Annotated in this window: 52 protein-coding genes (1 of these 52 cut by a window edge); 25 read left to right on the plus strand and 27 right to left on the minus strand. The window is 68.8% G+C overall.

Going from position 1 to position 55,741, the window contains the following annotated elements; all coding sequences use genetic code 11:
- The first annotated feature begins 112 nt into the window (after positions 1–112).
- Genes ACK3BB_RS00005 through rnhA form a run of 3 tightly spaced genes read left to right on the plus strand, consistent with a single transcriptional unit; the run spans position 113 to position 1,603 of the window.
- On the plus strand, positions 113–574 hold the full coding sequence (locus ACK3BB_RS00005) for a DUF3429 domain-containing protein (RefSeq protein ID WP_428926681.1): 462 nt from the start codon (positions 113–115) through the stop codon (positions 572–574).
- The gene (locus tag ACK3BB_RS00010; RefSeq protein ID WP_428926682.1) at positions 571–1,158 is read left to right on the plus strand and encodes a class I SAM-dependent DNA methyltransferase; all 588 of its coding nucleotides are present in this window, start codon (positions 571–573) and stop codon (positions 1,156–1,158) included. The genes ACK3BB_RS00005 and ACK3BB_RS00010 overlap by 4 nt, the downstream gene beginning before the upstream one ends.
- A complete protein-coding gene (rnhA, locus tag ACK3BB_RS00015; RefSeq protein ID WP_428926683.1) occupies positions 1,151–1,603 on the plus strand; it encodes a ribonuclease HI in 453 nt (150 codons plus the stop codon). Before ACK3BB_RS00010 ends, rnhA begins: the two co-directional genes overlap by 8 nt.
- 66 nt (positions 1,604–1,669) lie before the next feature.
- Here the strand turns inward: rnhA and ACK3BB_RS00020 are convergent, their stop codons facing one another.
- Genes ACK3BB_RS00020 through def (ACK3BB_RS00045) form a run of 6 tightly spaced genes read right to left on the minus strand, consistent with a single transcriptional unit; the run spans position 1,670 to position 4,639 of the window.
- Positions 1,670–1,936, minus strand: a complete 267-nt coding sequence (locus ACK3BB_RS00020) for a GlsB/YeaQ/YmgE family stress response membrane protein (protein ID WP_428926684.1) — start codon at positions 1,934–1,936, stop codon at positions 1,670–1,672.
- Positions 1,937–1,943: 7 nt separating this feature from the next.
- Positions 1,944–2,186, minus strand: coding sequence for a hypothetical protein (locus ACK3BB_RS00025; protein WP_428926685.1), 243 nt, complete (start codon positions 2,184–2,186; stop codon positions 1,944–1,946).
- A complete protein-coding gene (gene fmt / locus ACK3BB_RS00030; protein ID WP_428926686.1) occupies positions 2,177–3,115 on the minus strand; it encodes a methionyl-tRNA formyltransferase in 939 nt (312 codons plus the stop codon). Before fmt ends, ACK3BB_RS00025 begins: the two co-directional genes overlap by 10 nt.
- Complete coding sequence (gene def, locus ACK3BB_RS00035) at positions 3,115–3,624, minus strand: peptide deformylase (protein WP_428926687.1); 510 nt, start codon at positions 3,622–3,624, stop codon at positions 3,115–3,117. Before def (ACK3BB_RS00035) ends, fmt begins: the two co-directional genes overlap by 1 nt.
- Positions 3,621–4,121, minus strand: a complete 501-nt coding sequence (gene def, locus ACK3BB_RS00040; protein ID WP_428926688.1) for a peptide deformylase — start codon at positions 4,119–4,121, stop codon at positions 3,621–3,623. Before def (ACK3BB_RS00040) ends, def (ACK3BB_RS00035) begins: the two co-directional genes overlap by 4 nt.
- On the minus strand, positions 4,121–4,639 hold the full coding sequence (gene def, locus ACK3BB_RS00045; RefSeq protein ID WP_428926689.1) for a peptide deformylase: 519 nt from the start codon (positions 4,637–4,639) through the stop codon (positions 4,121–4,123). The genes def (ACK3BB_RS00040) and def (ACK3BB_RS00045) overlap by 1 nt, the downstream gene beginning before the upstream one ends.
- A gap of 98 nt (positions 4,640–4,737) precedes the next feature.
- Here def (ACK3BB_RS00045) and ACK3BB_RS00050 point away from each other — a divergent pair, with 98 nt between their 5' ends.
- A complete protein-coding gene (locus ACK3BB_RS00050; RefSeq protein WP_428926690.1) occupies positions 4,738–5,919 on the plus strand; it encodes a MalY/PatB family protein in 1,182 nt (393 codons plus the stop codon).
- 63 nt (positions 5,920–5,982) lie between these two features.
- On the opposite strand, the gene ACK3BB_RS00055 is transcribed toward ACK3BB_RS00050, so the two are convergent.
- Positions 5,983–6,330, minus strand: coding sequence for a hypothetical protein (locus ACK3BB_RS00055; RefSeq protein ID WP_428926691.1), 348 nt, complete (start codon positions 6,328–6,330; stop codon positions 5,983–5,985).
- Positions 6,331–6,574: 244 nt separating this feature from the next.
- Here ACK3BB_RS00055 and ACK3BB_RS00060 point away from each other — a divergent pair, with 244 nt between their 5' ends.
- Positions 6,575–7,564 carry a glutathione S-transferase family protein gene (locus tag ACK3BB_RS00060; protein WP_428926692.1) on the plus strand — a complete coding sequence of 330 codons (990 nt, stop codon included), beginning with the start codon at positions 6,575–6,577 and terminating at the stop codon, positions 7,562–7,564.
- Here the strand turns inward: ACK3BB_RS00060 and ACK3BB_RS00065 are convergent.
- Positions 7,546–7,908 (minus strand): response regulator transcription factor, encoded by a 363-nt coding sequence (locus ACK3BB_RS00065; protein WP_428926693.1) that lies wholly within the window; start codon positions 7,906–7,908, stop codon positions 7,546–7,548. The genes ACK3BB_RS00060 and ACK3BB_RS00065 overlap by 19 nt on opposite strands.
- Positions 7,909–8,115: 207 nt before the next feature.
- Between ACK3BB_RS00065 and cbiB the strand changes: the two genes are divergently transcribed.
- Both cbiB and ACK3BB_RS00075 read left to right on the plus strand, forming a co-directional pair.
- Entirely contained in the window at positions 8,116–9,021 is a 906-nt protein-coding gene (gene cbiB / locus ACK3BB_RS00070) for an adenosylcobinamide-phosphate synthase CbiB (protein ID WP_428928785.1), read from the plus strand.
- A 38-nt stretch (positions 9,022–9,059) separates the two neighbouring features.
- Complete coding sequence (locus ACK3BB_RS00075; RefSeq protein ID WP_428926694.1) at positions 9,060–10,229, plus strand: lytic murein transglycosylase; 1,170 nt, start codon at positions 9,060–9,062, stop codon at positions 10,227–10,229.
- 367 nt (positions 10,230–10,596) lie between these two features.
- Here the strand turns inward: ACK3BB_RS00075 and ACK3BB_RS00080 are convergent, their stop codons facing one another.
- Positions 10,597–14,052, minus strand: coding sequence for a chromosome segregation SMC family protein (locus ACK3BB_RS00080; protein ID WP_428926695.1), 3,456 nt, complete (start codon positions 14,050–14,052; stop codon positions 10,597–10,599).
- Positions 14,053–14,183: 131 nt separating this feature from the next.
- Entirely contained in the window at positions 14,184–14,585 is a 402-nt protein-coding gene (locus ACK3BB_RS00085; RefSeq protein ID WP_428926696.1) for a hypothetical protein, read from the minus strand.
- Positions 14,586–14,698: 113 nt separating this feature from the next.
- Here ACK3BB_RS00085 and ACK3BB_RS00090 point away from each other — a divergent pair, with 113 nt between their 5' ends.
- The 3 genes from ACK3BB_RS00090 (at position 14,699) to ACK3BB_RS00100 (ending at position 17,861) form a co-directional block, all read left to right on the plus strand.
- Positions 14,699–15,469 (plus strand): FCD domain-containing protein, encoded by a 771-nt coding sequence (locus ACK3BB_RS00090; protein WP_428926697.1) that lies wholly within the window; start codon positions 14,699–14,701, stop codon positions 15,467–15,469.
- Positions 15,470–15,553: 84 nt separating this feature from the next.
- Positions 15,554–16,237, plus strand: coding sequence for a glutathione S-transferase (locus tag ACK3BB_RS00095; protein WP_428926698.1), 684 nt, complete (start codon positions 15,554–15,556; stop codon positions 16,235–16,237).
- Positions 16,238–16,346: 109 nt separating this feature from the next.
- Entirely contained in the window at positions 16,347–17,861 is a 1,515-nt protein-coding gene (locus ACK3BB_RS00100; RefSeq protein ID WP_428926699.1) for a YifB family Mg chelatase-like AAA ATPase, read from the plus strand.
- A gap of 5 nt (positions 17,862–17,866) precedes the next feature.
- Here ACK3BB_RS00100 and gshB read toward each other — a convergent pair whose 3' ends face one another.
- The 3 genes from gshB to rsmI form a co-directional block, all read right to left on the minus strand.
- Positions 17,867–18,802, minus strand: a complete 936-nt coding sequence (gshB, locus tag ACK3BB_RS00105) for a glutathione synthase (protein ID WP_428926700.1) — start codon at positions 18,800–18,802, stop codon at positions 17,867–17,869.
- A 71-nt stretch (positions 18,803–18,873) separates the two neighbouring features.
- Entirely contained in the window at positions 18,874–19,242 is a 369-nt protein-coding gene (locus tag ACK3BB_RS00110) for a YraN family protein (protein WP_428926701.1), read from the minus strand.
- A 13-nt stretch (positions 19,243–19,255) separates the two neighbouring features.
- Positions 19,256–20,113 carry a 16S rRNA (cytidine(1402)-2'-O)-methyltransferase gene (gene rsmI / locus ACK3BB_RS00115; RefSeq protein ID WP_428926702.1) on the minus strand — a complete coding sequence of 286 codons (858 nt, stop codon included), beginning with the start codon at positions 20,111–20,113 and terminating at the stop codon, positions 19,256–19,258.
- 88 nt (positions 20,114–20,201) lie between these two features.
- Here rsmI and ACK3BB_RS00120 point away from each other — a divergent pair, with 88 nt between their 5' ends.
- From ACK3BB_RS00120 to murJ, 3 genes are all read left to right on the plus strand, one after another.
- Positions 20,202–21,374, plus strand: a complete 1,173-nt coding sequence (locus tag ACK3BB_RS00120; protein WP_428926703.1) for a penicillin-binding protein activator — start codon at positions 20,202–20,204, stop codon at positions 21,372–21,374.
- A gap of 73 nt (positions 21,375–21,447) precedes the next feature.
- Positions 21,448–24,285, plus strand: a complete 2,838-nt coding sequence (locus tag ACK3BB_RS00125) for a [protein-PII] uridylyltransferase (protein ID WP_428926704.1) — start codon at positions 21,448–21,450, stop codon at positions 24,283–24,285.
- A gap of 7 nt (positions 24,286–24,292) precedes the next feature.
- Positions 24,293–25,840, plus strand: a complete 1,548-nt coding sequence (murJ, locus tag ACK3BB_RS00130) for a murein biosynthesis integral membrane protein MurJ (protein WP_428926705.1) — start codon at positions 24,293–24,295, stop codon at positions 25,838–25,840.
- 119 nt (positions 25,841–25,959) lie between these two features.
- On the opposite strand, the gene ACK3BB_RS00135 is transcribed toward murJ, so the two are convergent.
- The 4 genes from ACK3BB_RS00135 to ACK3BB_RS00150 are packed head-to-tail and all read right to left on the minus strand — an operon-like array spanning position 25,960 to position 29,369.
- Positions 25,960–26,691, minus strand: coding sequence for an SDR family NAD(P)-dependent oxidoreductase (locus tag ACK3BB_RS00135; RefSeq protein WP_428926706.1), 732 nt, complete (start codon positions 26,689–26,691; stop codon positions 25,960–25,962).
- Positions 26,688–27,278 (minus strand): DUF3833 domain-containing protein, encoded by a 591-nt coding sequence (locus ACK3BB_RS00140; protein WP_428926707.1) that lies wholly within the window; start codon positions 27,276–27,278, stop codon positions 26,688–26,690. The genes ACK3BB_RS00135 and ACK3BB_RS00140 overlap by 4 nt, the downstream gene beginning before the upstream one ends.
- A gap of 37 nt (positions 27,279–27,315) precedes the next feature.
- Positions 27,316–28,074 (minus strand): DUF1365 domain-containing protein, encoded by a 759-nt coding sequence (locus ACK3BB_RS00145; protein WP_428926708.1) that lies wholly within the window; start codon positions 28,072–28,074, stop codon positions 27,316–27,318.
- Positions 28,071–29,369: an NAD(P)/FAD-dependent oxidoreductase gene (locus ACK3BB_RS00150; protein ID WP_428926709.1), complete on the minus strand. Its 1,299-nt coding sequence runs from the start codon at positions 29,367–29,369 to the stop codon at positions 28,071–28,073. Before ACK3BB_RS00150 ends, ACK3BB_RS00145 begins: the two co-directional genes overlap by 4 nt.
- A 209-nt stretch (positions 29,370–29,578) precedes the next feature.
- Between ACK3BB_RS00150 and ACK3BB_RS00155 the strand changes: the two genes are divergently transcribed.
- Both ACK3BB_RS00155 and ACK3BB_RS00160 read left to right on the plus strand, forming a co-directional pair.
- On the plus strand, positions 29,579–30,124 hold the full coding sequence (locus ACK3BB_RS00155; protein ID WP_428928786.1) for a sigma-70 family RNA polymerase sigma factor: 546 nt from the start codon (positions 29,579–29,581) through the stop codon (positions 30,122–30,124).
- 5 nt (positions 30,125–30,129) lie between these two features.
- On the plus strand, positions 30,130–30,795 hold the full coding sequence (locus ACK3BB_RS00160; protein ID WP_428926710.1) for a ChrR family anti-sigma-E factor: 666 nt from the start codon (positions 30,130–30,132) through the stop codon (positions 30,793–30,795).
- A 292-nt stretch (positions 30,796–31,087) separates the two neighbouring features.
- Here ACK3BB_RS00160 and ACK3BB_RS00165 read toward each other — a convergent pair whose 3' ends face one another.
- Both ACK3BB_RS00165 and mutL read right to left on the minus strand, forming a co-directional pair.
- Complete coding sequence (locus tag ACK3BB_RS00165) at positions 31,088–32,320, minus strand: DNA recombination protein RmuC (RefSeq protein ID WP_428926711.1); 1,233 nt, start codon at positions 32,318–32,320, stop codon at positions 31,088–31,090.
- Positions 32,317–34,200 (minus strand): DNA mismatch repair endonuclease MutL, encoded by a 1,884-nt coding sequence (gene mutL / locus ACK3BB_RS00170; protein WP_428926712.1) that lies wholly within the window; start codon positions 34,198–34,200, stop codon positions 32,317–32,319. Before mutL ends, ACK3BB_RS00165 begins: the two co-directional genes overlap by 4 nt.
- A 135-nt stretch (positions 34,201–34,335) precedes the next feature.
- Here mutL and ACK3BB_RS00175 point away from each other — a divergent pair, with 135 nt between their 5' ends.
- From ACK3BB_RS00175 to ACK3BB_RS00190, 4 genes are all read left to right on the plus strand, one after another.
- A complete protein-coding gene (locus tag ACK3BB_RS00175; protein ID WP_428926713.1) occupies positions 34,336–37,914 on the plus strand; it encodes a hydantoinase B/oxoprolinase family protein in 3,579 nt (1,192 codons plus the stop codon).
- A 209-nt stretch (positions 37,915–38,123) separates the two neighbouring features.
- Positions 38,124–39,119 (plus strand): deoxyribose-phosphate aldolase, encoded by a 996-nt coding sequence (gene deoC / locus ACK3BB_RS00180; RefSeq protein ID WP_428926714.1) that lies wholly within the window; start codon positions 38,124–38,126, stop codon positions 39,117–39,119.
- A complete protein-coding gene (locus ACK3BB_RS00185; RefSeq protein ID WP_428926715.1) occupies positions 39,106–39,474 on the plus strand; it encodes a hypothetical protein in 369 nt (122 codons plus the stop codon). The genes deoC and ACK3BB_RS00185 overlap by 14 nt, the downstream gene beginning before the upstream one ends.
- The gene (locus ACK3BB_RS00190) at positions 39,471–41,801 is read left to right on the plus strand and encodes an aldehyde dehydrogenase family protein (RefSeq protein WP_428926716.1); all 2,331 of its coding nucleotides are present in this window, start codon (positions 39,471–39,473) and stop codon (positions 41,799–41,801) included. The genes ACK3BB_RS00185 and ACK3BB_RS00190 overlap by 4 nt, the downstream gene beginning before the upstream one ends.
- 220 nt (positions 41,802–42,021) lie before the next feature.
- Here ACK3BB_RS00190 and ACK3BB_RS00195 read toward each other — a convergent pair whose 3' ends face one another.
- The 7 genes from ACK3BB_RS00195 to ACK3BB_RS00225 form a co-directional block, all read right to left on the minus strand.
- Positions 42,022–43,344, minus strand: a complete 1,323-nt coding sequence (locus ACK3BB_RS00195) for a M16 family metallopeptidase (RefSeq protein ID WP_428926717.1) — start codon at positions 43,342–43,344, stop codon at positions 42,022–42,024.
- The gene (locus tag ACK3BB_RS00200) at positions 43,341–44,723 is read right to left on the minus strand and encodes a M16 family metallopeptidase (RefSeq protein WP_428928787.1); all 1,383 of its coding nucleotides are present in this window, start codon (positions 44,721–44,723) and stop codon (positions 43,341–43,343) included. Before ACK3BB_RS00200 ends, ACK3BB_RS00195 begins: the two co-directional genes overlap by 4 nt.
- Before the next feature lie 208 nt (positions 44,724–44,931).
- Positions 44,932–45,477: a DUF3035 domain-containing protein gene (locus ACK3BB_RS00205; RefSeq protein ID WP_428926718.1), complete on the minus strand. Its 546-nt coding sequence runs from the start codon at positions 45,475–45,477 to the stop codon at positions 44,932–44,934.
- 47 nt (positions 45,478–45,524) lie between these two features.
- Positions 45,525–46,127: a signal peptidase II gene (lspA, locus tag ACK3BB_RS00210; RefSeq protein WP_428926719.1), complete on the minus strand. Its 603-nt coding sequence runs from the start codon at positions 46,125–46,127 to the stop codon at positions 45,525–45,527.
- Between the two features lie 25 nt (positions 46,128–46,152).
- Positions 46,153–47,739 (minus strand): bifunctional phosphoribosylaminoimidazolecarboxamide formyltransferase/IMP cyclohydrolase, encoded by a 1,587-nt coding sequence (gene purH, locus ACK3BB_RS00215; protein ID WP_428926720.1) that lies wholly within the window; start codon positions 47,737–47,739, stop codon positions 46,153–46,155.
- 20 nt (positions 47,740–47,759) lie between these two features.
- The gene (locus ACK3BB_RS00220; RefSeq protein ID WP_428926721.1) at positions 47,760–49,502 is read right to left on the minus strand and encodes a heparinase II/III family protein; all 1,743 of its coding nucleotides are present in this window, start codon (positions 49,500–49,502) and stop codon (positions 47,760–47,762) included.
- A gap of 251 nt (positions 49,503–49,753) precedes the next feature.
- Entirely contained in the window at positions 49,754–51,022 is a 1,269-nt protein-coding gene (locus tag ACK3BB_RS00225) for an RsmB/NOP family class I SAM-dependent RNA methyltransferase (RefSeq protein ID WP_428926722.1), read from the minus strand.
- A 69-nt stretch (positions 51,023–51,091) separates the two neighbouring features.
- On the opposite strand from ACK3BB_RS00225, the gene ACK3BB_RS00230 reads away from it, so the two are divergent.
- Entirely contained in the window at positions 51,092–51,277 is a 186-nt protein-coding gene (locus ACK3BB_RS00230; protein WP_428926723.1) for a DUF1674 domain-containing protein, read from the plus strand.
- Positions 51,278–51,444: 167 nt separating this feature from the next.
- Here ACK3BB_RS00230 and dapB read toward each other — a convergent pair whose 3' ends face one another.
- Positions 51,445–52,257, minus strand: coding sequence for a 4-hydroxy-tetrahydrodipicolinate reductase (gene dapB / locus ACK3BB_RS00235; protein WP_428926724.1), 813 nt, complete (start codon positions 52,255–52,257; stop codon positions 51,445–51,447).
- Positions 52,258–52,344: 87 nt separating this feature from the next.
- On the opposite strand from dapB, the gene rbfA reads away from it, so the two are divergent.
- The 5 genes from rbfA to ACK3BB_RS00260 all read left to right on the plus strand — a co-directional run.
- Positions 52,345–52,740, plus strand: coding sequence for a 30S ribosome-binding factor RbfA (rbfA, locus tag ACK3BB_RS00240; RefSeq protein ID WP_428926725.1), 396 nt, complete (start codon positions 52,345–52,347; stop codon positions 52,738–52,740).
- On the plus strand, positions 52,737–53,477 hold the full coding sequence (locus ACK3BB_RS00245; RefSeq protein ID WP_428926726.1) for a phosphodiester glycosidase family protein: 741 nt from the start codon (positions 52,737–52,739) through the stop codon (positions 53,475–53,477). The genes rbfA and ACK3BB_RS00245 overlap by 4 nt, the downstream gene beginning before the upstream one ends.
- A gap of 83 nt (positions 53,478–53,560) precedes the next feature.
- The gene (gene truB / locus ACK3BB_RS00250; RefSeq protein ID WP_428926727.1) at positions 53,561–54,466 is read left to right on the plus strand and encodes a tRNA pseudouridine(55) synthase TruB; all 906 of its coding nucleotides are present in this window, start codon (positions 53,561–53,563) and stop codon (positions 54,464–54,466) included.
- 1 nt (position 54,467) lies between these two features.
- A complete protein-coding gene (locus tag ACK3BB_RS00255; RefSeq protein ID WP_428926728.1) occupies positions 54,468–55,001 on the plus strand; it encodes a DUF1643 domain-containing protein in 534 nt (177 codons plus the stop codon).
- Between the two features lie 116 nt (positions 55,002–55,117).
- Positions 55,118–55,741 carry the 5' portion of a calcium-binding protein gene (locus tag ACK3BB_RS00260; protein WP_428926729.1) on the plus strand. 426 nt of this gene lie beyond the right edge of the window, so only the first 624 of its 1,050 coding nucleotides appear in the window; its start codon is at positions 55,118–55,120; the stop codon falls past the right edge of the window.

Below are 55,741 nucleotides of genomic sequence, written 5' to 3' on the forward strand. Positions count from 1 at the left end.
ACATGGTCCGCCCTGCCCTGCCGCATCCTCCCCGCCCGACTGGCCAGCCAACCCAGCCGCTCATCCGCCCTCCCACGCCCCAAGCCCCCAAGACCCTAGTGACATGCCCCTGATGCCCCGATCCCCGCGCATACCGCCGATCCCCCTGGCCCTGGCGCTGGCCGGGCTGATCCCCTTTGCCTGGGGCGCGCTGAGCTACCTGTCGCCCGGCCTGTCGGCCTGGGGCCTGCAGACCTTTGGCGCGCGGTTCGTCGGGCCTTATGTCCAGCTGTTCTACGGCTCGGTCATCCTCAGCTTCATGTCCGGGGTGCTCTGGGGCTTTGCCACCCGGGCGCCGGCCGGCCGGGCGGGCATCTGCTATGCCCTGTCGGTGCTGCCCGCCCTCTGGGCCTTTGTCATGACCGGCGGCGGGCCGACCAGCGCGGGGATGAACCTGATCTTCGGCTTTGCCGGTGTGCTGCTGATCGACGCGGCCTTCTCGGCCTGGGGCCTGACACCCGGCTGGTGGCTGCGGCTGCGCGTGGCGATGACCGCGCTGGTGATTGCATGTCTTTCGGTAGGAGTGATCTGGTGAGCGATGACAGGACGATCGGGTTCTACGATGCCCGGGCAGACGATTACGCGAGAACGGTCGAGGACCAGACCGACCCGATGCTGGCCCGGTTCATGGCCGGGGCGCCCACGGGCGGCCACCTGCTCGACCTGGGCTGCGGGCCGGGCCATGCCGCGGCGGTGATGGCCGGCGCCGGGTTCCGCGTCACGGCCTGCGATGCCTCGGCCGAAATGGTGCGGCTGGCCTCGGCCATGGCCGGGGTCACCGCCCGCCAGGCCCGGTTCGACGCGCTTGACGACGTGGCCGCCTATGACGGCATCTGGGCCAGCTATTCGCTGCTGCACGCCCCGCGCGCCGCCCTGCCCGGCCGCCTTGCCGCGGTGCATCGGGCGTTGACCCCGGGCGGATTGTTCTGCATCGGCATGAAACTGGGCACGGGCGAAAAGATCGACAGCCTGGGCCGGTTCTACAGCTATTACGGAGAAAGCGAGTTGGAAGATCTGCTTGGCGCGGCCGGGTTCGAGGTGACGGATCGTCACCTGAGCGAGATCCGGGGAATGTCCGGACAGCTGGAGGCCGGGATCACGGTCTTTGCCCATGGCTGAGCTCTTTGCCTATACCGATGGCGCCTGTTCGGGCAATCCCGGCCCCGGCGGCTGGGGCGTCCTGCTGCAGGCCAAGGACGGCGGCACGGTGATGAAGGAACGCACCCTGTCGGGCGGCGAGGCGGCGACAACCAACAACCGGATGGAGCTGATGGCCGCGATCACCGCGCTGGAGACGCTGGACAAGGCGTCGAAGATCACCGTGGTGACCGACAGCGCCTATGTGAAGAACGGGGTGACCGGCTGGATCTTCGGCTGGAAGCGCAACGGCTGGAAGACCTCGGCGAAGAAGCCGGTGAAGAATGCCGAGCTGTGGCAACGGCTGGACGCGGCGCAGGCGCGCCATGACGTGACGTGGAAATGGGTCAAGGGCCATGCCGGCCATCCCGAGAACGAGCGCGCCGACGAACTGGCGCGGGCCGGGATGAAGCCTTTCAAGGGTTAGGTCACGCGGGCCGGCGTAGGGCGGGGCTTGCCCCGCCGCGCCGGCGGCCATCCATCCGAAGGCCGCTCAGCGCCGGCGGCCACCCGGGCCGCGCGGCCCCTTCGGCCCGTAGATCTGCCAGAGCCAGATCAGCACCAGCGCCCCCAGGATCGCCCCGATCAACCCGGCCATGGCGCCCATCACCGTCAGCAGCAGCCGCAGCACCAGCCCGCCCAGCAGGGCGCCCAGGATGCCGACGACGATGGTCGTGATGATATCGGCCTCGATCCGCATCAGCCGCGTGGCAATGAACCCGGCGGCGGCGCCGATGATGACCAGAACGACGATGCTCATCGCCCGGTCACTTTCGCGGCCGCCAGTGGAACGGCACGATGACCAGCGCACCGATCGACGAGACGATGGCGTTCAGCCCCGGGCTCCCGAAGCCGATGCCGAACATGATGCGCAGAAAGAAGAACAGGAACGCCCCGCCGATGCAGATGATGATCGACGGGATCACCCCGTTGCGCGTCCAGCCGGTGCGTTCCGAGGCATATCCCACGATGCCCGCGATCACGACGGTGCCGAAGAGTGTCAGGAACATGGGGCCTCCTTCTGCAGGCAGGTGCCGGCCGCGACCGGGCGGCCGCGCAGGTAATCGCCCTGATCCTGCGCGCCCTTGCCCGCCCTTTGCAAGCGCAGGATCTCGACCGCCCCGCTGCCGCAGGCCACGGTCAGCCCGTCGGTCAGCACCGTGCCGGCCGGGCTGTCGCCCGGGATCGGCCCCGGGGCCAGGCGCGAGGCCAGCAGCTTGACCCGCTCGCCGCCGATCTCGGTCCAGGCGCCGGGAAAGGGTGACAACCCGCGGATCTGGCGATCGACGCTGTCCGCCGGCAGCGACCAGTCGATCCGGGCCTCGGCCTTGTCGATCTTGGCCGCATAGGTCACGCCCTCTTCGGGCTGCGGCTCGGCCACCAGGCTGTCGATCCGGTCGAGCGCCCGGGTGATCAGCCCCGCACCCATCGCGCTGAGCCGGTCATGCAGCCCGGCCGTGGTTTCCTCGGCCCCGATATCGGTTTCCTCGCGCAGCAGCACCGGCCCGGTGTCCAGCCCGGCTTCCATCTGCATGATGCAGATGCCGGTCCGGTCGTCGCCCGACATGATCGCCCGGTGGATCGGCGCCGCACCGCGCCAGCGCGGCAGCAGCGAGGCATGGATGTTGAGACAGCCCCGGGCCGGCGCGTCCAGCACCGGCTGCGGCAGGATCAGCCCATAGGCCACGACAACGGCCACATCGGCCTCCAGCGCGGCAAAGGCGGCCTGTTCCTCGACGCCTTTCAGCGACACCGGGTGGCGCACGGCCAGGCCAAGCGCCTCGGCCCGGGCCTGCACCGGCGACGGCCGTGGCTTCTTGCCCCGGCCGGCCGGGCGCGGCGGCTGGCAATAGACGGCGGCGATGTCATGGCCGGCATCGACCAGCGCCTGCAGCACCGGCACCGAGAAATCGGGCGTGCCCATGAAGATGATGCGCATCAGTCCTCCCGGGGGGTGGCCATCTTGCGGGCCTTGCGCAGCAGCATGTCGCGCCGCGTGCGGCCCAGGTTGTCGAAATACATCCGCCCGTTGAGGTGATCGATCTGGTGCTGCACACTGGTCGCCCACAACCCTTCGAAATCGTGGCGGTCGATCATGCCCTGGCCGTTGAGAAACCGCACCGTCACCCGGGCCGGCCGTTCCAGCCGGGCCGAGACGCCCGGCAGGTTGGGGCTGGCCTCGTCATGGGCGCGCAGCTCGGTCGAGGCCTCAAGGATTTCGGGATTGGCCAGCCGGATCACCCGGCCGCGCTCGGCGGAGGCATCGACAACGGCCAGCCGCAGCATCACGCCGATCTGCGGGGCGGCCAGGCCAACGCCGGGCATGGCTTCCATCGTGTCGATCATGTCCTGCCAGGTCGCGCGGATCTCGTCGGTGATCTTCTCGACCGGCTCGGCCGCGGTCCGCAGGCGCTTGTCCGGCCAGGGCAGGCAGCGGCGGACGCTCATCGCCCGCCCCCGTCGTAATCGGCCTCGGCCATGCGCCGCACCTCGGGCGAGACCCGGTCAAGGGTCACGATGCCGTCGAGGTGGTCCAGCTCGTGCTGGGCACAGACCGCGGCAAAGCCCGTGAACCGGTCTTCGCGCAGCCGGCCGGCCTCGTCTGTCCAGGCCATGGTCACGGCCTCGGGCCGGGCCACGTCGATCAGCACGCCGGGGATCGACAGGCAGCCCTCGCGGGTCGTTTGGATATCGGGCGCGCGGTCGATGACCTGGGGGTTGATCAAGGCCAGCGGCGTCCGCGGCCCGGCCTTCCAGGTCACGTCCATGACAAAGACCCGCTTGAGCACGCCGACCTGCGGCGCGGCCAACCCGCGGCCCGGCGCGGCATACATCGTGTCGAACATGTCGCTGACCAGCCCGCCGACATCCTCGTCGGCCCCGACCGGCGCGCAGACCCGCGACAGCAGGGCATCGGGCCAGCGCAGGATCTCGCGCTGGGCCATCAGGCGCGGGCCTTCTCGCGCTTGAGCTTCTGCATCTTGCGGGTGATCATCTGGCGCTTCATCGGCTTGAGGTAATCGATGAACAGCTTGCCATCGAGGTGGTCGATCTCGTGCTGCACGCAGGTCGCCCACAGCCCGTCGAACGTCTCGGTCTGCTCGCGCCCGTCCAGATCCATCCAGCGCACCTCGACCTCGGCCGGCCGGGTGACATCGGCATATTGCTCGGGGATCGACAGGCAGCCTTCCTCGTAGGTGTTCAGCAGGTCCGAGCCGGCGACGACCTGGGGGTTGACCATGACCACCGGGCGCGGCGGCAGGGTTTCGTCCTTGACGCAATCCATCACGATCACCCGGTCCAGCACGCCGATCTGCGGCGCGGCCAGGCCGATGCCCGGGGCGTCATACATGGTTTCCAGCATGTCGTCGGCCAGCCGGCGCAGGTCGTCCGTGATATCGGCCACGGGCGCGCAGACCTTCTTCAGGCGCGGATCGGGATGGATGAGAATGGGGCGCTTCATGGCCATGGATGTAAGCGATTGACCGGTCTGCCGCAACGCCCCTTGCACCCGGGGCCAAATGGCATAGCGTCAGCCCGAATGCACGGAAAGGACATGGCATGACGACGGATCCGGATTTCGACGCGGTGATCGACCGGCGCGGCACGGGCTGCGCCAAGTGGGACGCGATGGACAAGCTCTACGGCGTGTCGCCCGACGAGGGCCTGTCGATGTGGGTCGCCGACATGGATTTCCGCCCGCCGCAGGTCGTGCTGGACCGGGGCCGCGCGCTGCTCGACGACGGCATCTTCGGCTATACGACGGGCGATGCCGGCTTTCACCAGGCGGTGTCCTGGTGGATGGAAAACCGCCATGGCTGGACCGTCGCGCCCGAGACGATGTTCACCACGACGGGCATCGTCAACGCCGTGGCGCTCTGCCTCGACACCTTCACCCGCCCGGGCGACGGCATCGTGCTGTTCACCCCGGTCTACCATGCCTTTGCCAAGACCATTCTGGGCGCCGACCGGCGCGTGGTGGAATGCGAAATGCCCATAGTCGACGGGCTCTACACGCTGGATTTCGACGCCTGGGATGCCCAGATGGACGGGTCGGAAACCGCGCTGATCCTGTGTTCGCCGCATAATCCCGGCGGCCGTGTCTGGACCCGGGCCGAGCTGGAGGGCATCGCGGCCTTTGCCCGGCGCCACGACCTGCTGCTGATCTCGGACGAGATCCACCACGACCTGGTGATGCCCGGCCAGCAGCATGTGCCCACCGCGCTGATCGACGGCGTGACCGACCGGCTGGTCACCCTGGCCGCGCCGTCCAAGACCTTCAACCTTGCCGGGCTGCATACCGGCTGCGTGATCATCGAAGACGAGGCCCTGCGCGCGAAATTCGCCAGCCGCAAGGAGGCGCTGCGGGTGGCCAGCAACGTCTTCGGCGTCGAGTTCGCCACGGCGGCCTATTCGCCGGCGGGGGCGGAATGGGTCGAGGCGCTGGTGCGGTATCTCGACGGCAACCGCCAGGTCTTTGACGCCGGGATCAACGCGATCCCCGGCCTGCGTTCGATGCCGCTGCAGGCCACCTATCTCAGCTGGGTCGATTTCGCGGGCACGGGCATGAGCCCGGAAGAGGCGCAGCAACGGGTCTACAAGGGCGCCCGGATCGCGGCCAACGAAGGCCATACCTTCGGCAAGGGCGGTGACAGCTTCCTGCGGTTCAACATCGGCATGCCGCGCAGCCAGATCGAAAAGGCCGTCGAACGCATGGCCGCGGCCTTCGAAGACCTGCAATAACGCCGCCGCCCCCGGTTGCGGCCGGGGGCATGGCCGATGGCGCAGGCGATGTGCGGGGCACCCTCAGCGGGGCAGCAGCGCGATGGGGGTGTCGGGATCGCGGGCGTGATCCAGCGGCGGGCTGTCATGGGCCGCCGTGTTGCGCTTGAATTCATAGCGCATCTCGCCGCCCTCTTCCTCGGAAGCCACGATCAGGCATTGGTAGAGATGCTGCGACCCGTCATAGACATCGACCAGCCCGCGCAGGGCCGGCACACGCTCGGCCTCGACGGCAAACCCCGATCGCCAGAGCCGCAGCACCGGCCAGGCCTCGCCGCCGACCAGCACGCGCAGGCGGTTGCGCTTGCGCAGCTTGGCCATCCGCGCGGCATCCAGATCGTCCCTCACTTCCCTCGGCAGGTAGGTCGACATCACAGAATCTCCCGGTCTTCCGTCCTTCAAGGAAGCTATGCCAGACACCTGTTAATCAACCCTGACGAAAGGCTCGAAAACCCGCTGTTGCCCCGGCGCATCAGCCACCCCGGAGCCCCCGCCCGGTGCCCCAACCCAGACCGCGCCTTGGTGCACCATTGCAGAGGCCCTGCGCGCCGCAACAGTTGTGACATCGCGCCCGGCCGCCTTACCTTTCCCGCGATGGCAACCGCAGGAGGACCCCATGGGACAGCTGATCGACGGCATCTGGCACGACAATTGGTATGACACCAAATCGACCGGCGGCGCGTTCAAGCGCTCGACCTCCAGCTTCCGCAACTGGGTCACCCCCGACGGTCGCCCCGGCCCCAGCGGCGAAGGCGGTTTCGCCGCCGAGAGCGGGCGCTACCATCTTTATGTCAGCCTTGCCTGCCCCTGGGCCCACCGCGCCCTGATCTTCCGCAATCTCAAGGACCTGGCCCCGCATATCTCGGTTTCGGTCGTGCATCCCGACATGCTCGACAAGGGCTGGACCTTCGCCACCGATTTCGATGGCGCGACGGGCGATGACCTGTTGGGCAAATCCTGTCTCTACGAGGTCTACCAACAAGCCGAACCGGGCTGCACCACCCGCGTCACCGTGCCCGTCCTGTGGGACAAGCAGCGCGGCACCATCGTGTCCAACGAAAGCGCCGAGATCATCCGCATGTTCAATTCGGCCTTCGACGGAATCACCGGCAACACCCTGGATTTCCACCCGCCGGCCCTGCGCGCGGGCATCGCCGAGGTCAACGAGCGGATCTACGACACGCTGAACAACGGCGTCTACAAATCCGGCTTCGCCACCTCGCAACAGGCCTATGACGCCGCCGTGCACCCGCTGTTCGACACGCTCGACTGGCTCGAAGAGCGGCTGGCCGGCCAGCGTTACCTGATGGGCGACGAGATCACCGAAGCCGATTGGCGGCTGCTGACGACCCTGTTGCGCTTCGATCTGGTCTATCACACCCATTTCAAGTGCAACCGGGCGCGGATCGTGGATTACCCCAATATCTGGGGCTACACGCGCGAGCTCTATCAATGGCCGGGCGTGGCCGAGACGGTGCATTTCGGCCATATCGTGCGGCATTACCATTACAGCCACGACACGATCAATCCGCACCGGATCATCCCGATCAACCCCTCGCCCGATTTCACCGCCCCGCACGGGCGCGATCAGCGCAGCGCGGCGTAGTAATCGACCATGGCGGCCAGGTCTTCGGGCCGGGTCGCCGCCGGCACATAGGCGCAGGCATTGGGCGAATGGGCAAAGATCGACCCGTCCGAGAAGAAGGTCGTGTTGGTCACGAAGATCACCCGCGCCTCGGGGCAGCGGTAATTGGCGAAATCCGAGACCGTCAGCGCGCTGCCGTCCTGCAGGACCAGGTCGACGACCAGGATGTCGTATTCCGCCTCTTGCAGCGACACGATCGCCGCTTCCTGCGAGGTCACCAGGTCGACATCGGCGCCCATGCGCTGCAGATGCCGCTGCCACATGCAACCAAGTTCGGGCTTACTCTCTACGATCAAGACGTTCATGGGCACCGCTTTCAGCCGCAGGACGCTGTCGGCTGGCCCATTGATGCGCTTTATGCGTTAACAAACGATTAATGAATCTGAGGAGCGGGTTAAGATTGCGAGGAATTCCATGCCCTGCGCAGACAACGAGCGCAGGCCGCGCTCATGGCCCGGGCGTTTGCCCGGCAAACGGGCAATGATCCGCCCCGACCGGGCGGGCCGCCCATGCTGAGCGGGCCTGTCTGCCTCATCCTGGCTATGGCGCTGGATGCAGCCCTGGGCGAGCCGCGCTGGCTGTGGTCGCGCCTGCCCCATCCGGCGGAGCTGATGGGCCGCGCGGTGGGCTGGCTGGATCAACGGCTCAACCGGGGGCCGGGCCTGCGGCTGCGCGGGCTGCTGGCGCTGGCAATCCTGATGGCCGGGGCCGGCGGGCTGGGATGGCTGCTGGCGCAGCTGGGCCCGGTGGTCGAGATCCTCTGCGCCGCGATCCTGCTGGCCCAGCGGTCGTTGGTCGAACATGTCGGCGCCGTGGCCGATGGCCTGCGCCGGGGCCTGCCCGGGGGGCGGCAGGCCGTGGCCATGATCGTCAGCCGCGACACAGCCGACATGGACGCTCCGCGCATCGCGCGGTCGGCCATCGAAAGCGCGGCGGAAAACCTGTCGGACGGGGTGATCGCCCCGGCCTTCTGGTTCCTGCTGGGCGGGCTGCCCGGCATCCTGATCTACAAGGCCGTCAACACTGCCGACAGCATGATCGGCTACCGCACGCCGCGCCACGAGGCCTTTGGCTGGGCCTCGGCCCGGATGGACGACCTGCTGAACCTGGTGCCGGCCCGGCTGACCGCCCTGCTGATCGGCCTGTCCCATGGCCGCCTGCCCTGGGCGGCGATCCGCCGCGATGCCCGCCGCCACCGCTCGCCCAATGCCGGCTGGCCCGAGGCGGCCATGGCCCGGGTGCTGGATGTCGCCCTGGCCGGCCCGCGCAGCTATGACGGCCAAATGCGCGAACTGGCCTGGGTGAACGGCCGGGCCCGGCGCGAGATCGACGCGGCGGAAATCGATGCGGCGGTGTCCTGCCTGTGGCGCAGCTGGCTCGCGGGGCTGTTGCTGGTCCTCGCGATGGCGCTGCTGTAGGCCTGTACCAGCCTGAATGCCAAAGCCGGGAAGACCTGATGCGACACCTCTCTTTCGCCTGTTTCACCGCCCTCGCCCTGTCTGCCGGCCCGCTGGCCGCCCAATGCGGGGGCGATTTCCCCGGGTTCATCGACGGGCTGAAGACCGAAGCCGTGGCCGCCGGGCATGATCCGGCCACCGTCGATGCGTTCTTCCGCAGTGCCCGGCAGGATCCGGCCGTGCTGCGCGCCGACCGGGCGCAGGGTGTCTTTCAGCGGCCCTTCGTCGATTTCTCGCGCCGGCTGATCAGCCAGAATCGCATCGACCGGGGCCGCCAGAACGCCAGCCGCCACGGGGCGGTCTTTGACCGGATCGAGGCGCAATACGGCGTGTCGCGCGGGGTGTTGCTGGCCTTCTGGGCCTTCGAGACGGATTACGGGGCGGTGCAGGGCGATTTCAACACGCTGAACGCGCTGGTCACCCTGGCCCATGATTGCCGCCGGCCCGAGCTGTTCCGGCCACAGGTCCTGGCCGCGTTGGAGCTCTACGAACACGGCGATTTCGATCCGGCCACCACAACCGGCGCCTGGGCCGGCGAGATCGGCATGGTCCAGATGCTGCCCGGTGACATCCTGGAAAACGGTGTCGACGGGGATGGCGACGGGCATGTGCTGCTCAAGCAATCGGCCGCGGATGCGTTGATGTCGGGGGGCAAGCTGTTGTCGGGCCTGGGCTGGCGCGCGGGCGAGCCCTGGATCGAGGAGGTCACTGTGCCCGAGGGCCTGGACTGGTCGCTCTCCGGGCCGGGCAAGCCCCGCCCGTCTCGCGATTGGCAGGCCATGGGCGTGGTGGCCCGCGACGGCCAGATGGCCGACCTGCCGGCCTCGCTGATCCTGCCGCAGGGGCGCAACGGGCCGGCGTTCCTAGCCTATCCGAATTTCGACGTTTATTTCGAATGGAACCAGAGCTTTGTCTACGTGATGACGGCGGCCTATTTCGCCACCCGCCTGGAAGGCGCACCGATCTACCAGGCCGGCAATCCCGACCCGGGGCTGAGCGGCGAGCAGATGAAGGTGCTGCAGCAGAAGCTGGCGGCACGAGGCCATGACGTGGGCGGGATCGACGGCATCCTGGGCGCCGGGACACGGGCGGCCGTTCAGGCGGAGCAGGCGCGGTTGGGGATGCCGGCGGATGCCTGGCCGACGGTTGGGTTGCTGAACGCGCTGTGAGGGGCCGGGTCTTTACGGAAAATTAGCAAATTACCAATCTACTGGCCATTCCAGTAAGTGTTTCAGGTTCATCACCGAAACGCGCCCCGCAGAGGTCGCTCTCTACGGGGCTTCTCATACCCGGTCAGAAACCGGAAACGAGACGGATGATGGACACCAGCAGCGCAGCGGCTTTCAGGATCACCATCCACTTCCAACAAGCTTCTTGGTTCAGGGTCATCACGTCCTTCCACCGCGACAGGTCGCCGCGGAAGAACGCTAGGGATTTAGGGTCAATCGCACGTTAAAATCCGAACACCGAAATTAACCATTACGGGACGGCGGGCGGGGCGATGCCGCAGGCGAGCGTCGTCCCGCCTGCCCGGGGTCAGGCCACCATGGCCTCGGCCTTGCGCAGATCGACCGACACCAGCTGCGACACGCCCTGTTCAGCCATGGTCACCCCGAACAGCCGATCCATCCGCGCCATGGTCACCGCATGGTGCGTGATGATCAGGAACCGCGTGTCGGTCCGCCGGCACATCTCGTCCAGCAGATCGCAGAACCGCGTCACGTTGGCATCGTCGAGCGGCGCGTCGACCTCGTCGAGCACGCAGATCGGCGCCGGATTGGCCAGGAAGACCGCAAAGATCAGCGCCATGGCCGTCAGCGTCTGTTCCCCACCCGACAGCAGCGAGAGCGTCGACAGCTTCTTGCCCGGCGGCTGGCACATGATCTCCAGCCCGGCATCGAGCGGATCGTCGCTCTCCACCATGACCAGGTTGGCCTCGCCCCCACCGAACAGATGAGTGAAGAGCATGGCAAAGTTGCTGTTCACCTGTTCGAAGGCCGTCAACAGCCGCTCGCGCCCTTCGCGGTTGAGGCTGGCAATGCCCGAGCGCAGCGTGCGGATGGCCTCTTCCAGGTCGGATTTCTCCTTGACCAGGGCGTCGTGCTCGTCCTGCACCTCGCGGGCATCTTCCTCGGCCCGCAGGTTCACCGCGCCCAGGGCATCGCGCTGGCGCTTGTGGCGGTTGACCTCGGCCTCCAGCGCTTCGGCATCGGGCATTTCGGACGGATCGGTATCCAGCGCGGTCAGCAACTCGGCCGGCGAGCATTCGCGGTCATCCGCGATCCGGTCCGCCGCCTGCAACACGGCCTCGCGCGCGGCTTCGGCCCGGGCTTCGGCCCGCGCCCGGTTCTCGCGCGCCTCCGACGCCGCCCGTTCGGCATCGCGTTCGGCCTGGACCGTGCTGCGCTGGCGGGCCTCGCCGGCGGCCAGCGCATCCGAGGCATCGGCCTTGCGCGCCTCCGCCGTTTCCAGCTCGGCCAACAGGGTTTCCTGTTCCTCGGCCAGTTCCTCGGGCCGCTCCTTGGCCTCGCCCAGCTCGTCGGCCGTGGCCTCGCGGCGCTCTTCCAGCTCGGCAATCCGCGTGCCGGCGGTTTCCAGGCGATGCCGCCAGCCGCTCAGTTCCTTGGTCACGACCTGGCTGCGCTTCAGCCGGGCCTCGCCTTCGCGGCGCAGTTCGTCATGGGCCGAGCGGCGGGTCATCATCGTGATCCGCGCGGCCTCGACCACCTGCTTCAGATCCTCCACCGCTGCCCTGGCGCTGTCGAGATCGTCGAGGTCATGCATCTGCCGCTCGGCTTCCACGACCTGGCGCCGCGCCTCGGTGGCCTCGTCGCGGTGGCGCGCCAGCGCCAGGCCCAGGGTCTCCAGCTTGCCCTCGGCCAGGTTTCGATCCGCCTCGGCCCGGCTGAGCGCCCGGCCGGCGTCGGCCACCATGCGATCGGCCTCGCGGCGGGCCGTCCGCGCGGCGGCATCGGCATCGGCCAGCTCCTTCAGGCGCATTTTCAGCGCCTCGTGAGCCTGGGTCGCCGCCGCGGCACGCGCGCTGATTTCTTCAAGGTCGTTCTTCAGCGATTCCAATCGGTTGATCTGTTCCAGCCGCAGGGCCGCGGCCGAGGGTGCGTCTTCGGCCCAGGCCCGGTAACCGTCCCACCGCCAGAGGTCGCCCTCGCGCGTGACCAGCCGCTGGCCGGGTTGCAACGCGGCTTGCAAGCGGGCACCGTCTTCGGCTGTGACCACGCCGATCTGGCCGATCCGGCGGGCCAGCACATCGGGCACCTGGACCATGGCCGACAGCGGCTGAACGCCTTCGGGCAAGGCCGGAGCGTCGTCATAGCCCGGCAGGTCAACCCAGCCCGACGGGCCTTCGCGGCCCACGTGCGGGGCACGCAGGTCGTCGGCCAGCGCCGCGCCCAGGGCCTTTTCATAGCCTGCCTCGACGCGGATCGCGTCCATCACCTGGCCGCCCTCGGCGGTATCGCGGTCGACCAAACGCGCAAGGGCCGAAACCTCGGCCTGGATCGCGCCGACCTCGCCTTCGGCGGCCGACCGTTCGGCCCGCGCATCGGCCTCCAGCCCCTGGGTGTCGGTCAGCGCCTCGTCCGCCGCTTCCAGCGCCGCCTCGGCCTGTTCGGCCGCCAGCTGGGCGCGGGCCTCGGCACTGCGCGCCTCGTCACAGGCCGATCCGGTTTCGGCCAGGGTGCGGCGGGCAGCGGCCATGTTGGCCTCAGCCTGCTCGGCCGCAGCCTCGGAACGTTCGAGAGTCTTGTGGCTGTCCGACAGCAGCCGGGCCACCGATTGGTGACGCGCGGCCAGGCGGGCCACGTCTTCGGTCACCGTGCTCAGGTGCGATTCGCGGTCGGACAGGACGGCGGCTGCTTCCTGGGCCTGGTCGGCGGCCTCTTCCAGCTGGTCGTCGTGGCCCTCGCCGGCCTTGGCCAGCTCGCGCGCTTCCCATTCCAGGGTCTCGATCGTCTCGCCGGCATCGCGGTTCAGCCCGCGCTCGCGGTCGATGTCCCGCGACAGCTGTTCGATGCGGCTGGTCAGCGTGCGGATGGACTCTTGGGCCCGCTTGGATTCGTCCTCCAGCGCATGGCGGCGCACATTCATGCGCTGCACCACCGCCGCGGCAATGGCCTCTTCCTCGCGCAAGGGCGGCAGGGCTTCCTCGGCCGCTTCGCGGGCCGATGTCGCCTCGCGCACGGCATGTTCGCGCTGCGCCGCTTCCGTCGTGCAGGTCTTGAGCCCCTCGGCCGCCGCTGCCCGGGCCTCGTCGGCCTCGCGCCAGCGCCGGTAAAGCAGCAGGCCTTCGGCGCGCCTCAGCGATTCGCCGATCGAACGGTAACGCGCGGCCTGGCGGGCCTGGCGCGCCAGCTGCGCCAACTGCTGGGCCAGCTGTTCGATCACATCGTCGACCCGGGCCAGGTTCTGCTCGGTGCCGTTCAGCTTGAGTTCGGCCTCATGCCGCCGCTGGTACAGCCCCGAAATCCCGGCGGCTTCTTCCAGGATCCGGCGACGGGCCTTGGGCTTGGCGTTGATCAGCTCGGAGATCTGGCCCTGCCGGACCAGAGCCGGAGAATGGGCACCAGTCGAAGCGTCGGCAAACAGCATCTGCACGTCGCGCGCCCGGACATCCTTGGCGTTGGCCTTGTAGGCGGATCCAACGTCGCGGGTGATCCGGCGAATGACCTCCAGGCTGTCCTGGTCGTTGAAACCCGAAGGCGCCAGGCGGTCGGCATTGTCGATCTGCAACGACACTTCGGCAAAGTTCCGCGCCGGGCGGGTGCCCGAGCCAGCAAAGATCACGTCCTCCATGCCGCCGCCGCGCATGGCCGAGGGACGGTTTTCGCCCATCACCCAACGCAGGGCTTCCAGCAGGTTGGACTTGCCACAGCCATTCGGCCCCACGACGCCGGTCAGGCCTTCGTGGATGATCAGGTCGGTCGGGTCCACGAAACTCTTGAACCCGGTGAGACGGAGCTTTGTAAAACGCAACGGACAGGGCCTTTCGGCGATTCACGACGATTCCGCCCATGGTCGCCATCCCGCCGGCCGGAGTCAACGCGATCACGGCAGATGTCGCGGAGCTTTGCGGCTTTTCCACAAGATATTGCGAGCAGATCAACTCAATAGGGTGAGCAATCATAGTCGAGATACTCCGTCCCGTCCGTGCGTTCGACACCGGAGGGGATTTCAATGCAATCGTAACGCGGGGTCGGCCGCAAGGGCGGGCCGCGCCCCCTGCCGCAATCCAGCTGGCCCAGCTGCACTGCCTGGTCCCCCAGCACACCGCGCACCTCGCACCCGCTGGCAAAGGCCATGGCCACCGCCGCGCGGCCCGCAATCGGACCCAGGCGCGGGGCATATTGCGGGTTCAGCCGGACAGATTCCGCCAATTCGCCGCGCACACGCACATCAAAGACACTGCCCGCGACGGCAATACGAGTCGGCGCGATCCCCGCGAAATGCGGCGACGGCGCGGAACAGGCCATCACGCCCAGCAAAAGACACAGGAAAACGATCCTCATCCACGGACCATGCACCTGATCAGGTTAACAGGGCGTGCACGAAACCGGGCCCTGCCCTGTTGCACCAGCACAAATGCGGTCATATGATTTGACCAATTCAGCAAGATTGGCCCATGCCCTTTCAGAAAGTCCTTCCCGAAAAGATCTCGACGGCCATTGTCCGGCAGATCGAGCTGTTGATCCTGCGGGGCATCCTGAGGCCCGGCGAACGGCTGCCCTCGGAACGGGACCTGGCCGAACGGCTGGGCGTCTCGCGCCCCAGCCTGCGCGACGCCGTGGCCGAGCTGCAGGAACAGGGCCTGCTGACCGCCCGCCCCGGATCGGGGATCTTTGTGGCGGATGTGCTAGGGTCGGCCTTTTCGCCGGCGCTTGTCCGCCTGATGGGCAGTCATGACGCCGCCATGTCGGATTACCTGTCGTTCCGGCGCGACATGGAAGGGCTGGCCGCCGAACGCGCGGCACGGCTGGGTTCGGACAGCGATCTCAAGGTCATAGAGACGATCTTGTCCAAGATGGAACAGGCCCACAAGACCGGCTCGGCCCGCGAGGAATCTGGGCTGGACGCGCAGTTTCACATGAGCATCATCGAAGCCGGCCACAATGTGGTCATGCTGCACATGATGCGGTCGATGTATGATCTGCTGCAGCAGGGGGTGTTTTACAACCGCCAGGCGGTCTTTGCCCAGGCCGAGGCGCGCGAGGCGCTTCTGGACCAGCACCGTGCGATTGCGCGGGCTCTGATCGCGCGCGACGGGGCGGCAGCGCGGCGCGCGGTCGAGACCCACCTGGATTACGTCGAGGCCGCCCTGACCGACCGGCGTCGCGCCGAGGCCAACGAGGAAATCGCCCGCCAGCGGCTGGATCACGAGACGAAATCGCCCTGAACCGGGTCAAACCATTGATGTCGTGATGACCCGGCGCACAAAATGGCATTGGACCGACCCCCGCCACGGCGGCACTCTGGGCGCATGACCTATGATCTCTTTCTTGGCGACCGCATGTATTCCAGCTGGTCCCTTCGGGGCTGGCTGAGCTGCGCGGCATTCAATCTGCCCGTCCGCACGAATTTTGTCGGGCTCTACAGCGGCACGATGGCCGCCGACCTGGCCCCACTGGCGCCGGCCCGGCTGGTGCCCGTTCTGCGCACGCCCGACGGCTGTGTCATCGGCGAAAGCCTGGCGATTGCCGAGACGCTGGCAGAGCGGCACCCCGAGGCCGGGCTCTGGCCCGACACGCCGGCGCAAAGGGCTACGGCACGTTGGCTCTGCGCCGAGATGGTGGCCGGTTTCGCGGCCCTGCGAGGCGATTGCCCGATGCAATTCCAACGCATTTACAAGGACTTCTCGCCATCCGACGCGGTTCGGGCAGACCTGAACCGGATCGAGGTGCTCTGGGCCCATGGCCGGGCGATCTCGGGTGCCGATGAAGGTTGGCTGTTCGGGCGATATTCGCTGGCAGACGTGTTTTACACGCCCGTGGCCGCGCGGATCATCGGTTATGACCTGCCGGTTGGCGCCGGGGCGCGGGCCTATTGCCAAGCCTTGCTGAACACCGATCCCGTCCGGGAATGGCGACAAATGGCGCAAGAGGTGACCTACGACCCCGAGCCCTATCCGCAGGATCTGCCCAGCGAGGCCTGGCCGATCGGGTGACGCCGGCGCGAAAGTGCTAATGGAAATGCCCGTGCACCGCTGCGCCTTAACGATTTGGAAACCAAGATGACGCTAGCCATGGTTCGGTCTGACCGGAACCGGAGGTGTCATGGTCGCAAAAACCTACACGGTCGCTTTCGAAGGAGTCCGGGCCCGGCTGGTCGAGGTGCAATGCGCCATCACCGCCGGTTTGCCGGCGTTTTCCGTGGTGGGGCTGCCGGACAAGGCGGTGTCGGAGGCACGCGACCGGGTGCGCAGCGCCCTGTCGACCATGTCGGTGGCGCTGCCGTCCAAGCGGATCACGGTCAACTTGTCGCCGGCGGACCTGCCCAAGGAGGGCTCGCATTTCGACCTGCCCATCGCCATGGCGCTGTTGTCAGCGCTTGAGATCCTGCCGGGCGAGGCCGTCGAAGCCGTTGTGGCGCTTGGAGAATTGTCGCTGGACGGCACGCTGGTGCCGGTGGTCGGAGCGTTGCCGGCGGCCATGGCGGCGGCCGAGGATGACCGCCAGCTGATCTGCCCCGCGGCCTCGGGAGCGGAAGCGGCTTGGGTCGGGGCGGCGCAGGTGCTGGGGGCGGGCACGTTGTCGGACGTGGTGCGGCATTTCACCGGCCAGGCGCCGATCGACGTAGCCCGACCGGGCGAGGCGCTGGCCGGGGCTCCGGCGCCGGATCTCTGTGACGTCAAGGGCCAGGAACGGGCCAAGCGGGCGCTGGAGATCGCGGCGGCGGGGCGGCATCACGTGATCTTCGTTGGCACGCCGGGATCGGGAAAGTCCATGTTGGCCAAGCGCTTGCCCGGCATCCTGCCACCGCTGACACCGGTCGAGGCGCTGGAGACCTCGATGATCCAGTCGCTCTGCGGCCTGCTGGACGAGGGCGGGATCAGCCGGGCCCGACCCTATCGCGACCCGCATCACACGGCGACCCCGGCGGCGATCATCGGCGGCGGGAGGCGGGCGAGGCCGGGCGAGATCTCGCTGGCGCACAACGGGGTGCTGTTCCTGGACGAATTGCCGGAATTCCCGCGCTCGGTTCTGGAAACCCTGCGCCAGCCGATCGAGACGGGCGAGGTCATGGTGGCGCGGGCCAATGCCCATGTGACCTATCCTTGCCGGTTCATGCTGGTGGCGGCGGCCAACCCCTGTCGCTGCGGTTACTTGCCGGATGCGGCGCGGGCCTGTGCGCGGGTGCCCATCTGTGGCGAGGAATACCTGGGCAAGATCTCGGGGCCTTTGATGGACCGGTTCGACCTGCGGATCGAGGTGCCGCCGGTGGATTTCACCGATCTGACAATGGCTTCGGGGGGTGAAGGCTCCCCGGTCGTTGCCGCCCGTGTCGCGGCGGCCCGGCAGGTGCAGGCGGCGCGGTTCGAGGGCATGGCAGGGCTGCGGCAGAATGCCGACATGTCCGGGGACCTGCTGGCCGAACTGGCCACACCGGATGCCGAGGGGCAGGAGCTGTTGCGCCGGATGGCCGAACGGGTCGGCCTGTCGGCGCGGGGATATCACCGGGTGCTGCGCGTGGCGCGCACCATTGCCGACCTGGACGGATCAGCCGCGGTGCGCCGCCCCCACGTGGCCGAAGCCCTGGGGCTGCGGCTGACCGGTGCCGTGGGCGGCTGAGGCGGTCAGCCCTTGCGGGCTTCGATGGCCTCCCAGACCTTGCCCGCCACGTTGATGCCGTCAAAGCGTTCCAGTTCCTGGATGCCGGTGGGCGACGTCACGTTGATTTCGGTCAGGTATTGGCCGATCACGTCGATGCCCACGAAGATCTGGCCCTTTTCCTTCAGAAGGGGGCCGATGGCCGCGCAGATCTCGCGGTCGCGGTCCGTCAGCTCGACCTTTTCGGGGCGGCCGCCCACATGCATGTTGGACCTGGTCTCGCCCTTGGCCGGAACGCGGTTGATCGCCCCGACACATTCGCCATCGACCAGGATCACGCGTTTGTCGCCGGCGCTGACGTCGGGCAGGAATTTCTGCACGATCAGCGGTTCGCGGGAAAAGCCGGTGAAGAGTTCGAAGAGCGAGGACAGGTTGCCATCGTCGCGCGACAGCTTGAACACCCCGGCCCCGCCATTGCCGTAGAGCGGCTTGAGGATGATGTCGCCATGCTTCTCGCGGAAGGCCCGGATCGTGTCGATATTGCGCGCGATGGCCGTCGGCGGGGTCAGCTGCGGGAAGGTCAGGACCAGCAGCTTTTCCGGGTAGTTGCGCACCCAGAACGGGTCATTGGCCACCAGCGTGCTGTCGGGCAGCAAGTCGAGCAGATGGGTCGAGGTGATGTAATGCATGTCAAAGGGCGGATCCTGGCGCAGCCAGACCACGTCGAATTCACCCAGGTCCACCTTGCGCTTCTCGCCCAGGATCGCCGGTGTGCCGGCCACCCGCTGCACCTGCATGTCCTGGCCAATGGCCGTCACCCGGCCTTCTTCAAAGGCCAGGTCGTCGGGAGCGTAATAGAACAGCGCATGGCCCCGTGCCTGGGCCTCTTCCGCGAGGCGGAAGGTGCTGTCGGCATTGATGTCGACCCCGGTGATCGGGTCCATCTGAAAGGCGATCTTCATCGGTGCGTCACTCCCCTTGGACCCGCCTTACATGGCGCAGGGCGCCGGCGGGATCAATGGGAGGCGCGCGCTCAGGCCGCGCCGAAGGCGTTTTCGACGATCTTGTGACGCCCCTGTGCATCGACCAGTGCCACGTCGAACCGCATCTCGGTCAGCAATCCGCGCGGTTCGCCGCCCAGGAATTCCTCGGCCGACTGGCACAGCCGCGCCATCTGGCGTGGGCCCAACCGCTGGGCCGCGGTGTCGAAATCCCGGCTTTTCTTGACCTCGATGAAGATCAGCGCGTCGCCATCCCGCGCGATCAGGTCGATTTCGCCGCCCTTGCCCCGCCAGCGCCGCCGCGCCACCGGAAAGCCCCGCCGTTCGTAATCGCGGGCGATGCTGTCTTCGGCGGAAAGGCCCGCATGATATTCGATCCGTCCCCGGCTGCGCCTGTCCATCGCCAATCCTTTGTCAGTCCTTTTCCATCTTCAGCGCCGCCTGGTAGACCTGCCGGCGAGGCAGGCCATGGGCCCGCGACACCAGGTCGGCGGCATCACGGATTGTCATCGTCTGCAGGGCGTCGCGCAGGTCCTGTTCTAGGTCAGCGGCGTTAAGGGAAGGTTGACGGGCACGGTCGACAACCAGGACGATTTCGCCCTTAACCGGTTTTTCCGCGATCTCCTCGGCAAGTTGACCCAGGCCACCACGGCGGATTTCCTCGAATTTCTTGGTCAGTTCACGGGCCAGGGCGGACGGGCGGTCGGGGCCCAGGACCTCGGCGGCATCGGCCAGGGTCTGGGCAATGCGCTTGGGGGATTCGTAGAAAACCAGCGTGCCGGGTATCTCGCGCAATTCGGCCAGGCGGTTGCGCCGGGCGGTGCGGGCCGAGGGCAGGAAACCATCGAAAAAGAAGGCATCCGTCGGCAGGCCGGCCAGGGTCAGGGCGGTCAGCACCGCCGAAGGTCCGGGCGCCGAGGTGACCAGGTGGCCGGCCTCGGCCGCGGCCCGGCTCAGCCCATAGCCCGGATCGGCGATCAGGGGCATGCCGGCCTCGGAGGCATAGGCAACCGATTGCCCGCCGGCCAGGGCCTGCATCAGCCGCTCGCGGGCGCCGGCGCCGCTGTGGTCGTGGTAGCTGAGGACGGTGCGCCCGTTCAGGGGCACGCCGTGGATCTCCATCAGGTGGCGCAGCGACCGGGTATCCTCGGCCGCCAGCACATCGGCCGAGGCCAGCACGTCGAGCGCCCGCAAGGTGATGTCGCGGGCGGTGCCGATCGGGGTTCCGACGAAATGCAGGCCGGGTGCCAGCGGGGTGCTGCGGAAATTCAACGCTAGACCCTCCTTCAGGGATCTCTATTATTTCAGGGGCAACACGGCGGCGGCGCGTCGCCCGGAACAGTTGGAGTGTCCTTTGTCCATGCTTGCCTTTTTCGCCCCCGCCCGCAAGGCGGTGCTCCGGGGGGCGGCCGTTGTCGCGGCCCTCGCCCTGGCCGCCTGTGAGCCCGGTCCGATCGGCGGCGGCCCGACCGTCAACACCTCCGGTCCCGTGACCGTGGCGCTACTTGTGCCGAAATCCTCGTCGACGCAAGGCGATGGCGTGCTGTCGGCCAGCCTGGAAAACGCCGCCCGCCTGGCCATTGCCGACCTGCAGGGCGCCCAGATCGACCTGCGGGTCTATGACACGGCCGGCAGCGCGACGACCGCCGCGGCCATGGCCCAGCAGGCGGCCAATGACGGGGCCAAGATCATCCTGGGCCCGCTGCGCGCCGAGGCGGCCAATGCCGCCGGGCTGGCCGTGGCCAGCCAGGGCATCAACGTGCTGTCCTTCTCCAACAACACCCAGATCGCCGGGGGCAATGTCTTTGTCCTGGGCAACACCTTCGAGAACACGGCCAACCGCCTGGCCAGGTATGCCGCGCGCCAGGGCAAGCGCCGGGTCGTTGTCGTGCACAGCTCGGACGTGCCGGGCCAGCTGGGGCGCAATGCCATCCAGCAGGCCTTTTCCGGCACGGCGGCCGAGGTCGTGGCCTCGGTGCCCTATGACCTGTCGCAGCAAAGCGTGATCGACAGCGTGCCCCAGATCACCTCGGCCATTTCGAGCAACGCGGCCGACACGCTGTTCCTGACCTCGACGACGGCCGGCGCGCTGCCGCTCTATTCCCAGCTGCTGCCCGAAGCCGGCGCGGCCCCGGGTACGGTGCAATACATGGGCCTGGCCCGCTGGGACGTGCCGGCCCAGACCCTGACCCTGCCGGGCGTCCAGGGCGGCTGGTTCGCCCTGCCCGATCCGGGCACCTCGCAACAGTTCAGCCAGCGCTATGCCGCGGCCTATGGCGGCCCGCCGCACCCGATCGCCGGGCTGGGCTATGACGGCATCGCGGCCATCGGCGCCCTGCTGTCCTCGGGCAAGCGTGACGCGCTCAGCGCCCAGTCGCTGACCCAGGGCGCGGGTTTCCAGGGTGTCTATGGCGCCTTCCGCTTCCTGCCCAACGGCAGCAACGAACGGGCCCTGGCCGTGGCGACGATCAGCAACAACCAGATGTCCATCATCGATCCCGCGCCCAGCGGTTTCGGCGGCCTCGGCCTCTGAGCCCCGGGCCTCGCCTGAACTCCCGCCGCCGGGCCCGGCCCGGCGGCCCCACCTTCAACCGACGGCCCCCTCCATGCCCGACGACACGACGCGCACCGCCCCGGCCCCGGCCTCCCTGCCCCGCGACAGCGGGGTGCTGCCCGGCCGGCCGCGCCCGGAAGGGCCGCTGATCTGCGCCCCGGCCGAGATCTTCGACACCGAAACCATCTTTGCCCGGATCGACGAGATGGGCACGGGCAAGCCCGATCCGCAGGCCCTGCGCAACGGTGTCGTCGAGATCCTGCGCGATGCCACGACGACCGGCCGTGCCGCCATCGAAACGGCCTTTGCCGCAGATCCCTTTGCCGCCCGGCCGCTGACCCGGTCCTATACCTACCTCACCGACGGGCTGATCGCGGCCACGTTCCACGCCGCGACGACCTACCTGCATCCGCTGCCCAATCCCACGGCCACCGAACGCATGGCCGTCGTGGCCGTCGGCGGCTATGGCCGGGGCGAAATGGCCCCGTTCTCGGATGTCGACCTGCTGTTCCTGACGCCCTACAAGATCACCGCCTGGGCCGAGAGCGTCATCGAATCGATGCTCTACATGCTGTGGGATCTCAAGCTGAAGGTCGGCCACGCCAGCCGGACCATCAAGGATTGCATCCGGCTGGGCCGTGAGGATTTCACGATCCGCACGACCTTCCTGGAACATCGCTTCCTGACCGGGGACACCGACCTGGCCGGGGAACTGGCCGACAAGCTGCACAGCGACCTGTTCTCGGGTGGCAGCCGCGACTTCATCGAGGCCAAGCTGGAAGAACGGGCCAAGCGCCACCAGCGCCAGGGCGCGCGCTACATGGTCGAGCCCAACGTCAAGGAAGGCAAGGGCGGGCTGCGCGACCTGCAATCGCTGTTCTGGATCGCCAAGTACCTGCACGGCGTGCAGAACGCCGCCGAACTGGTGCCCCTGGGTGTCTTCCGCCCCGAGGAATTCGAAAGCTTTGCCGCCGCGGAATCCTTTCTCTGGGCCGTGCGCTCGCACCTGCACCTGCTGGCCGGCCGCCCCAACGAGAAACTGACCTTCGACATGCAGGTCGAGGTGGCCAGCCGGCTGGGCTATACCGACAAGGCCGGGCGCCGGGCGGTCGAGGTCTTCATGCAGGATTACTTCCGCCATGCCACGCGGGTCGGCGACCTGACCCGGATCTTCCTGACCAAGCTCGAAGCCACCCACACCCGGTCCGGCCCGCTGCTGGAACGGCTGCTGCGCCGGCGCCCGCGGGTGCGGCCGGGCTACAAGATCGAATTTAACCGGCTGGGCATCGAGAACGACAAGGCCTTCCTGGCCGACAAGCTGAACCTGCTGCGGCTGTTCGAGGAAGGGCTGCGCACCGATCTGCTCATCCATCCCGACGCCATGCGGCTGGTTGCGGCCAACCTGCACCTGATCGACGACGAGATGCGCAACGACGACGAGGCGGCGCAGCTTTTCATCGGCATGCTGCTGAACCACGGCAATCCCGAACGCGCCCTGCGCCGGATGAACGAGCTGGGCGTGCTGGCGGCCTTCCTGCCCGAGTTCGAACCGATCGTCGCGATGATGCAGTTCAACATGTATCATTCCTATACCGTCGACGAACACACCATCCAGTGCATCGGCCAGCTGGCCCGGCTGGAACGCGGCGAGCTGGAAGACGACCTGCCCGTGTCGTCGCGGGCGATCCACAACGGCATCAACCGCAAGGTCATGTACATCGCCCTGCTGCTGCATGACATCGGCAAGGGCCGGCCCGAGGATCATTCGATCCTGGGCGCCGAGATCGCCCACGTGGTCTGCCGCAGGCTGGGCCTGACGCTGGAAGAATGCGAAACCGTGGAATGGCTGGTGCGCAGCCACCTGCTGATGTCGGACATGGCCCAGAAACGCGACATCGCCGATCCGCGCACGGTGTCCGATTTCGCCTCAGCCGTGGAAACCAAGAAACGGCTGGACCTGCTGCTGATCCTGACGGTCTGCGACATCCGAGGCGTGGGCCCAGACATCTGGAACAACTGGAAGGCCTCGCTGATCCGCGCGCTCTATCGCCAGACCGCCCGGTCGCTGGATTCCGGCACCGACCAGGTCACCCGCGAGACCCGCGAGGCCGAGGCCATCGCCGGGCTGCGGGCCGAGCTGCACGACTGGCCCGCCCGCCAGCTCGAAGCCGAGATCGACCGCCATTACCCGCCCTACTGGCAGGGCCTGCACATCACGGCCCACGTGGTCTTTGCCCGGCTCATGCGCGAACTGGTCAGCAGCGGCGATCCGGCCGAGATCCGCATCGACCTGCATCCCGAGGAAGACATGGACGTCACCCGGGCCTGCTTTGCCATGGTCGACCACCCGGGGATCTTCGCCCGGCTGGCCGGGGCGCTGGCGCTGGTCGGGGCCAATATCTGCGACGCGCGGACCTATACGACCAAGGACGGCTACGTCACGGCGACCTTCTGGATCCAGGACCACGACGGCAATCCCTACGAGGTCTCGCGCCTGCCGCGCCTGACCCAGATGATCCACCGCACGCTCAAAGGCGAGGTCGTGGCCCGCGAGGCGCTGAAATCGCGCGACAAGATCAAGCCGCGCGAACAGGCGTTCAAGGTGCCGACCAAGGTCATCTTCGACAACGACGGCTCGGACATCTACACGATCATCGAGGTCGATACCCGCGACCGGCCCGGCCTGCTCTACGACCTGGCCCGTTCGCTGGCCGAGGCCAATATCTATATCGCCTCGGCGGTGGTCGCGACCTATGGCGAACAGGCCGTGGACACGTTCTATGTCAAGGACATGTTCGGGCTGAAATACCACACGCCGTCCAAGCAGAAGCGCCTGGAGGAACGGCTGATCAAGGCCGTGGCCGACGGCGCCGAACGCGCCCAGCGGTGAGCGCCCGATGAAACCGATCCGGCTGATGTCCGGCTTCCTGACCGTGGGTGGCTGGACGCTGATGAGCCGCGTGCTGGGCTTTGTCCGCGACGCGATGATCCTGGCGTTCCTGGGCACGGGGCCGCTCTACCAGGCCTATGTCGTGGCCTTCCGCCTGCCCAACATGTTCCGCCGGTTCTTCGCCGAGGGCGCCTTCAACATGGCCTTCGTGCCGATGTTCTCGAAGAAGCTGGAAGGCGATGGCCAGGACGAGGCGCGGGCCTTTGCCGAAGACGCCCTGGCCGGGCTGGCCTCGGTGCTGATCGTGCTGACGCTGCTGGCGCAGCTGGCCATGCCCTGGCTGATCCTCGGGCTGGCCTCGGGTTTTGCCGGCCAGCCGCAATTCTTGCTGGCGGTAGATTTCGGGCGGATCGCCTTTCCCTACATCCTGTTCATCTCGCTGGCCGCGCTGCTGTCGGGCGTGCTGAACGCAACCGGCCGTTTCGCGGCGGCGGCGGCGGCCCCGGTACTGCTGAACCTGCTGCTGATCGCAGCAATGGTCGCGGCGCGGGTGGTCGGTGGCGACGTGGCCCGGGCGCTGATCTGGGCGATCCCCGTGGCCGGTGTGGGCCAGCTGGCGCTGGTCTGGATCGCGGCCTCGCGCGCGGGCTTCGCCCTGCGGCTGCGCCGGCCCCGGCTGACGCCTGAGCTGAAGCGGCTGGTGCGGATCGCCGTGCCCGCCGCCCTGGCGGGCGGGGTGGTGCAGGTCAACCTTCTGGTCGGCCAGCAGGTGGCGTCGTATTTCGACACGGCGGTCAGCTGGCTCTTTGCGGCCGACCGGCTCTACCAGCTGCCGCTGGGCGTGGTGGGCATTGCCATCGGCGTGGTGCTGCTGCCCGACCTGTCGCGCCGGCTGGCGGCCGATGACATGGCCGGCTCGCGCGATGCGCTCAGCCGGGCGGCCGAGATCTCGCTGGCGCTGACCATTCCCTGCGCGGTGGCGCTGGTCGTGATCCCGCTGCCGCTGGTCTCGGTGCTGTTCGAACGGGGGGCCACGACGGCGGTCGACAGCGCGGGCATCGCCCGGGCGGTGGCGATCTACGGGCTCGGCCTGCCGGCCTTTGTCCTGCAAAAGATCTACCAGCCGCTGTTTTTCGCCCGCGAGGACACCCGCTCGCCCTTCCGCTATGCGCTCTGGGCCATGGCCGTGAACGCGGTGATCGCCGTCGGCGGGGCATTCCTGATCGGCTGGACGGCCCCGGCCTGGGCCACGACGCTGGCCGGCTGGGCCATGGTGGTCCTGCTGGTGCGCGGCGCCCGGCCGATGGGCGAGGTCGCGCGGTTCGATGCCCGGTTCCACCGGCGGATCTGGCGCATCGTCCTGGCATCGCTGATCATGGGCGCGATCTGCTGGGCCCTGGCCCTGGCCCTCGGCACCGCGCTGAGCACGCCTGGTCTGCGCTACCTGGCCCTGCTCGGCCTGGTCCTGGCCGGCATGGTCAGCTATTTCGCCACCGCCCACGTGATCGGTGCGCTCAGGCTATCCGAATTCAAACGGGCGTTCCGACGCGGTTGACCAGCCGCAAACGGATAGCGAGCGCCGGGTATTTAAGACCAAGAAGAAGACAGGGGCGCGTCCTGCTGCTTCTTCTTGGTCTTAAATACCCGACCGCTCGGCCAACGCCCGTGGCCAGTTCAGGCAAAGAGCCGCAGGTAGACGCTCTCGGGCAAAAGTCGGGACAGGCGGAAGACCCAGCTGAAGCCGGTCGGGAAATTGCGGGCAAAGCGCCGGCGGGTCATGTGACGGGCGATGATCGCGGCGGCCTTGTCTGGATCCATCAGGAAGGGCATGGCAAAATCGTTGCGCGCCGTCAGCCGGGTGCGGATGAAGCCCGGGTTGACCAGTTGGACGTCGACCCCGGACCGGTGCAGGTCGGCATGCAGGCATTCGGCCAGGGCCATCACCCCGGCCTTGGACGCGGCATAACCGATGGCCCCCGGCAGGCCGCGAAAGCCCGACAGAGAGCCGGTGATCACGATATGGCCGGCATCGCGCCCAACCATCTGGGGCACGACCTGGCCCAGGACCCGGACCAGGCCGGTGAAGTTCACGTCGGCCATGGCCACCGCCTCGTCGGCCTGCCATCCCTGCGAGGCCATCGGCCAGTAGACCCCGGCCAGGTAGACCATGCCATCGACCCGGCCGACCTGGCGGGCGGCGGCCTGCACGCTGGCCTCGTCGGTCACGTCCATCACCACGGTCTCGGCCCCGCCGGGCAGCGTGGCGGCCAGGTCGTCGAGCCGGTCGGCCGAACGGGCCGACAGCACCAGGTGCACGCCCTGCCCGGTCAGTTCGCGGGCCAGCGCCGCGCCCAGGCCTTCGCTGGCGCCGATCAGCCAGTAGCGCCTGCCGTCCAGCTGTCTCATGCGGCCTCGGCCCCCCGACCCGCCGCCGGGGCTGGCGCCGGGCGCATCGTGGCCACCAGCTCGGCCACGGTCACGCCGAACTTGCGGAACTGGCTGCGGTTCACGATGGTGCCGTCCGGGGTGAGATACATCCAGTCCACCGCGCCCAGCACATGCCCGCCCGACGCGGCCGGCAGGCGGATGCGATAGCGCAAGGCCAGCGCCGGGCCGCGGAACCAGCCCTGGCCCGCACCGACGACATCCTCGGCCCGCGCCTCGATCCGGCCGTCGCCTAGCAGGGTCAGACGCCATTCGCGGTCGCGGCTCGACCCGTCGTCATAGCGGAAATGTTCGCGCAGCACGCCCCGGTTGCCGTCCCAGCGGGCCTCCATGTCGGCGGTGAACCGCGACACCACCCGGCCCGTCGGGCCATAGACCACGCCGTCGCAGATCAGCGGCCCGTCCAGGTGGCGGCGCGGATCGAGCGCCGGGCCAGCCGCGGCGTAATCGGCCGGGCGCTGCGCCGCAAAGGACGCCAGACCCCGGCGCAGGGCCAGCAGGGCCAGCACGATCACCGCCCCGAGCATCACCAAGAGGATATCCAGCATCATCCGTCCTCCTTTCCGTTTCCCGATCTGTTTCCCGTCATCCCCGCGACACCTCGCCTTCGGGCGGCGCGGGGCGCAGGCGATAGCCGGCCTTCTTCCACCACAGCCGCAGGGCCTGCCAATGGATCAGCGCCAGCACCCGACGCGAGCCCAGTGGCCGGCGCAGCACCGCGCGCAGGATCGACCCGTTGCCCAGGGCCCGGCGATGGCCGGTCAGCGTGGCGATCAGCCCGCCGTCCTGCTGGCTGTAGTCGATCCAGATGCCCAGCCGGTCCGGCCGGATGTCGAAGCGGAAGACATAGCCGCCTTCGACGGGCTGGAACGGGCTGACATGAAAGATCTTGCTGGCCTGCAGCCGGTCGGACGGGGTGATCGGGGTCAGGCAGGGCTTGTGGCACAGGTAGGAATGGCGGTCGCCGAAGGTATTGGTCACCTCGGCGATCACGGCCAGCAGCCCGCCGCAGGCATCCTCGCACAGCCAGAAGCTCACCGGGTTGAACACATGGCCCAGCACGCGCGGCTGGGTCAGCAGCAGGATGCGCGCGGGTTGCGGCAGATCATGGGCGGTCAGCACCTCGCGGACCCAGGGCGCACCGCGCCCGTTGCCCGGCGCGCCACCATGGTCACGATCATGCACGGCAAAGAGGTTGGCCCGGTTGCGCGAGAACAGCGCCGGGCCGGTCAACTCGGCCTCGGCATCGAAGAGCAGGTAATCGACGCCATAGCGGAAGGCATTGCGCACCGCGCCCTTGCGGCCATGGAAAGTCTGGCCGGCGATATGGTCCACCCCGCTCATTCCGCGGCCACCTGGTGCAAGGGCCGGGCCGCCATGGCCGACACGACATCGGCCGCGCTGGCCAGGCCGTCTTCGTGAAAGCCGTTCTTCATCCAGGCCCCGCAGAACCAGGTGTTGAACGTGCCGTTGCGCGCGCGGATCTCTTCCTGGGCGACGAGGGCGTCGGCATCATAGACCGGATGGCGCATGGTGACCTGGTCGTGGATCAGCTCGTCGCGGATCGGCCGGCGCGAATTGAGCGTGACGAACAGCGGATCGTCGTCCGGGATCGGTTGCAGCGAGTTCATCCAGTAGGTCAGGTCGATCACGTCCGACGGCGCCCGACGATCCTCGGAATAGACCCAGCTGGACCAGACCCGCCGCCGGCGGGGCATCATCGCCGGATCGGCATGCAGGGTGACCTGGTTGGGCTGGTAGCGGATGCGCGCCAGCGCGGCCCGTTCAAAGGGGCTGGCATCGGCCAACAGGGACAGGCTGTCGTCGGAATGGGTGGCCAGCACGACATCGTCGAAATGCTCGGCCTCGCCGCCCGCCGGGGTGATCGTCACGCCCAGCCCGTCGCGGCGGATCGCCCGCACCGGGCAACCGGTGCGAATCTCGACCCCGCGCCGGCGCAGGGTGCTTTCCAGCCGCGAGACATATTGCACCGACCCGCCGCGCACGGTGTACCATTGATGCTGGCCCCGGTGGCTGAGCAGGTGGTGATTGCGGAAGAACCGGATCATGGCCATGGCCGGGAAATCCAGCACCTGCCGCTTCGGCATCGACCAGATCGCCCCGGAGAAGGGCAGCAGGTAATAGTCGCGGAACCACGGGCCGGTGCCCAGGGAGGCCAACAGGTCGCGCACGGTCATGTCAGGCCCGGTGATCGCGGCCTCGGCCCCGGCGTTGAACCGAAAGATGTCGCGGATCATGCGCAGGAACCTGGGATCACCGGCACGCGCCCGCTGGGCGAACAGCGCATTGATGCCCGACAGCGCATATTCCAGCGCGCCACCGTCGATCGACACGCCAAAGCTCATGTTGCTGGGCGCCACCGGCACGTCCAGCTGGTCGAAAAGCGTGGTGAGCCGGGGGTAATTGACCTGGTTGAACACGATGAAGCCCATGTCGACGGGCTGGTCGCCGCGCTTGCCGGCCATGACCGTGCGGGCATGCCCGCCCAGCCGGGGCGCGGCTTCGAACAGGGTGACAAGGTGGGTATCGGACAGCATCTGCGCCGCACCCAGCCCCGAAATCCCCCCGCCGATCACCGCGATCCTGCGCGGCAGGGCGCTGCGTTGTTCAAATGGCATCTGCGTCTCCGGTTTTGCATTCGAAAGGTCTACGCACGAGAGGGCCATTTGGATGAAAAAGAGAAAAATTTCGTGTCGCGGTGATCCGCCCCGGCCCGGGGACCGTAATGCTGGACATGGAGATGCTGGTTGATCCCTCCCGTTCCGACGGCGTAAGCCATGAGGCAATCGTGGCTCATGGGCCCGGCCCGAGGATCGGACGCGTGCAGATGAAGACCAAGCCCGATGGAGGCTGTCCCTGGATCGATCACGTCGCCCGGATCCGCGCCGGCGACCAGGTGGCCTTTGGCGCGCTGTTTCGCCATTTCGCCCCGCGGGTGAAAGGGTTCCTGGTCAAGTCGGGCGCCGATGCGGCCCAGGCCGAGGAAATCACCCAGGAGGTCATGGCCACGGTCTGGCACAAGGCCCATCTCTTTGATCCGGCCCGGGCCTCGGTGGCCACCTGGATCTTTACGGTCGCGCGCAACCGGCGCATCGACATGCTGCGCCGCCAGCGCCGGCCCGAGCCCGAAGACCTGCCCTGGGGGCCCGAGGCCGAACCGGACCAGGCCGAGGTCATGGGGCTGCAACAGGAAAGCGCCCAGCTGCGCACGGCGCTGCAGGACCTGCCCGAAACCCAGCGCGAGCTGATCGAACGGGCCTATTTCGGCGACATGAGCCACCGCGAGATCGCCGCGCAAACGGGTCTGCCGCTGGGCACGATCAAGTCGAGGATACGCCTGGCGCTGGATCGTCTGCGCCATGCCATGAAGTGAAACCGATGACCCAAGAGATCAGACATCACCTGACAGATGCGATCCTGATGGCCTATTCGGCCGGATCGCTGAACGAGGCCTTCAGCCTGATGGTCGCCAGCCACGTATCGCTGTGCGACGAATGCCGGGCGCGGCTGGCCGCCTTCGACGCCCTGGGCGGCGCGCTGCTGGACGAGCCGCCCTCGGGCGTGGCCCTGGCCGAGGACAGCTATGCCGCCACCCTGGCCCGCATCGCGGCCCGCCCGCCAGAGCCTTCCCCGGAGGCTGCCCCCGCACCGCGCCGAACACCCGGCGTCCTGCCCGGCCCTCTGCAGGATTACGTCGGCGGCGATCTCGACCAGATCCGATGGCGACCGGTCGGCATGGGCGTGCGCCAGGCCATCCTCAGGACGGCCCCAGGGGCCACCGCCCGGTTGCTCTTCATCCCGGCCGGCGCGGCCATGCCCGATCACGGCCACCGGGGCACCGAGATGACAATGGTCCTGCAGGGCGCCTTTTCCGATGAGGACGATCACTTTGCCCGCGGCGACGTGGAAATCGCCGACGAACACCTGCACCACACGCCGGTGGCCGATATCTCCGAGGATTGCATCTGCCTGGCGGTGACCGACGCGCCCCTGCGCTTCAATTCCCTGCTGCCACGCCTGGTCCAGCCCTTCCTGCGGATCTGACCCGCCCCTGCCCATTGCCGCGCAGGCGTCGAGGACAAGGCCGGATGTTTAAGAAGAGAAAGAAGCAGCAGGCCTGCCCTGCCCCGTCAGCCGTCGCGCGCGCGGGCAGGCAAGACTGCATTCCTGCTTCTTTCTCTTTCCAAGTATTCCCGGGGGAGTCCTCCAACGGAGGACGGGGGCAGCGCCCCCGATCGGCACGCGCTTTCCACCCGGGAAATGACGTCGAATGCCTCGCCCCTTTAGGCTTCAGCGGCCCAAGGTGTCCTGCCGATGGTCCGGTGCGGTCCTGGGCTCAGGCCCCGGGCGCGGGAGCCGGACGGGGGGTGTCCTCGTCGCCCTCGGCATCGAATTCGAACCGGTCCAGCCGCTGGGCGCGCCGCCCGGCCTTTTCGGCGCTGACCCGGATCTCGGCCACGTCGCGGGCGGCCTGGGTGAAATGGCGGTCCAGGTTCGACACCCGTTCGCCCAGCCGTTCGACATCGCGATGCAGCAGCGACAGCTCCGTGCGGATCGCCCCGGCCTGTTCGCGCATCCTGGCGTCCTTGAGGATGGCCCGCATGGTGTTCAGCGTGGCCATGCAGGTCGTGGGCGACACGATCCAGACCCGGGCCTCGAAGCCTTCGCGCACGACATCGGCGAAATTGGCATGCAGCTCGGCATAGACCGCTTCGGAGGGCAGGAACATCAACGCGCCGTCGGCCGTTTCGCCTTCGATGATGTAGCGCTCGGCAATGGCCCGGATATGCACGCGCAGGGCCTGGCGCAGGGCCTGGCCGGCCCGGTGGCGATCGGCATCGGTCTCTGCCGCGCGCAGGGCTTCGTAGGCCTCCAAGGGGAACTTGCTGTCGATCACGATCGGCCCGGGCGGCTGGGGAAGGCGGATGAGGCAATCGGCCCGCCGGCCGTTGGGCAGCGTGGCCTGCATCTGGTAGCCGTCGCGGGGCAGTGCCCGGGACACGATCTCGTGCAGCTGGATCTCGCCGAAGGCCCCGCGGGTCTGCTTGTTGGACAGGATGTCCTGCAGCGACAGCACGTCGCCCGACAGCCGGGTGATGTTGTCCTGGGCCTTGTCGATGGCCCGCAGACGTTCCTGCAGCTGGGTCAGCGAGGTTGTCGTGGCCTTGGACTGGCCATGCAAAGTGTCGGTCATGCGCTCCTGCATCTCGGCCAGGGCGACCTGGGATTTCAGGGCGTTTTCGGCCAGCCGGTCGGCCATCTGCTGCTGCACCGTGGCCAGCCGGGCCTCGACGGTCTGGATCACGCGCAGCTGGGCATTGGCCTGGGTGTCCGACACCTGTTGCAAGCCCCCGCGCAGCTGGTCCTGGCCCTGGGCCATCTGTTGCAGCGACTGGCCCAGCCAGGCCATCTGCGCCGCCACCGGCTCGGCCGCGCGGGCCGCCCGGCCCGAGGCGCGGATGGAGGTGACCAGCAGGGCCAGCAGCAGCAGGACCAGCGCCGCAGCGCCGGCCAGCGCCCAGAGGCGCGGATCATCCAGCGGCAGCGGCTGGCCGGCGAGCTGGATCATGTGCGGCCGAACAGCCGTTCGATATCGGCCAGTTTCAGTTCGACATAGGTCGGCCGGCCGTGGTTGCACTGGCCGGAATGGGGCGTTGCCTCCATCTCGCGCAGCAGGGCATTCATCTCGTCGGCCTGCATCCGCCGGCCCGAGCGGACCGAGCCGTGGCAGGCCATGCGCGACAGGATGGCATCGATGCGCTCTTTCAGGGCCGCGCTTTCGCCGCTGTCGGTCAGCTCGTCGAGGATGTCACGCAGGAGGCCGGCGCCGTCGACCGTGCCCAGGATGGCCGGGGTCTCGCGGATGGCCACGGCGCCGCCGCCGAAGGGCTCGATGGCCAGGCCGAGCTCGTGCAGGGCCTCGGCATGGTCCAGGAGGCGGGCGCAATCGGCGGGCGAGAGCTCGACGATCTCGGGGATCAGCAGGGCCTGGGCGGTGATGCCCCGTTCGGCCGACTGGCGCTTGAGCTTTTCGTAGACCAGCCGTTCATGGGCGGCATGCTGGTCGACGATGACCATGCCGTCGGCGGTCTGGGCGATGATGTAATTCTCGTGGACCTGGCCGCGCGCCGCCCCCAGCGGGCGCGGCTCGGCCGCCCCTTGCGGGCCGGGCTCGCCATCTTCGCCGCCCTCCTCCGCGGGCAGAGGCGTGTCGACCACTGCCGCGCTCCAGGCCGACCGGGTTTCCGCAAAGCCCGGCTCGGGCAGGGGCGGAGCCGGCGGGATGGCACCCGTCCCCATGCGCCCGCCGCTCCAGCCGCCGGACGGCCGGTCCATCTGGTAGACCCGGGGCTGGCCACTGGCGGTCGGCTGTTCGGGGCGCATCGCGCCCAGCGTTGCGCCGGCCACGGTCGTCGAGGCCCGGTGCCCGGCCTCGGCCAGCGCATGGCGCAGGGCCGAGACGATCAGCCCGCGCACCAGCCCGGAGTCGCGGAACCGCACCTCGGACTTGGCCGGGTGCACGTTGACATCGACCAGATGCGGATCGCAATCGACGAAAAGCGCCGCCGCCGGGTGCCGGTCGCGCGACAGGAAATCGGCATAGGCCCCGCGCAGCGCCCCGATCAGCAGCTTGTCGCGCACCGGCCGGCCGTTGACGAAGAGGAACTGGGCCACCGCCGCGCCGCGCGAATAGGTCGGCAGCGCGGCATATCCGAAGAGCCGCACGCCTTCGCGCGTGGCATCCACCCGCAGGGCGTTTTCGGCAAATTCACGGCCCAGCACCTGGGCCAGCCGCCCGTGCAGCGCATCGAAGAGGTCGCCCGTCTCGGGATCGGCCCGGAAGGTCGTGCGCCCCTGGCCATCGCCCGACACGTCGCGCAGGGTGAACCCGACCGAAGGCTCGGCCATGGCCAGCCGCTTGATCGTGTCCGACACGGCCTGCATCTCGGACCGGTCGGTGCGCAGGAACTTCAGCCGCGCCGGGGTGGCGTAGAACAGGTCGCGCAGCTCGACCACCGTGCCGCCGCGCAGGGCCGCCGGCCGCACCGCGCCCATCTTGCCGCCCGACACCCGGATCTCGGCCGCCTCGTCGCCCGCCCGCGAGGTGATGGTCAGCCGGCCCACGGCGCCCAGCGACGGCAGCGCCTCGCCCCGGAAGCCGAAGGTATGGATGTTCAGCAGGTCGGTGCCGTCGATCTTTGACGTGGCATGGCGCGACAGGGCCAGCGGCAGATCCTCGCCGGCGATGCCACAGCCGTCATCGGTCACGCGGATCAGGGTCTTGCCCCCGTCGGCGATCTCGATCATGACGCGGGTCGCCCCGGCGTCGATGGCGTTTTCGACCAGCTCCTTGACGGCTGACGCCGGCCGTTCCACGACCTCGCCGGCGGCGATCCGGTTGATCGCTGCTTCATCCAGCTGCCGGATAACCGGTCGTGCATCGCCCATATTGCGGTCATGTTGTCCCATACCACCAGTCCTAGCATGGCCCGCGCCGATTCTGAAAGGCGCATAGGGCCGGTCGATTGACATCCCCGCGCCCCCTTGGTCTGTCCTGTCACATCATCAGCAAGGGGGCCGGGCATGAGCGGAAACTGGGAATTCTGGATCGACCGGGGCGGAACCTTTACCGACATCGTCGCGCGCCGCCCGGACGGCACCCTGCAGACCCACAAGCTCTTGTCCGAGAACCCGGAACGCTATCGCGATGCCGCCGTCCAGGGCATCCGCGAGCTGATGGACATCGACGGCGCCTTTCCCGATGGGGCCATCGGCGCGGTCAAGATGGGCACGACCGTGGCCACCAATGCCCTGCTGGAACGCAAGGGCGCCCGGGTCCTGTTGATGATCACCCGGGGCTTTGGCGACCTGCTGCGCATCGGCTACCAGACCCGGCCCGATCTCTTTGCCCTGGATATCCGCCGGCCCGATCTGCTCTATGACCGCGTGGTCGAGATGGACGAACGGCTGGATGCCGACGGCGGCGTGGTCGTGCCCCTGGACGAGGCCGCCGCCCGGGCCGCCCTGCAACAGGCCCATGACGATGGCATCCGCTCGGTCGCCATTGCCGGGCTGCATGGCTATCTCAACCCCGACCACGAGGCCCGCGTGGCCGCCATCGCCCGCGAGATCGGCTTTCCCCAGGTTTCGGCCAGCCACGAAGTGTCGAAACTGGCCAAGCTGGTCGGCCGGGGCGATACCACGGTGGTCGATGCCTATCTCTCGCCGATCCTGCGCCGCTATGTCGACCAGGTCGCCGGGGCGCTTGACCTGGGCCGGGCCTGCGAGCGGCTGCTCTTCATGCAATCCTCGGGCGGGCTGACCGATGCCATGCTGTTCCAGGGCAAGGATGCCATCCTGTCCGGCCCGGCGGGAGGCATCGTGGGCATGGTGCGCACGGCCGGGGCGATGGGCCACGACCGGCTGATCGGCTTCGACATGGGCGGAACCTCGACCGATGTCAGCCATTACGCCGGGGCCTATGAACGGTCGTTCGAAACCGAGGTGGCCGGCGTGCGCATGCGGGCGCCGATGATGGACATCCACACCGTGGCCGCCGGCGGCGGCTCGATCTGCCGCTTTGCCGAAGGCCGGTTCCAGGTCGGTCCCGAAAGCGCCGGCGCCGATCCCGGCCCGGCCTGCTATCGCCGCGGCGGGCCGCTGACGGTCACCGATTGCAACGTCATGCTGGGCAAGCTCAACCCCGACCATTTCCCGGCGGTCTTCGGGCCCGACGGCGACCAGCCGCTGGACGCGGACGCCGTCCGCGCCGGGTTCGCGGCCCTGGCCGATCAGGTCGCGGCCGAGACCGGCGAACCGCCCCGCAGCCCCGAGGAAATGGCCGAAGGCTTCCTGCGCATCGCCGTGGACAACATGGCCAACGCGATCAAGAAGATCAGCGTGCAGCGCGGCCATGACGTGACCGGCTACACGCTGCAATGTTTCGGCGGCGCCGGTGGGCAACATGCCTGCCTGGTGGCCGATGCCCTTGGAATGACAAAGGTTTTCATCCATCCCCATGCCGGTGTTCTGTCGGCCTACGGGATGGGTCTGGCCGATATCCGCGCCCTGCGCGAGGTCCAGTACGACGCCCCCCTGTCCGACATCGCCGGCGCGACCGCCGCCCGGGATGCCATCGCCGATGATGCCCAGGCCGAGGTCGCATCGCAGGGCCTGACCGAGATCACCCTTCTGACGCGCGCGCACCTGCGTTACGACGGCTCGCATCAGGCGCTCGCGGTGCCCTTCGGCTCGCTCGAAGACATGCAGGCCGGCTTTGAATGGGCGCATCGCCAGCGGTTCGGCTTTCACTCGCCCGGCCGCGACATCCTGTTCGAGATGATCAGCGTCGAGGCCGTGGGCGAAACCGGCGAAGCCCCCCTGACGACGCCGTTCGGAGACGCCGACACCCCCCGCGCCCATGTGCCGATGCACACCCCTGACGGCTGGACCGAGGCGCCGCTGTTCGACCGGCAGGGGCTGACCCCGCAGGCCCGCATTCCGGGGCCCGCGATCATCACCGAACCCACGGGCACCAATATCGTCGAACCCGGCTGGACGGCCCGGCTGGACGACATGGGCAACCTGATCCTGGACCGGACCGAGGCGAAACCCCGCGACCTGGCCGCCGGCACCCGGGCCGATCCGGTGCTGCTCGAGGTCATGGGCAACCTCTTCATGTCCGTGGCCGACCAGATGGGCGCGACGCTGGCCAATACGTCCTGGTCGGTCAACATCAAGGAACGGCTGGATTTCTCCTGCGCGATCTTCGACGAACACGGCGACCTGGTGGCCAATGCCCCGCATGTGCCCGTTCACCTGGGCTCGATGTCCGACAGCATCCGCACGGTGATGCGCGAGAATGCCGGCGACATCCACGACGGCGATGCCTTCATGCTCAACTCGCCCTACAACGGCGGCACCCACCTGCCCGATGTCACCGTGGTCACCCCGGTCTTTGCCGGCGGCCGGCCGGTGTTCTGGCTGGGCTCGCGCGGCCACCATGCCGATATCGGCGGGCGTACCCCCGGTTCGGCCCCGCCCGACAGCGCCCATATCGACGAAGAAGGCGTGCTGATCGACAATGTCCGGCTGGTGTCCCGCGGCACGTTCCAGTCCGAAACGGCCCTCGCCACCCTGGCCTCGGGGCGCTACCCCGCGCGCAACCCGGCCCACAACCTGGCCGATCTCCAGGCCCAGGTGGCCGCCAACGAGACCGGCCGCCAGGCCTTGCTGGACGTGGTCGGGCAATACGGGCTGGACACCGTGCGCGCCTACATGGGCCATGTCCAGGACAATGCCGAGGAAAGCGTGCGCCGCGTGCTCAGCAACCTGCCGTCGGGCCGGTTCAGCTATGCCATGGACATCGGCCAGACCATCGAAGTTGCGGTCACGGTCGATCATGCCGCCCGCGAGGCGGTGATCGATTTCACCGGCACCTCGCCCCAGCATGCGGGCAATTACAACGCGCCCTTCGCGGTCTGCCGGGCAGTGGTGCTTTATGTCTTCCGCACGCTGGTCGGCCAGTCGATCCCGCTGAACGAAGGCTGCCTGAAACCCCTGAAGATCGTGGCGCCCAGGGGCACCTTCCTCAATCCCGACTATCCGGCGGCGGTGATCGCGGGCAATACCGAGGTCAGCCAGGCCGCCTGCAACGCGCTCTACGGGGCGCTGGGGGTGATCGCCTGCAGCCAGGCCACGATGAACAATTTCATCTGGGGCAACGACACGTTCCAGAATTATGAAACCATCGCCGGCGGCACCGGCGCCGGGCCGGGCTTTGCCGGCTGCGACGCGGTGCAGAGCCACATGACCAACACGCGCATGACCGATCCCGAGATCCTGGAACGCCGCTTCCCGGTCCGGCTCGAGGAATTCCGCATCGCCCCGGATACCGGCGGCGCAGGCCACTGGCCCGGCGGCAACGGCGCCCTGCGCCGGCTGCGCTTCCTCGCCCCGGTCACCGTCACCACCCTGTGTTCCCACCGACAGGTCCCGCCCTTCGGCGGCGACGGCGGCGCGCCGGGCCAGGTCGGGCGGAACTGGGCCGAACTGCCCGACGGCAGCCGCCGCCCCCTGGCCGGCAACGACGAGATCGACCTGCCCGCCGGCGGTGTCTTTGGCATGGTCACGCCCGGGGGCGGCGGCTGGGGCGCGGCCTGACACCACCGTCGCGCCGGCTGCACCGGACCAACAGGATATTTGGAAAGAGAAAGAAGCAGCAGGGCGCGCTTGCTGCTTCTTTCTCTTCTTAAATATCCGGCCGTTCGCCGGCCAGGGGCGCCGTCCCCTCCGTTGCGTCGCCACCCTTGCCACGCGCCCGGCCCCATGCGACCGTCCGGCGCGACACGCCCGATGGAAAGGCCAAGCCCATGACGACCCAACCGGCCGCGGCGCAATTGCCGCAGGTAACCCAGGCCGCCCACGTGGCGCGCAACCCGGGGATGGAGCTCGATCTCGACTGGGTCCGGGCGGTGCAGGCCAATACCTCGGCCATCGAACGCCGGGCGGCCACCCTGCCAGGGCGGCGATCGGTCAAGAAAGACCACCAGGCCGCCTGGCTGCTGCGCGCGATCACCTGCATCGACCTGACCACCCTGGCCGGCGACGACACCGCCGGGCGGGTGCGCCGGCTCTGCGCCAAGGCCCGCCAGCCGGTGCGGGCCGACCTGCTTGCCGCGATGGGCATGCCCCCGATCACCGTCGGCGCCGTCTGTGTCTACCACGACATGATCGCTCCGGCCGTCGCCGCGCTGGACGAGACAGGCATCCCGGTGGCCGCGGTCAGCACCGGCTTTCCCGCCGGCCTGTCGCCCTTTCGCCTGCGGATCGAGGAAATCGTCGAAAGCGTCGCTGCCGGGGCCGCCGAGATCGACATCGTCATTTCCCGCCGCCACGTGCTGACCGGCAACTGGCAGGCGCTCTACGACGAGATGCGCCTCTTCCGCGAGGCCTGTGGCGAGGCCCATGTCAAGGCGATCCTGGCCACCGGCGAGCTGGGCACGCTGCGCAATGTCGCCCGGGCCTCGCTAGTCTGCATGATGGCCGGGGCCGATTTCATCAAGACCTCGACCGGCAAGGAAGGCGTCAATGCCACCCTGCCCGTTTCGCTGGTCATGCTGCGCGCGATCCGGGCCTATCACGCCCGCACCGGCCACATGGTCGGCTACAAGCCCGCCGGCGGGATTTCAAAGGCCAAGGACGCCCTGGTCTACCAGGCCCTGATGAAGGAAGAACTGGGCGATCGCTGGCTGCACAACGACCTCTTCCGCTTTGGCGCCTCGTCGCTGCTGGGCGATATCGAGCGCCAGCTCGAACATCACGTGACCGGCGCCTATTCGGCCGGGTGGCGCCATGCGCTGGCGTGACGCGATGATGGCCGCCCTGGCCCTGACCACGCTCGCCACCGGCGCCTTGGCCGGGCGCGACTATGCCTGCGGGCCCTGGCAGCCCGGCGGTGTGGCCCCCGCGCTGGACGCGATCAACATCATGAAAAGCATGGCCATTCTGACCAGCAACGGGCGCGATGACACCATCCGCATGGCCCGCGGCCAGCTCGACCTGCGGATCTATCCCGACGACACCGGGCTCTACATCGTGCATGGCACCCCGGTCGCAACCGACAACGGCCCGGCCTTCGGGCCCCGGATCCGCGTGCAGCGCCTGATCCACGATCCCCTGCAGCCGCAAATTCTGCAGACCGAATGCGAGGCGGTCAAATGAGCATCAAGGACATCTTCGACACCATGGAATACGGCCCTGCCCCCGAAAGCGCCGCCGATGCGCTGGCCTGGATCGTCGACCAGGGCGGGCGCTTTGGCCTGTTCATCGACGGGGCCTTCACCGCCCCGGGCGAGACCTTTGACACCTGCAATCCGGCAACTGGCGAGGTCCTGGCCGAGATCACCCAGGCCGGCCCGGAGGACGTGGCCGCCGCCGTGGCCGCTGCCCGGGCGGCCCAGCCCGGCTGGCAGGCGCTTGGCGGTCATGGCCGGGCCCGGGTGCTCTATGCCCTGGCCCGCCTGCTGCAGAAACACGCCCGGCTCTTTGCCGTGCTGGAAACGCTGGACAACGGCAAGCCCGTCCGCGAATCCCGCGACATCGACATCCCCCTGGCCCAGCGGCATTTCTACTACCATGCCGGCCAGGCCGAGCTGATGGACGACACCATGCCCGGCCGCGTGCCCCTGGGCGTCTGCGGCCAGATCGTGCCCTGGAACTTCCCCCTGCTCATGCTGGCCTGGAAAATCGCCCCGGCCCTGGCCATGGGCAACACGGTGGTGCTGAAACCCGCCGAATGGACCTCGCTGACGGCCCTGTTGTTCGCCGACATCTGCGCCCAGGCCGGCGTGCCCCGGGGCGTGGTCAACATCGTCACCGGCGACGGTGCGGTGGGCGAGATGATCGTGGCCGCCGATGTCGACAAGATCGCCTTTACCGGCTCGACCGAGGTCGGCCGGCGCATCCGCGAGGCCACCGCCGGGACGGGCAAGGCCCTGACGCTCGAATTGGGCGGCAAGTCGCCCTACATCATTTTCGACGATGCCGATATCGACAGCGCCATCGAAGGGCTGGTCGACGCGATCTGGTTCAACCAGGGCCAGGTCTGCTGTGCCGGCTCGCGGCTGCTGGTGCAGGAAGGCATCGCCGAGGACGTCATCGCCCGGCTCAAGACCCGCATGGCCGGGCTGCGCATCGGCAACCCGCTGGACAAGTCGATCGACATCGGCGCCATGGTCGACCCGGCCCAGGTCGCCCGGGTCCGCCAGATGGTCGCGGCCAGCGCGGGCGAGATCTTCGAAGCCGGCCAGCTGCCCGAGACGGGCAGTTTCTGCCGGCCGGCCCTGATCACCGGGCTGGAACCCGCCGACCCGCTGATGCAGGACGAGATCTTCGGCCCGGTGCTGGTGTCGACCACCTTCCGCACCCCGGCCGAGGCCGTGGCCCTGGCCAACAACACGCGCTACGGGCTGGCTGCGTCGGTCTGGACGGAAAACGTCAACCTGGCCTTCGACATCGCCCCCCGCCTGCAGGCCGGGGTGGTCTGGATCAATGCCACCAACCTCTTTGATGCGGCCGCGCCCTTCGGCGGGCTGCGCGAAAGCGGCTTCGGCCGCGAAGGCGGGCCCGAAGGGCTGATGGCCTATACCCGCCCGGCCGCCACCGCGCCGGCCCTTGCGCCCATTGCGTCCGTCGAAGGCCCGGGCGATCCGGTCCTGCCGATCGACCGCACGGCGAAACTCTATGTCGGGGGCAAGCAGGCTCGGCCCGACGGCGGCTATTCCCGGCCCGTCACCGGGGCCGATGGCGCCGCCCTGGGCCACATGTCGCTGGCCAATCGCAAGGATGTGCGCAACGCCGTCGAGGCCGCCCGGGGCGCCGCCGGCTGGGCCGGAACGACGGGCCACCTGCGGGCCCAGATCCTCTACTTCATCGCCGAGAACCTCTCGGCCCGGGCCGGTGAATTTGCCGCCCGACTCGATGCCATGTCCGGGGGCAGCGGCGGGGCCGACGAGGTCGACGCCACGATCGGCCGGCTCTTCACCTATGCCGCCTGGGCCGACAAGTACGACGGCGCGGCCCGCTCGGTGCCGATCCGCGGCACGGCCCTGGCCATGCGCCGGCCGGTCGGCGTGATCGGCGCGCTCTGCCCCGAGGAAACCCCGCTGCTGGGCCTTGTCTCGGCCATGGCCCCGGCCCTGGCCATGGGCAACCGGGTCGTGCTGGTGGCCGCCGAACAGGCGCCCCTGGCGGCCACGGATTTCTACCAGGTGCTGGACACGTCCGACGTGCCGGGCGGGGTGGTCAACATCCTGACCGGCAGCCATGCCGAGCTCGCCCCGGTGCTGGCCAGCCATCTCGATGTCGATGCCGTCTGGAGCTTCTCGGCCGCGCCGGTCTCGGAGGCCATCGAACGCGCGTCCGCCGGCAACCTCAAGCGCAGCTGGGTCAACCATGGCCGCGGCCGCGACTGGCTGCGTGCCGATGCGCCGACCTTCCTCGCGGAAGCCACCGAAACCCAGTCGATCTGGATCCCCTGGGGCGAGTAGCGGCACGAACATCCCGCGCCCCCGCCCGGGACCCCATGCACCGTCCCACGCCAGGCTACCGGGCGCGCCCTTCACCGGATCAGCGCCCCGGCCCTGTCTTCTTCTTGGTGAAAGTACCTCCGGCCGCAGGCCGCCGCGCCTTCAGGCGCGGTTGCGCCGCCTCCGGCGGCGCCCGGTGCCCGGGCAGGCGCGCTCCGCGCGCCTGCCCCGGGCACACCCCTCAATTGGTGTCCGCGTCCAGCCCTTCGGGGGCGCCGACCACGGTGAACTGCAGATCCTCGGGCCGGAACAGCTCGGCCGCGACACGGTTCACATCCTCCAGCGTCACCGCATCGACCTTGTCGTTGCGCGTGGCGATGTAGTCGATGGGCAGGCCTTGCATCTGCATGCCCACCAGGATGCCCGCGATCCGCGCATTGCCCTTGAACCGCAGCGGATAGGCCCCGGTCAGATAGGTCTTGGCCGCATCCAGCTCCTCCTGGGTCACGCCCTCTTCGGCCATCCGCGCCCATTCGTCGCCGATCACCCCGATCGCCGCGCCGATCCGGTCGTTGGCCGAGGCCACCCGCCCGACCATCACCGCCGCCAGGTCCTTGGGCGCCAGGTAGGAATAGACCCCGTAGGTCAGCCCGCGCTTGACCCGCACCTCCTGCATCAGCCGGCTTTCCCCCGACCCGCCCAGGATGTGCATCGCGATCATCGCCGCAAAGAAATCGGGATCGTCGCGCTCGATCCCCGGCTGACCGAACAGCGCCACCGATTGCGGCGTCTGGAACGGGATCACCGTCGTGCCGCCCTCGACATGCAACTCGGCCGGCCCGGGCATCGGCGCGCCCGTCTCGGGCAGATCGGCCAGCAGCTCGTCGACGATCGCGCCCAGCTCTTGCGGCGTGATGTCGCCCACCGCCCCGACATAGACCCGGTCGCGCGCAAAGACCGCCTCATGGGCCGCCACGATGTCATCGCGGCTGAGCGCCTCGACGCTCTCCAGCGTGCCCTTGCCCGGCGTGCCGTAGGGATGATCGCCATAGATCTGCGCCGACCAGCCCTTGCCCGCGATATCGTCGGGATCCTTGGCATCCGAGGCCAGCCCGGACAGCACCTGCCCCCGCACCCGTTCCACCGCATCCTCGTCGAAGCGCGGCGCGGTGATCGCCGCACGCAGCAGCTCAACCGCCTCGGGGCGGTTCTCGCTCAGGAACCGGGCCGAGATCGACACGTCGTCATCGTTGGAATCAAACTGGTAGGACGCGGCCAGCGCCTCGCGGGCCCGGGCGAATTCGCGGGCATCCATCTCGCCCGCGCCTTCTTCCAGCAGCCCGGTCATCAGGTAGATCGCCCCGCGGCTGTCCGGCGCATCCAGCGACGTGCCCCCGCGAAAGCGGATTTCCAGCGCCGTGAAGGGAATCGTGTGATCCTCGACCAGCCAGGCCGTGATGCCCGACGGGCTGGTCACCTCTTCGATGGCCACTTCGGCCCACGCGGCCAGCGCCGTCACCGAGGTGGCAAGGCCCATCACCAGGGCCAGCGTGAAACGGATCATTGGGTCACCTCTTCTTCAACGGGCTCCTGCCCGGCCGGTTCGCCTTCGCCCGGGCGGACCAGCCAGCCGGTCACCGAGGTTTCGGGCCGGAACACCATCTCGGCCGCCGCCATGACCTCTTCGGGCGTGATCTCCTGCAACAACGCCGGCCAGGCCTGCACATCCTCGACCGTCAGCCCCGAGGTCAGCGCTCGGCCATAGCGGTTGCCCACGCTGTCCACCGAATCGCGTTCATAGACCTGCGCCGCCCGCAGCTGGGCCTTGATCCGGTCCAGCTGCTCGGGATCGACCCCATCGGCCATGAAATCGGCCAGCGCGGCGTCCAGCGAGGCCTCGGCCTCTTGCAGTCCGACGCCCGGCACCGGCACGACGATCAGGTTGAAGGTCGTCGCATCCAGCGCCGTGCCCGCATAATAGCTGCCGGCATAGACCACGCTCTTTTCCTCGAATTGCAGCCGTTCGTTCAGGAACGACGTCGTCCCGCCGCCCAGCACTTCGGACAGCAGCTCCAGCGCGGCGGCCGTGCGCTGGTCGCCCGGGTTGCGCTCGGGCGCCAGGTAGGACCGGCGCAGCGTCGGCTGGGCCACCCGCGGATCTTCATAGACCAGCCGGCGGGCCGCCCGTTGCGGCGGCTCCTGCGGGCGGGCGCGCGGGGTCAGGGCCGGATTGGCCGGGATCCGGCCATAGGTATCCTCGGCCAAGGCACGCACGTCGTCGGGATCGACATCGCCGGTCACCACGAGGATCGCGTTGTTGGGCGAATAATAGAGCTCGTAAAAGGCCATGACGGCCTCGAGGTCGAGCTGCTCCATCTCGTGTTTCCAGCCGATCACCGGCACGCCGTAGCGATGGTTGAGATATTGCGCCGCGGCCATGTCCTCGGAAAACAGGGCACCGGGCGAATTCTCGATGCGCATGTTGCGCTCTTCGAGGATCACGTCGCGTTCGGTGGCAATGTCGGTCTCGGTCAGGCGGATGTTCTTCATCCGGTCCGATTCCATTTCCATCATCAGCCCCAGCCGGTCGGCCGCGACCTGCTGGTAATAGGCCGTGTAATCGTAGCTGGTGAAGGCATTGTCGCTGCCCCCGTTGGCCGCCACCGTCGCCGAAAGCTCACCGGCCTCCAGCGTGTCGGTGGCCTTGAACAGCAGGTGTTCGAGGAAATGCGCCACGCCCGACACGCCCGGGGTCTCGTCGGCTGATCCGGCGCGGTACCAGACCATCTGCTGGACGACCGGCGCACGGTGATCCTCGATGACCACGACATCCATGCCGTTGTCGAGCGTGAAGGTGGTGACCTGGTCGTCGATGGCCTGGGCCATCGTCGCGCCGGGTGCGAGGGCGATCGCCAGGGCCAGGGCAGGCACGATTTTCGGCATGTTGTCCGGGGTGGTCTTCCGGGTGATCCCCCGGCTGGGCCGCCCGGTCAGGCCGGCAGGGATCAGGGACAGGAAACGGCTCATCAGGGCTCCTTGTTTCGCGGAACGAAAACAGAGTTACGCCTTTGTCGGGCCGCTTCAAGCGGCCGCGCCTGTCCCTGTCGGGAATGTGAGCTTGGTTAACCGGCCGGAAAGCCCCGGCCGGGGCTCACTGCGGGCTGCGCGGCGGCGAGGACGGCGTCGGGATTCCGGCGCGGCGGAAGCGTTCGGCCTCGGCAAAGGGATCCAGGGCGAATTCCTCGTAGGCCTGGTTGTAGCGGTCGACCGGCACGATGCGGATATTGGTGAACCGGCCCTTGCGCTTGCGGAACGCGGCATCGGCTTCGGCCAGGACCTGGCGGATGTTGGCCGTCACGCCGTAGCGGCTGGAATAGGTCACGATGGCCCCGTCGCGGCTTGGCACGCCCTGCGAGGCGTCCAGCGCCGCGGCGCTGCCGCCCAGGGCCACGACGGCATCGCTGTCGGGGCTGGGATCGGTGCGGTTGCCGCCGCCGGGCGTGGGCACCGGCAGGAAGGTATAGCTGTCGGGTTCCTGCAGCGGCTTGCTGGGCAGGACGCGGAATTCATCCGGCCCGGTGCGCGGCGTGTTCAGCTGGCGCAGGCCGTCATTGCCGGAACAGGCGGCCACCAGCAGCCCGAGGCCAAGCCCCGTGCCGACACGTCCGATGATCTGAAGAATGCGCTGCGGATTCATCCGGTACTCCCGTGCTTGCGCCTGTCTAGCCCATCGCGAAGACGAGGTCACGCGCCCTTTTTGCCCTGTCGGCCGGGGCTCTTGGCGCCCGTTTTGGCACCGGTCCCGGTCCTGCCACCTGCCCTGGCCGATGCCTTGCCGCCCTTGCCCCCGCCCGGGGCATGCGGCTCGTAAAGCGCCAGGCCGATGGCCCCGGCAAAGATGAAGACATCGGCAATGTTGAAGACATAGGGATTGTCGATGCCGCAACAGGACATGTTGAGAAAGTCCAGCACGTAGCCGTAAAGCAGCCGGTCCAGCACGTTGCCCAGGGCCCCGCCGACCAGCAGGCCGGCGGCGATCTGCATGATCAGCGACTGGGCGTGGCGGCGCAGGACCCAGAAGGTCACGGCCACCGAAATGACCACCGACATGCCGATCAGGATCCAGGGCATCCATTCGGAATGGCCGTTGAGCAGGCCGAAATTGATGCCCCGGTTCTCGCCGTAGCGGAATGTCACCAGCGGCGGCAGCACCTCGATCTGGCCGGCCACGTCCAGCCGCATGCGATGCACCACGATCCACTTGCTCAGCTGGTCGCCGGCAAAGGCCAGCCCCGCCGCCAGCGGCAGGGCCCACCGCGAGGCGGACCGCAAGGTCGGACGAGCCATGCCCCTGCTCATGCCCCGGCCCCGGTCAGTGCCGGAAATGGCGGATGCCGGTGAAGACCATGGCCAGCCCGGCCTCGTCGGCCGCCGCGATGACCTCGTCGTCACGCATCGACCCGCCCGGCTGGATCACCGCCGTGGCCCCGGCACCGGCCGCCGTCAGCAGCCCGTCGGGGAAGGGAAAGAACGCATCCGATGCCACGACCGAGCCCTGGGTCAGCGGCGCGGCCAGGCCCATGGCCTCGGCCATGTCCTCGGACTTGCGCGCGGCGATGCGCGCACTGTCGACCCGGCTCATCTGGCCCGCGCCGATGCCCACCGTCGCGCCGTCCTTGACGTAGACGATGGCGTTCGACTTGACGTGCTTGCCGACCTTCCAGGCAAACAGCATGTCGGCGATCTCCTGCTCCGACGGCTGGCGCTTGGTCACGACCTTCAGGTTCTCGGCCCCGATCTGGCCGCTGTCGCGATCCTGCAGCAGGAAGCCCCCGGCCACCTGCTTGATCATCCGGCCCGCGGCCTTGGGGTCGGCCAGCCCGCCGGTCGTCAGCAGCCGCAGGTTGGGCTTGCGCGCAAAGACCGCCCGGGCCGCCTCGTCCGCCTCGGGCGCGATGACAACCTCGGTGAAGATCCCGGCGATTTCCTCGGCCGTGGCCGCGTCCAGCGGCCGGTTCAGCGCGATGATGCCCCCGAAGGCCGAGGTGCGGTCGCAATCGAAGGCCCGCACATAGGCGTCCTTCAGCGTCTCGCCGGTGGCCACGCCACAGGGGTTGGCATGTTTGATGATCGCGCAGGCCGGAGCATCGCCGCCAAACTCCGAGACCAGCTCAAAGGCCGCGTCGGTGTCGTTGATGTTGTTGTAGGACAGTTCCTTGCCCTGGTGCTGCACGGCCGAGGCCACGCCCGGGCGGGCCGAGCCATCGGTGTAGAAGGCCGCCGTCTGGTGCGGGTTCTCGCCGTAGCGCAGGGTCTGGGCCAGGGTGCCGGCCACGACCTTGCGGCGCGGCGCGGGCTGGTCCAGCGCCTCGGCCATCCAGGTCGACACGGCCGCGTCATAGGCCCCGGTCCGGGCATAGGCCGTCTGGGCCAGCCGCTGGCGGAAGGCATAGCTCGTCTGGCCGTCCATCGCGTCCAGCTCGGCCAGCAGGGCGGCGTAATCCTCGGTGTCGACGACGACATTGACAAAGGCATGGTTCTTGGCCGCCGCGCGGATCATCGCCGGGCCGCCGATGTCGATGTTCTCGACACAGGTCTCGTAATCGGCGCTGGCGGCGACAGTGGCCTCGAACGGGTAGAGGTTGACGACCAGCAGGTCGATCGGCGCGATGCCGTGATCGCTCATCGCCGTCACATGCGCGTCATTGTCGCGCAGGGCCAGCAGCCCGCCATGCACCGCCGGGTGCAGGGTCTTGACCCGGCCATCCATCATCTCGGGGAAGCCGGTGACCTCGGCCACGTCCTTCACGGTCAGCCCGGCCTCGCGCAGGGTCCTTGCCGTGCCGCCCGTCGACAGCAGCTCGACACCGCGGGCGGCCAGGGCCTGGCCCAGCTCGACCAGGCCGGTCTTGTCGGAAACGGAAAGCAGCGCGCGGCGCACGGGGGCGAGATCGTTCATCGGATAACTCCCTTCGGGGATCAGTCGGCAGCGAACAGGTCGTCCATGGCCAGGTCCCGGACCGCAACGGCGGTGTCCTGGGCCTTGGCCAGCGACCAGCGGATTCGCGTGGCATATCCCATGGCTCGGCCCGAGAGTACAATCTGTTTCGTCGCACGGGGTTTCAGCCGTCCGGTTTCCAGGTAGACCGAGGGCTCCAGCTTCAGCGTGTTCTTGCCGTCATGGCGAAAGATCCAGATCTCGCCGCTCTTCAGGGCCATCGACACGGCCGCCCCGCCCATGTCGATGGCCGCATCGACATCCGGGTGCAGGTGAAAGCGCAGGTCATAGCCGATGCCGGCCAGGCGCACGGCGTCCATGGCCTTGTCGAACCGGCGTTTCTCGCCGTCTTCAAGGGCCAGCAGCATGTCCTCGCCCGAAAGCCCGCGGCCATCGGTCGACAGGTCCAGCGTGCGGGCATGGGTCAGCCCGTGGCTGGCCACATAGCCGTCATGGCCGCCTTCGAACCGCAACCCGTCGGCCTGTTCCGAGACCTCGACCGGCACGGTCACCGGCCCGTCGATCAGCGCCTCGCGGGCCGTGCGCCGGGCCGGCGGGGTCAACCGGGCGCTGGAATAGCCGTCGAGACAGAGCACCGAATGCGACGGCGTGGCCCGGCCGGCCCGGCGCCAGTCCGGGCCAAAGGCCACCCCGGCCCCGCAATTGACGATCACCGGCCGCCGACCCGAGGTCAGTTCAAAGGCCAGGGTCGAGGCATGGGCATTGAAGGACGCCGGCCCGGCCGGGGGCACGGCGGCGTCGATCAGCACCGAGGTGCGCCGCGACGACAGCCGGGCATAGCCCATGGCCAGCCCGTCGGCATGGCGCCGGCGCACGGCCGCGCTGGCCAGGGCCATGTCCAGCCGGCCCTCGGCCCCGCGCCCGCCACCGTGGAACCGGGCCAGCCCGCCATCGGAATGGCGCAGGGTGCGCAGGGTCGGGGCGATGCGCTCGATGGCATCGAGATGGGCATCGGGCACGGTCCGCCCGGCATCGCTCAGCGCGCCGGCGGCCCAGGTCAGCAGGGTGAAGACCTCAAGCAGTTCCTCGGGGTTGCGCGTGGGCAGCCCGCCCTGGCCGTCGATCTGCAGGTTGCATTCGCGAGCCAGCGCGGTGATCGCCGGATCGGCCATGGCCTCGCGGCCTTCCAGCGAGAACCCGGCATAAACCAGCCCGGTCAGCGCCTCGAACCGGGGCAGGCCCGGGGCGGCAGCGGACCAGCGCCGCGACAGGAACCAGGTCTGTGCCGACAGCAGCCGGTAGAACGCCGCGCCCTGGGCCGCATCGCGACTGCGCAGCAGGAAGATGGCATGGCTGATCCAGCGGATCAGCCGCCGGCCGGTCAGGTCGGGCGTCCAGCCCGGGCCCTGGCCCTGGCCATAGCGTTCGATCCAGCCCCACAGCCAGTCCTGCGCCCGCGCCCGGGCGGTGACATCGCCCACCGCGGCCAGGTCATCGAGCCAGCCGAACCCGTGGCGCGCGGCGTCGAAGGCCGGATCGGGCGCGTCGATCTCCCACAGGTCGGCGCCCGGAGCCTCGACGAAGTGACCGGCCAGGATGATGTTGCCCGCCAGAAGCTGGCGGCCCCTGGCGAAGGATCCGACGGTCTTGGGTTCCGGCTGCGACACGAACCCCGTCGCGGCACGCTGACGCGCACTGCGCCGCGCCGCGTGCCGATTGAGCACCCGCGTGCGCCACCGATCAAGGGGATCACGATTGGCCATCTGCTCTTGCCTTCTGACGCTCTTTGCAGCGCTTTTTCGCCACTCTACCCTCTGCGTCGCAGCAAGTCACCGCCTATTGCGGCCGATTCCGCCCCATTGATCCCCTTTGCAGCCCTGCGACGCCTCCCTTGGCCGCCAGGATGCCGCCCCATGCGCGCCCGGCATGGTCAGGATAAGGGACCGGTCGCCCCTGCGACCCGGTCACGGCCCGCATGTCGCCCCGATGCGGCGCAGTGACGCGCCGCCGCCGGTCAACCCTCCGGCTTGCGCAGGCAGGCCATGTAGAACCCGTCCATCCCGCCACGTTCGGCCAGGTAATCGGGCCGCAGCCGCAACCCGCCCTCGGCGGTGCACCATTCGGCAGACACGCCCGGCAGATCCAGCGCCGCCCGGTCGATCGCGGCGCCGTCGAGCCGCTGCAGGGCGGCGGCAACCTGGGTCTCGCCCTCGGCCGGCAGCAGGGAACAGGTGCAAAAGACCAGCCGCCCGCCGGGGGCCAGCAGGGTCCAGGCATGGTCCAGCATCTCAGCCTGCAGCGGGACAAGCGCGTCCAGCTCGCCGGCGGCCTTGATATGCGGCAGGTCGGGATGGCGGCGGATCGTGCCCGTGGCCGAACAGGGCGCGTCCAGCAGGATGGCATCGTACCGGCCCTGGTGCGCCCGGGCATCGCCGGTGACCAGCCGCGCGGCAAGACCGGTGCGGGCCAGGTTCTCGCGCAGCCGGTCGAGCCGGGCCTCGGAAAGATCCAGCGCGGTGACCTCGGCCCCGCCGGCGGCCATCTGCAGGGTCTTGCCCCCGGGCGCCGCGCACATGTCCAGCACGGCCTCGCCCGGCCGGGCGGCCAGGACACGGGCCGGCAGGGCGGCGGCGGCGTCCTGCACCCACCATTGCCCGGCGTCATAGCCCGCCAGGCCCGACACCTGGCCCGGATCGTCCAGCCGGACCGAACCGGTGTCCAGCAGCACTCCGCCCAGCTCCTGCGCCAGCGCGGCCGCGTCGCCGCGCGGGGTCAGGTCCAGCGGCGGGCGGGTGGCATGCACCTCTTCCATCGCCGCCACGGCCGGGGCGCCCCAGGCCGCGACCAGCCGGCTGCGAAAGGCCTTGGGCAGGCGCGGCGGGCGCAGGGCGGCCCAGGCCGCCGGGCCTTCGGCCGCAACCTTGCGCAGCACGGCATTGACCAGGCCCTTCAGCTTGCCGTGTCGGCGATGCGCCCCGGTGATGGCCACCAGGTCGGACACCACCCCATGGGCCGCCCCGCCGGTGCACAATTCGACGGTGCCCAGGCGCAGGATGTTGAGCACGTAGACCGGCGGGCGGCGGTCGATGAAACGGCCGAGGATGCGGTCGGCCCGGTCGAGCGCCCGCAGTGTCTCGGTGGCCAGGCGCTGCGCCCGGGCGCGGTCGGCCGGCGGGCTGCGCTCCAGCAGGCCGAGGCTGTCGGACAGCATCCGCCTGTCGGTCAACACGGCGCCCAGAAGGGCGATGGCCCCGCGCCGCGACTCGGTTCCGGTGACGGCCATGTCCTGCCCCTGCCTTGCCCTGATCAGGGGCGCGGGTATATCAGGGGGCAGTAGCCGAAGGAACCCATGATGAGCGATCCCGCCGACAGATCCGACCTGCCACCCGCCGCACAGCGCGCCCTGGCCGAGGCCGAGGCCCGCCGCAAGGCCGCCGCGGCCGCGCAACCCATGCCCAGGGAACTGGGCGGGCGCGACGGGCCGGAGCCCGTGCGCTATGGCGATTGGGAGAAAAAGGGCATCGCGGTCGATTTCTGACCCGCGGCCCGGTGGCCTTTACCGGGACGGCCGGGCGGGCCCCGGCGACGGGCCGGGCGTAGCGGCCCAAGAAAATTCGGCGAATTTTCTTGGGCGCAGATCAAGGTGATCGCTCGGGCCAACCGCCCCGCCGCCCCGATCACACCCGCCGGATCACGTCCCGGCGATCACTCCAGGCCCAGCACGTCGACCATGTCGTAAAGCCCCGGCCCCTTGTCCTGACCCCACAGCGCGGCCTTCAGCGCACCGCGGGCAAAGATCGCCCGGTCGGTCGCCACGTGGCGCAGGATCAGCCGCTCGCCGGCCGCCGCGAAGACCACGTCATGTTCACCCACGATGTCGCCCCCGCGCACCACGGCAAAACCGATGTCACCCGCCTTGCGCGCGCCGGTCATGCCGTCCCGCGCCCGGTCGGCCACATCGCCCAGTTCGACGCCACGCCCTTCGGCGGCAGCCTCGCCCAGCATCAGCGCCGTGCCGGACGGCGCATCGACCTTGTGTTTGTGATGCGCCTCGACGATCTCGATGTCGAAATCCTCGTCCAGCGCCGCGGCCACCTTGCGCGTCAGCAGCGTCAGCAGGTTCACGCCCAGGCTCATGTTGCCCGCCTTGACGATCACCGCATGGCGCGACGCCGGCTCCAGCCGGGCGACATCCGCGTCGCTCATGCCCGTCGTGCCGATGACATGCACCGCCCGGGCCTGGGCCGCCAGCCCGGCAAATTCGACCGTCGCGGCAGGGGCCGTGAAATCGATCACCGCCTGGGCCCTGGAAAACGCCTCCAGCGGATCGTCCGTCACCGTCACGCCCAGGGCCGCGCCGCCCATGGCCGTGCCCACGTCCTGCCCGATCCAGTCATGGCCGGGCCGTTCGACCGCCCCCACCAGCCGGGCCTTGTCGCTCTCGGCCACGACCTGCACCAGCATCCGGCCCATCCGGCCCGACGCCCCCGTGATCACGATCCCCGGCACATCCTGCATCTTTCATCTCTCCTGACGTCGCACCGCCCCTCCCTAGCCGCTCGTCCCCGGCTTGGCAAAGGCCCCGCGACGGCTTACATGTGCCCCATGGCCAAGAACAAGTTCCATGACGGTCCCGGCCCGTCGCAGCGTCAGCTGCGAGTCGGGGAATTGATCCGCCGCACCCTGTCCGAGGTGCTGGCGCGCGGCGACGTGCATGATCCCGATCTCAACCGCCTGTCGATCACCGTCGGCGAAGTCCGCACCTCGCCCGACCTCAAGATCGCCACGGCCTATGTCCTGCCCCTGGGCGGCAAGGGCCAGGACGATGTCGTCAGCCTGCTCGCCCGGAACAAGAGCGAATTGCGGCGCATCGTCGGCAAGAAATGCGGGCTGAAATTCGCCCCCGACCTGCGCTTCCAGATCGACGAGACCTACGACCGGATGGACGAGACCCGGCGCATCTTCGACCAGGACGCGGTGCGCCGCGATCTCGACAGTTGAAACGCCTGGCCTGGGCCCTGCTGGCGCTGACCTTCGGCGCCGCCCCCGCCGTGGCCAGTGGCTGCCGCGATCTCGACCATGGCGGCAACCGCTACACGGTCTGCGAGGTCGATGCCGGGGCCGAGGACCTGCGCCTCTTCCTCTACCGCCCCGATGGCACGCCCTGGGGCCAGTTCAGCGCGGTCAATGCCGCCCTGCGCCCCGAAGGCCAGCTGGCCTTTGCGATGAATGCCGGCATGTATCATGACGACCGCTCGCCGGTCGGCCATTACGTCGAGAACGGCGAAGAGATCATGCGCGTCGTGCCCAATGCCGGGCCGGGCAATTTCGGCCTGCTGCCCAACGGGGTGTTCTGCATCCGCGACGGCCGGGCCGACGTGATCGAAACCCTGGCCTTCGTCGACCAGGCCCCGGCCTGCCGCTTTGCCACCCAATCCGGCCCGATGCTGGTCATCGACGGCGCGCTGCACCCGCGCTTCCTGCCCGACAGCACCTCGCGCTACATCCGCAACGGGGTCGGCACCTCGGCCGACGGCCAGCGCGTGGTCTTTGCCATCTCGCGCAATGCCGTGACCTTCCACGATTTCGGCACGCTCTTCCGCGACGAGCTGGGCCTGCCCAACGCGCTCTACTTCGATGGCAACATCTCGCGGCTCTATGCCCCCGACATCGGCCGCAACGATCCAGGCTTCAACATGGGCCCGATCGTCGGCGTCGTCGTGCCCTCGGGCTCCTGACCGGACCCGCCGCCCGCCCGGGCTTGACCGGCGGGCCGGCTTGGGGCTATAGCGCGGCCTCTCATCAGACATCGGGGCATTTCATGGCACGCAAGGGACGCGACATTTCCGGCTGGCTCGTGGTGGACAAGCCCGCCGGGCCGACATCGACCGCCGTGGTCAACAAGGTCCGCTGGGCCTTTGGCGCGAAGAAGGCCGGCCATGCCGGCACGCTGGACCCCGAGGCCACCGGCGTCCTGGCCGTGGCCCTGGGCGAAGCGACCAAGACCGTGCCCTACATCACCGACGCGCTGAAGGCCTATACCTTCACCATCCGCCTGGGCCAGGCCACCAACACCGACGACGCCGAGGGCGAGGTCATCGCCACAAGCGACGCGCGCCCCAGCGACGAACAGATCAAGGACGCCCTCGCCCCGTTCATCGGCGACATCATGCAGATCCCGCCCAAGTTCTCGGCCGTCAAGATCGACGGCCAGAGGGCCTACAAGCTGGCCCGCGACGGCGAGGATGTCGACATCGCCGCCCGCCCGCTCTGGGTCGAGGAACTGTTGCTGGTCGACCGGCCCGATGCCGACCATGTCACCCTGGAAATGACCTGCGGCAAGGGCGGTTACGTCCGGTCCATCGCCCGCGACCTGGGCGCGGCCCTGGGCTGCCACGGCCATGTCACCCGGTTGCGCCGGATCTGGTCGGGGCCCTTCGATGCCGCCGACGGCATCACCATGGACCAGGTCGAGGAACTGGCCAAATCGCCCGAGCTCGATACCTTCCTGCGCCCGCTCGAAGAAGGCCTGGCCGACCTGCCCGAGCTGAAATGCACGCCCGAAGGCGCCGCCCGCCTGCGCAACGGCAACCCGGGCATGGTGCTGGCCTCCGACGTGGAATACGGCGACGAGGCCTGGGCCAGCCATGACGGCCGGGCCGTGGCCGTGGGCGTCTACAAGGCCGGCGAGCTGCACCCTTCGCGGGTGTTCAACCAGCAGGGCTGACGTGACCGCCGGCGACGATCAGCTCATCATCCGGTCCCACGTCAAGGACGGCGCGCCCTCGACCGCCGTCTATTCGCCCTGCGAGGCCTATCGCTACAGCCTGACGCGCAGCTGGCAGGCCGATGGCCAGCGCCTGCTCTACATCCTGCTCAACCCGTCCAAGGCCACCGAGGTCCAGAACGACCCGACGGTCGAACGCTGCGAACGCCGGGCCCGGGCGCTGGGGTTCGCAGCCTTCCGCGTGACCAACATCTTTGCCTGGCGCGAGACCGATCCCCGGGCCTTGCGCGCGGCACAGGCTCCGGTCGGGCCGGCCAATGATGCCGCCCTGGCCGAAGGCCTGGGCTGGGCCGATACGGTCATTGCCGGCTGGGGCACCCATGGCACGCATCTCGGCCGGGGCGCCGAGGTGGCCGCCCTGCTGCGTGCCGCCGGGCGCCCGATCTGCCACCTGGGCCTGACCCGCGACGGCCACCCGCGCCACCCGCTCTACATCGCCTATGCAACCCGGCCGATGCCCTGGGCGATGGGCTGACCGGCCACGGGCCGCGCCCGGCGGCATTAACCATTCACCCCGATCCGCTTTGACCGCACGCCCCCGGCCCGGCCACAATGACCGTTGGTGGGGACCGATCTGAGTGGAGTGGCGGGATGCTGATGCTGGCCGGCCTGTTGGGCATGATGGCCGTCGGGGCGTTTGCCCTTGGCGGGGATGATCTTGGCGCGGATGATGCCGGCCAGGACGATGAGTTTCCCGAGGAAAATGCCACCGAGGACCGGTCCGGCACCGGCGATGACACCGGGGATCAAACCGGTGATCAAACCGGCGAAACGGAGGATGACCTCGCATCCGCCGATCCGACCCCCGTCATCGACACCGACAGCGGCACGCAGATCGGCCTGATCCTGCCCGGCAGCGACCAGGACGAGACGATCGAGGCCACCCCCGGCGACGATCAGGTCAACGGCTATGACGGCAACGACCTGATCATCGGCGGTGCGGGCTCCGATACCCTCGACGGCGGACGCGGCGACGACAGGCTGATGGGCGGCGATGGCGACGACATCCTGCATGGCGACGACGGGGCCGATACGCTGATGGGCGAGGCCGGCGACGACACGCTCTTCGGCCACAATGGCGATGACCAGCTGTCCGGCGGCAACGGCGATGACACTCTGCAAGGCTCTGAAGGCAACGACATTCTCGATGGCGAGGCCGGGGATGATGCCGTCAGCGGCGGTCTGGGCGACGACGTGGTGCGCGGCGGCGACGGC

Source organism: Marinibacterium sp. SX1, from assembly GCF_050389775.1.
Classification (GTDB): Bacteria; Pseudomonadota; Alphaproteobacteria; order Rhodobacterales; family Rhodobacteraceae; genus Marinibacterium.

Excerpts from the sequence above, each read along its gene's own strand:
- ACK3BB_RS00005 (WP_428926681.1), top strand. The coding sequence starts at position 113 with ATGCCCCGATCCCCGCGCATACCGCCGATCCCCCTGGCCCTGGCGCTG.
- rnhA (WP_428926683.1), top strand. The coding sequence starts at position 1,151 with ATGGCTGAGCTCTTTGCCTATACCGATGGCGCCTGTTCGGGCAATCCC.
- ACK3BB_RS00020 (WP_428926684.1), bottom strand. The coding sequence starts at position 1,936 with ATGAGCATCGTCGTTCTGGTCATCATCGGCGCCGCCGCCGGGTTCATT.
- ACK3BB_RS00025 (WP_428926685.1), bottom strand. The coding sequence starts at position 2,186 with ATGTTCCTGACACTCTTCGGCACCGTCGTGATCGCGGGCATCGTGGGA.
- fmt (WP_428926686.1), bottom strand. The coding sequence starts at position 3,115 with ATGCGCATCATCTTCATGGGCACGCCCGATTTCTCGGTGCCGGTGCTG.
- def (WP_428926687.1), bottom strand. The coding sequence starts at position 3,624 with ATGAGCGTCCGCCGCTGCCTGCCCTGGCCGGACAAGCGCCTGCGGACC.
- def (WP_428926688.1), bottom strand. The coding sequence starts at position 4,121 with ATGGCCCAGCGCGAGATCCTGCGCTGGCCCGATGCCCTGCTGTCGCGG.
- def (WP_428926689.1), bottom strand. The coding sequence starts at position 4,639 with ATGAAGCGCCCCATTCTCATCCATCCCGATCCGCGCCTGAAGAAGGTC.
- ACK3BB_RS00050 (WP_428926690.1), top strand. The coding sequence starts at position 4,738 with ATGACGACGGATCCGGATTTCGACGCGGTGATCGACCGGCGCGGCACG.
- ACK3BB_RS00055 (WP_428926691.1), bottom strand. The coding sequence starts at position 6,330 with ATGTCGACCTACCTGCCGAGGGAAGTGAGGGACGATCTGGATGCCGCG.
- ACK3BB_RS00060 (WP_428926692.1), top strand. The coding sequence starts at position 6,575 with ATGGGACAGCTGATCGACGGCATCTGGCACGACAATTGGTATGACACC.
- ACK3BB_RS00065 (WP_428926693.1), bottom strand. The coding sequence starts at position 7,908 with ATGAACGTCTTGATCGTAGAGAGTAAGCCCGAACTTGGTTGCATGTGG.
- ACK3BB_RS00075 (WP_428926694.1), top strand. The coding sequence starts at position 9,060 with ATGCGACACCTCTCTTTCGCCTGTTTCACCGCCCTCGCCCTGTCTGCC.
- ACK3BB_RS00085 (WP_428926696.1), bottom strand. The coding sequence starts at position 14,585 with ATGAGGATCGTTTTCCTGTGTCTTTTGCTGGGCGTGATGGCCTGTTCC.
- ACK3BB_RS00090 (WP_428926697.1), top strand. The coding sequence starts at position 14,699 with ATGCCCTTTCAGAAAGTCCTTCCCGAAAAGATCTCGACGGCCATTGTC.
- ACK3BB_RS00095 (WP_428926698.1), top strand. The coding sequence starts at position 15,554 with ATGACCTATGATCTCTTTCTTGGCGACCGCATGTATTCCAGCTGGTCC.
- ACK3BB_RS00100 (WP_428926699.1), top strand. The coding sequence starts at position 16,347 with ATGGTCGCAAAAACCTACACGGTCGCTTTCGAAGGAGTCCGGGCCCGG.
- gshB (WP_428926700.1), bottom strand. The coding sequence starts at position 18,802 with ATGAAGATCGCCTTTCAGATGGACCCGATCACCGGGGTCGACATCAAT.
- ACK3BB_RS00110 (WP_428926701.1), bottom strand. The coding sequence starts at position 19,242 with ATGGACAGGCGCAGCCGGGGACGGATCGAATATCATGCGGGCCTTTCC.
- ACK3BB_RS00120 (WP_428926703.1), top strand. The coding sequence starts at position 20,202 with ATGCTTGCCTTTTTCGCCCCCGCCCGCAAGGCGGTGCTCCGGGGGGCG.
- ACK3BB_RS00125 (WP_428926704.1), top strand. The coding sequence starts at position 21,448 with ATGCCCGACGACACGACGCGCACCGCCCCGGCCCCGGCCTCCCTGCCC.
- murJ (WP_428926705.1), top strand. The coding sequence starts at position 24,293 with ATGAAACCGATCCGGCTGATGTCCGGCTTCCTGACCGTGGGTGGCTGG.
- ACK3BB_RS00135 (WP_428926706.1), bottom strand. The coding sequence starts at position 26,691 with ATGAGACAGCTGGACGGCAGGCGCTACTGGCTGATCGGCGCCAGCGAA.
- ACK3BB_RS00140 (WP_428926707.1), bottom strand. The coding sequence starts at position 27,278 with ATGCTGGATATCCTCTTGGTGATGCTCGGGGCGGTGATCGTGCTGGCC.
- ACK3BB_RS00145 (WP_428926708.1), bottom strand. The coding sequence starts at position 28,074 with ATGAGCGGGGTGGACCATATCGCCGGCCAGACTTTCCATGGCCGCAAG.
- ACK3BB_RS00150 (WP_428926709.1), bottom strand. The coding sequence starts at position 29,369 with ATGCCATTTGAACAACGCAGCGCCCTGCCGCGCAGGATCGCGGTGATC.
- ACK3BB_RS00155 (WP_428928786.1), top strand. The coding sequence starts at position 29,579 with ATGAAGACCAAGCCCGATGGAGGCTGTCCCTGGATCGATCACGTCGCC.
- ACK3BB_RS00160 (WP_428926710.1), top strand. The coding sequence starts at position 30,130 with ATGACCCAAGAGATCAGACATCACCTGACAGATGCGATCCTGATGGCC.
- ACK3BB_RS00165 (WP_428926711.1), bottom strand. The coding sequence starts at position 32,320 with ATGATCCAGCTCGCCGGCCAGCCGCTGCCGCTGGATGATCCGCGCCTC.
- mutL (WP_428926712.1), bottom strand. The coding sequence starts at position 34,200 with ATGGGCGATGCACGACCGGTTATCCGGCAGCTGGATGAAGCAGCGATC.
- ACK3BB_RS00175 (WP_428926713.1), top strand. The coding sequence starts at position 34,336 with ATGAGCGGAAACTGGGAATTCTGGATCGACCGGGGCGGAACCTTTACC.
- deoC (WP_428926714.1), top strand. The coding sequence starts at position 38,124 with ATGACGACCCAACCGGCCGCGGCGCAATTGCCGCAGGTAACCCAGGCC.
- ACK3BB_RS00185 (WP_428926715.1), top strand. The coding sequence starts at position 39,106 with ATGCGCTGGCGTGACGCGATGATGGCCGCCCTGGCCCTGACCACGCTC.
- ACK3BB_RS00190 (WP_428926716.1), top strand. The coding sequence starts at position 39,471 with ATGAGCATCAAGGACATCTTCGACACCATGGAATACGGCCCTGCCCCC.
- ACK3BB_RS00195 (WP_428926717.1), bottom strand. The coding sequence starts at position 43,344 with ATGATCCGTTTCACGCTGGCCCTGGTGATGGGCCTTGCCACCTCGGTG.
- ACK3BB_RS00200 (WP_428928787.1), bottom strand. The coding sequence starts at position 44,723 with ATGCCGAAAATCGTGCCTGCCCTGGCCCTGGCGATCGCCCTCGCACCC.
- ACK3BB_RS00205 (WP_428926718.1), bottom strand. The coding sequence starts at position 45,477 with ATGAATCCGCAGCGCATTCTTCAGATCATCGGACGTGTCGGCACGGGG.
- lspA (WP_428926719.1), bottom strand. The coding sequence starts at position 46,127 with ATGGCTCGTCCGACCTTGCGGTCCGCCTCGCGGTGGGCCCTGCCGCTG.
- purH (WP_428926720.1), bottom strand. The coding sequence starts at position 47,739 with ATGAACGATCTCGCCCCCGTGCGCCGCGCGCTGCTTTCCGTTTCCGAC.
- ACK3BB_RS00220 (WP_428926721.1), bottom strand. The coding sequence starts at position 49,502 with ATGGCCAATCGTGATCCCCTTGATCGGTGGCGCACGCGGGTGCTCAAT.
- ACK3BB_RS00225 (WP_428926722.1), bottom strand. The coding sequence starts at position 51,022 with ATGGCCGTCACCGGAACCGAGTCGCGGCGCGGGGCCATCGCCCTTCTG.
- ACK3BB_RS00230 (WP_428926723.1), top strand. The coding sequence starts at position 51,092 with ATGAGCGATCCCGCCGACAGATCCGACCTGCCACCCGCCGCACAGCGC.
- dapB (WP_428926724.1), bottom strand. The coding sequence starts at position 52,257 with ATGCAGGATGTGCCGGGGATCGTGATCACGGGGGCGTCGGGCCGGATG.
- rbfA (WP_428926725.1), top strand. The coding sequence starts at position 52,345 with ATGGCCAAGAACAAGTTCCATGACGGTCCCGGCCCGTCGCAGCGTCAG.
- truB (WP_428926727.1), top strand. The coding sequence starts at position 53,561 with ATGGCACGCAAGGGACGCGACATTTCCGGCTGGCTCGTGGTGGACAAG.